The 57,671-nt window shown below is 68.1% G+C and carries 44 protein-coding genes and 7 pseudogenes; 29 read left to right on the forward strand and 22 right to left on the reverse strand.

Translation table 11 applies throughout. The features are described from left to right. Nucleotides 1–1,512 precede the first annotated feature (1,512 nt). Together WQO_RS00010 and WQO_RS00015 are read left to right on the forward strand one after the other, a co-directional pair. Nucleotides 1,513–2,241, forward strand: coding sequence for a helix-turn-helix domain-containing protein (locus WQO_RS00010; RefSeq protein ID WP_010056737.1), 729 nt, complete (start codon nt 1,513–1,515; stop codon nt 2,239–2,241). A 204-nt stretch (nt 2,242–2,445) separates the two neighbouring features. Beyond that, complete coding sequence (locus WQO_RS00015) at nt 2,446–2,661, forward strand: hypothetical protein (RefSeq protein WP_148660103.1); 216 nt, start codon at nt 2,446–2,448, stop codon at nt 2,659–2,661. Between the two features lie 1,829 nt (nt 2,662–4,490). Here the strand turns inward: WQO_RS00015 and WQO_RS36070 are convergent. Next, nucleotides 4,491–4,661 carry a hypothetical protein gene (locus tag WQO_RS36070; protein WP_158514058.1) on the reverse strand — a complete coding sequence of 57 codons (171 nt, stop codon included), beginning with the start codon at nt 4,659–4,661 and terminating at the stop codon, nt 4,491–4,493. A 258-nt stretch (nt 4,662–4,919) separates the two neighbouring features. On the opposite strand from WQO_RS36070, the gene WQO_RS00020 reads away from it, so the two are divergent. Then, nucleotides 4,920–5,987 (forward strand): hypothetical protein, encoded by a 1,068-nt coding sequence (locus tag WQO_RS00020; RefSeq protein WP_029181940.1) that lies wholly within the window; start codon nt 4,920–4,922, stop codon nt 5,985–5,987. A 109-nt stretch (nt 5,988–6,096) separates the two neighbouring features. On the opposite strand, the gene WQO_RS00025 is transcribed toward WQO_RS00020, so the two are convergent. From WQO_RS00025 to WQO_RS00035, 3 genes are all read right to left on the reverse strand, one after another. After that, entirely contained in the window at nt 6,097–6,570 is a 474-nt protein-coding gene (locus WQO_RS00025) for a hypothetical protein (RefSeq protein ID WP_148660104.1), read from the reverse strand. Nucleotides 6,571–7,235: 665 nt separating this feature from the next. Further along, a complete protein-coding gene (gene dnaB / locus WQO_RS00030) occupies nt 7,236–8,597 on the reverse strand; it encodes a replicative DNA helicase (protein WP_010056741.1) in 1,362 nt (453 codons plus the stop codon). An 87-nt stretch (nt 8,598–8,684) separates the two neighbouring features. Next, nucleotides 8,685–9,083, reverse strand: coding sequence for a hypothetical protein (locus tag WQO_RS00035; protein ID WP_029181941.1), 399 nt, complete (start codon nt 9,081–9,083; stop codon nt 8,685–8,687). Nucleotides 9,084–9,241: 158 nt separating this feature from the next. Between WQO_RS00035 and WQO_RS34490 the strand changes: the two genes are divergently transcribed. After that, nucleotides 9,242–10,050, forward strand: a protein-coding gene (locus WQO_RS34490) for an IS5 family transposase (protein WP_107115780.1) whose coding sequence is annotated in 2 segments (ribosomal slippage) — nt 9,242–9,590 and nt 9,590–10,050 — 810 coding nt in all. Because the reading frame shifts where the segments join, the coding sequence is not laid out codon by codon here. 160 nt (nt 10,051–10,210) lie between these two features. Here the strand turns inward: WQO_RS34490 and WQO_RS00045 are convergent. Together WQO_RS00045 and WQO_RS00050 are read right to left on the reverse strand one after the other, a co-directional pair. Next, complete coding sequence (locus tag WQO_RS00045; RefSeq protein WP_148660105.1) at nt 10,211–11,140, reverse strand: hypothetical protein; 930 nt, start codon at nt 11,138–11,140, stop codon at nt 10,211–10,213. A 513-nt stretch (nt 11,141–11,653) separates the two neighbouring features. Then, nucleotides 11,654–12,946 carry a helix-turn-helix domain-containing protein gene (locus WQO_RS00050; RefSeq protein WP_010063905.1) on the reverse strand — a complete coding sequence of 431 codons (1,293 nt, stop codon included), beginning with the start codon at nt 12,944–12,946 and terminating at the stop codon, nt 11,654–11,656. Between the two features lie 198 nt (nt 12,947–13,144). On the opposite strand from WQO_RS00050, the gene WQO_RS00055 reads away from it, so the two are divergent. The 9 genes and pseudogenes from WQO_RS00055 to WQO_RS34495 form a co-directional block, all read left to right on the forward strand. After that, nucleotides 13,145–13,585, forward strand: a complete 441-nt coding sequence (locus WQO_RS00055) for a glycine-rich domain-containing protein (RefSeq protein WP_010063904.1) — start codon at nt 13,145–13,147, stop codon at nt 13,583–13,585. Nucleotides 13,586–13,743: 158 nt separating this feature from the next. Next, nucleotides 13,744–14,418: a class I SAM-dependent DNA methyltransferase gene (locus tag WQO_RS00060; RefSeq protein ID WP_010063903.1), complete on the forward strand. Its 675-nt coding sequence runs from the start codon at nt 13,744–13,746 to the stop codon at nt 14,416–14,418. Between the two features lie 137 nt (nt 14,419–14,555). Further along, the gene (locus tag WQO_RS00065) at nt 14,556–15,170 is read left to right on the forward strand and encodes a DUF6461 domain-containing protein (RefSeq protein WP_010063902.1); all 615 of its coding nucleotides are present in this window, start codon (nt 14,556–14,558) and stop codon (nt 15,168–15,170) included. 57 nt (nt 15,171–15,227) lie between these two features. Then, nucleotides 15,228–16,177 (forward strand): annotated as a pseudogene (locus WQO_RS00070) (telomere-associated protein Tap); the annotation flags it as partial. 10 nt (nt 16,178–16,187) lie between these two features. Then, nucleotides 16,188–16,745 carry a telomere-protecting terminal protein Tpg gene (tpg, locus tag WQO_RS00075; protein WP_010063899.1) on the forward strand — a complete coding sequence of 186 codons (558 nt, stop codon included), beginning with the start codon at nt 16,188–16,190 and terminating at the stop codon, nt 16,743–16,745. Nucleotides 16,746–17,455: 710 nt separating this feature from the next. After that, nucleotides 17,456–21,550, forward strand: a complete 4,095-nt coding sequence (locus tag WQO_RS00080; protein WP_237274074.1) for a LamG-like jellyroll fold domain-containing protein — start codon at nt 17,456–17,458, stop codon at nt 21,548–21,550. A gap of 135 nt (nt 21,551–21,685) precedes the next feature. After that, nucleotides 21,686–28,663, forward strand: a complete 6,978-nt coding sequence (locus WQO_RS00085) for a polymorphic toxin-type HINT domain-containing protein (RefSeq protein ID WP_418082095.1) — start codon at nt 21,686–21,688, stop codon at nt 28,661–28,663. 747 nt (nt 28,664–29,410) lie between these two features. Beyond that, nucleotides 29,411–30,637, forward strand: a complete 1,227-nt coding sequence (locus WQO_RS00090; protein ID WP_193407255.1) for an IS256 family transposase — start codon at nt 29,411–29,413, stop codon at nt 30,635–30,637. Nucleotides 30,638–30,689: 52 nt separating this feature from the next. Beyond that, nucleotides 30,690–30,785: pseudogene (locus WQO_RS34495) on the forward strand (SHOCT domain-containing protein); the annotation flags it as partial. Nucleotides 30,786–30,892: 107 nt separating this feature from the next. Here WQO_RS34495 and WQO_RS36510 read toward each other — a convergent pair. The 4 genes and pseudogenes from WQO_RS36510 to WQO_RS36600 all read right to left on the reverse strand — a co-directional run. After that, nucleotides 30,893–31,636: a transposase family protein gene (locus WQO_RS36510; RefSeq protein ID WP_237274197.1), complete on the reverse strand. Its 744-nt coding sequence runs from the start codon at nt 31,634–31,636 to the stop codon at nt 30,893–30,895. After that, nucleotides 31,621–31,863, reverse strand: a pseudogene (locus WQO_RS37235) (transposase family protein); the annotation flags it as partial. The gene WQO_RS36510 and the pseudogene WQO_RS37235, both read right to left, overlap by 16 nt. Before the next feature lie 106 nt (nt 31,864–31,969). Next, nucleotides 31,970–32,119 (reverse strand): hypothetical protein, encoded by a 150-nt coding sequence (locus tag WQO_RS36075; RefSeq protein ID WP_158073265.1) that lies wholly within the window; start codon nt 32,117–32,119, stop codon nt 31,970–31,972. Nucleotides 32,120–32,559: 440 nt separating this feature from the next. Next, a pseudogene (locus tag WQO_RS36600) lies at nt 32,560–32,916 on the reverse strand (PP2C family protein-serine/threonine phosphatase); the annotation flags it as partial. 5 nt (nt 32,917–32,921) lie between these two features. On the opposite strand from WQO_RS36600, the pseudogene WQO_RS36215 reads away from it, so the two are divergent. Beyond that, a pseudogene (locus tag WQO_RS36215) lies at nt 32,922–33,002 on the forward strand (SpoIIE family protein phosphatase); the annotation flags it as partial. Nucleotides 33,003–33,018: 16 nt separating this feature from the next. Continuing rightward, nucleotides 33,019–33,150, forward strand: coding sequence for a hypothetical protein (locus tag WQO_RS36605; protein WP_418082129.1), 132 nt, complete (start codon nt 33,019–33,021; stop codon nt 33,148–33,150). Between the two features lie 64 nt (nt 33,151–33,214). Here WQO_RS36605 and WQO_RS00105 read toward each other — a convergent pair whose 3' ends face one another. Both WQO_RS00105 and WQO_RS00110 read right to left on the reverse strand, forming a co-directional pair. Then, nucleotides 33,215–33,757 (reverse strand): flavodoxin domain-containing protein, encoded by a 543-nt coding sequence (locus WQO_RS00105; RefSeq protein ID WP_010063888.1) that lies wholly within the window; start codon nt 33,755–33,757, stop codon nt 33,215–33,217. Nucleotides 33,758–34,028: 271 nt separating this feature from the next. Continuing rightward, nucleotides 34,029–34,349 carry a hypothetical protein gene (locus WQO_RS00110; protein WP_010063886.1) on the reverse strand — a complete coding sequence of 107 codons (321 nt, stop codon included), beginning with the start codon at nt 34,347–34,349 and terminating at the stop codon, nt 34,029–34,031. 533 nt (nt 34,350–34,882) lie between these two features. Between WQO_RS00110 and WQO_RS00115 the strand changes: the two genes are divergently transcribed. Next, nucleotides 34,883–35,485: a CBS domain-containing protein gene (locus WQO_RS00115; protein ID WP_010063885.1), complete on the forward strand. Its 603-nt coding sequence runs from the start codon at nt 34,883–34,885 to the stop codon at nt 35,483–35,485. Between the two features lie 1,192 nt (nt 35,486–36,677). After that, nucleotides 36,678–37,541, forward strand: a complete 864-nt coding sequence (locus tag WQO_RS00120) for a universal stress protein (RefSeq protein ID WP_010063884.1) — start codon at nt 36,678–36,680, stop codon at nt 37,539–37,541. 1,052 nt (nt 37,542–38,593) lie between these two features. On the opposite strand, the gene WQO_RS37340 is transcribed toward WQO_RS00120, so the two are convergent. After that, nucleotides 38,594–39,070, reverse strand: a complete 477-nt coding sequence (locus tag WQO_RS37340; RefSeq protein ID WP_418082096.1) for a DUF1918 domain-containing protein — start codon at nt 39,068–39,070, stop codon at nt 38,594–38,596. A 14-nt stretch (nt 39,071–39,084) separates the two neighbouring features. Between WQO_RS37340 and WQO_RS00130 the strand changes: the two genes are divergently transcribed. From WQO_RS00130 to WQO_RS00160, 7 genes are read left to right on the forward strand one after another with little or no spacing between them, the layout of a single operon-like run. After that, complete coding sequence (locus tag WQO_RS00130; protein ID WP_010063882.1) at nt 39,085–39,762, forward strand: CBS domain-containing protein; 678 nt, start codon at nt 39,085–39,087, stop codon at nt 39,760–39,762. Then, entirely contained in the window at nt 39,759–41,561 is a 1,803-nt protein-coding gene (gene acsA / locus WQO_RS00135; RefSeq protein WP_010063881.1) for an acetate--CoA ligase, read from the forward strand. Before WQO_RS00130 ends, acsA begins: the two co-directional genes overlap by 4 nt. Then, nucleotides 41,561–42,625 (forward strand): pyruvate dehydrogenase (acetyl-transferring) E1 component subunit alpha, encoded by a 1,065-nt coding sequence (gene pdhA, locus WQO_RS00140; protein WP_107115782.1) that lies wholly within the window; start codon nt 41,561–41,563, stop codon nt 42,623–42,625. The genes acsA and pdhA overlap by 1 nt, the downstream gene beginning before the upstream one ends. Then, on the forward strand, nt 42,622–43,632 hold the full coding sequence (locus tag WQO_RS00145) for an alpha-ketoacid dehydrogenase subunit beta (protein WP_010063878.1): 1,011 nt from the start codon (nt 42,622–42,624) through the stop codon (nt 43,630–43,632). Before pdhA ends, WQO_RS00145 begins: the two co-directional genes overlap by 4 nt. A 1-nt stretch (nt 43,633) precedes the next feature. After that, nucleotides 43,634–44,962: a 2-oxo acid dehydrogenase subunit E2 gene (locus WQO_RS00150; protein ID WP_010063876.1), complete on the forward strand. Its 1,329-nt coding sequence runs from the start codon at nt 43,634–43,636 to the stop codon at nt 44,960–44,962. After that, nucleotides 44,959–45,228, forward strand: coding sequence for a hypothetical protein (locus WQO_RS00155; RefSeq protein WP_010063875.1), 270 nt, complete (start codon nt 44,959–44,961; stop codon nt 45,226–45,228). Before WQO_RS00150 ends, WQO_RS00155 begins: the two co-directional genes overlap by 4 nt. After that, nucleotides 45,228–45,908, forward strand: coding sequence for a CBS domain-containing protein (locus WQO_RS00160; RefSeq protein WP_010063874.1), 681 nt, complete (start codon nt 45,228–45,230; stop codon nt 45,906–45,908). The genes WQO_RS00155 and WQO_RS00160 overlap by 1 nt, the downstream gene beginning before the upstream one ends. A gap of 240 nt (nt 45,909–46,148) precedes the next feature. On the opposite strand, the gene fdhF is transcribed toward WQO_RS00160, so the two are convergent. From fdhF to WQO_RS34520, 3 genes and pseudogenes are all read right to left on the reverse strand, one after another. Continuing rightward, the gene (fdhF, locus tag WQO_RS00165) at nt 46,149–48,842 is read right to left on the reverse strand and encodes a formate dehydrogenase subunit alpha (RefSeq protein WP_010063873.1); all 2,694 of its coding nucleotides are present in this window, start codon (nt 48,840–48,842) and stop codon (nt 46,149–46,151) included. After that, nucleotides 48,839–50,524: an NADH-ubiquinone oxidoreductase-F iron-sulfur binding region domain-containing protein gene (locus WQO_RS00170; protein WP_079055496.1), complete on the reverse strand. Its 1,686-nt coding sequence runs from the start codon at nt 50,522–50,524 to the stop codon at nt 48,839–48,841. Before WQO_RS00170 ends, fdhF begins: the two co-directional genes overlap by 4 nt. A gap of 305 nt (nt 50,525–50,829) precedes the next feature. Then, nucleotides 50,830–51,075, reverse strand: a pseudogene (locus tag WQO_RS34520) (transposase); the annotation flags it as partial. 155 nt (nt 51,076–51,230) lie between these two features. Between WQO_RS34520 and WQO_RS00175 the strand changes: the two are divergent. Together WQO_RS00175 and WQO_RS00180 are read left to right on the forward strand one after the other, a co-directional pair. Beyond that, a complete protein-coding gene (locus tag WQO_RS00175; RefSeq protein WP_237274076.1) occupies nt 51,231–51,521 on the forward strand; it encodes a DUF5133 domain-containing protein in 291 nt (96 codons plus the stop codon). Nucleotides 51,522–52,249: 728 nt separating this feature from the next. Beyond that, nucleotides 52,250–52,975 (forward strand): HAD family hydrolase, encoded by a 726-nt coding sequence (locus WQO_RS00180; protein ID WP_010063868.1) that lies wholly within the window; start codon nt 52,250–52,252, stop codon nt 52,973–52,975. A 12-nt stretch (nt 52,976–52,987) separates the two neighbouring features. Here the strand turns inward: WQO_RS00180 and dhaL are convergent, their stop codons facing one another. Then, nucleotides 52,988–53,653: a dihydroxyacetone kinase subunit DhaL gene (gene dhaL / locus WQO_RS00185; protein ID WP_010063866.1), complete on the reverse strand. Its 666-nt coding sequence runs from the start codon at nt 53,651–53,653 to the stop codon at nt 52,988–52,990. A 59-nt stretch (nt 53,654–53,712) separates the two neighbouring features. Next, nucleotides 53,713–54,711: a dihydroxyacetone kinase subunit DhaK gene (locus WQO_RS00190; protein WP_010063865.1), complete on the reverse strand. Its 999-nt coding sequence runs from the start codon at nt 54,709–54,711 to the stop codon at nt 53,713–53,715. A 441-nt stretch (nt 54,712–55,152) separates the two neighbouring features. Between WQO_RS00190 and WQO_RS36610 the strand changes: the two are divergent. Beyond that, nucleotides 55,153–55,446, forward strand: a pseudogene (locus WQO_RS36610) (DNA-binding protein); the annotation flags it as partial. A 2-nt stretch (nt 55,447–55,448) separates the two neighbouring features. Here WQO_RS36610 and WQO_RS35910 read toward each other — a convergent pair. Then, complete coding sequence (locus WQO_RS35910; protein WP_148660106.1) at nt 55,449–55,646, reverse strand: hypothetical protein; 198 nt, start codon at nt 55,644–55,646, stop codon at nt 55,449–55,451. Between the two features lie 57 nt (nt 55,647–55,703). Then, nucleotides 55,704–56,147 carry a hypothetical protein gene (locus WQO_RS00195; protein ID WP_032749218.1) on the reverse strand — a complete coding sequence of 148 codons (444 nt, stop codon included), beginning with the start codon at nt 56,145–56,147 and terminating at the stop codon, nt 55,704–55,706. A 150-nt stretch (nt 56,148–56,297) separates the two neighbouring features. Here WQO_RS00195 and WQO_RS35915 point away from each other — a divergent pair, with 150 nt between their 5' ends. Together WQO_RS35915 and WQO_RS00200 are read left to right on the forward strand one after the other, a co-directional pair. Beyond that, nucleotides 56,298–56,756 (forward strand): hypothetical protein, encoded by a 459-nt coding sequence (locus WQO_RS35915; RefSeq protein WP_148660107.1) that lies wholly within the window; start codon nt 56,298–56,300, stop codon nt 56,754–56,756. A gap of 59 nt (nt 56,757–56,815) precedes the next feature. Continuing rightward, nucleotides 56,816–57,079: a hypothetical protein gene (locus WQO_RS00200; RefSeq protein WP_010063862.1), complete on the forward strand. Its 264-nt coding sequence runs from the start codon at nt 56,816–56,818 to the stop codon at nt 57,077–57,079. A gap of 7 nt (nt 57,080–57,086) precedes the next feature. On the opposite strand, the gene WQO_RS00205 is transcribed toward WQO_RS00200, so the two are convergent. Continuing rightward, a complete protein-coding gene (locus tag WQO_RS00205; RefSeq protein WP_010063861.1) occupies nt 57,087–57,347 on the reverse strand; it encodes a hypothetical protein in 261 nt (86 codons plus the stop codon). After that, the gene (locus WQO_RS00210; protein WP_010063860.1) at nt 57,347–57,571 is read right to left on the reverse strand and encodes a hypothetical protein; all 225 of its coding nucleotides are present in this window, start codon (nt 57,569–57,571) and stop codon (nt 57,347–57,349) included. The genes WQO_RS00205 and WQO_RS00210 overlap by 1 nt, the downstream gene beginning before the upstream one ends. Between the last annotated feature and the right edge of the window lie 100 nt (nt 57,572–57,671).

Below are 57,671 nucleotides of genomic sequence, written 5' to 3' on the forward strand. Positions count from 1 at the left end.
CCCGCGGAGCGGGTACCCCATCGCTGCGCGATGGGCAAGCGAACCACCGGGCTGCGCCCGGTGGTTGCGCTCCCGCTCCGCGTTCGCGCTGCACCTCGCTGCGCGAGGTGCCCACCACCCAGGCTGCGCCTGGGTGGTGGCGGCCTGTCCGCTGCGCTCCCAGACCGGGCCTTGCTGCGCAAGGCCTGACCGGTTCTCCGCTTCGCTCCGCACCGGGTTGGGCCGGTCCGCTGCGCTCCCCAACCCAACGGCCCCTCCGGCTGCGCCTCCAAGGCCTGCGGCCCGCTGGCGCGGGCCGGGCTGGCTACAGGGGAGGGCGGCTGGGGCCGCGCCGACCTGACCGTTGCGGGGGCTGCATCATCTGATGCAGCATGTTGGATTGGTAGAACCGGGCCACACACCCGGGAAGATCCATGGTCCAATCGGGCGCGGAGTTGGCGAAACCGGACTTTCTGAGCCCCAGAATAAAACGATGCCGTACCCCCACCCCGAAAGTATTGAAGTCAGGCTCTTCGCCCACTGCAAGAGAATTGAAACCATAATTATAGGGGGAGGCGAAATTGCCTCCCCCTATTTAAAACTTATACCCTTTGCTGAATCGAAACTGCGCCATAAACAAGTGCCTGGCTATTTTGGGTATAAAAATGGCCCTTGCGTTAATTACGCAGGGCTTGCATTGGGAGAGTGGCGGTGCGTTTCCTTTCAGAGATTATCTGCAATGAACTCGATGATTCTGCCAATGGTCATTAGGTAACCCATGACCTTAAGGCTTCTCACCCCCCAGCGAGCGGACGCGGCGAGACGGCGCGGGCCCTCCTCGGGCTCCTGTGTGCTCTCCTGAGAGGGCTTCTCCTGCTGTGGGGCCCGGTTGCTCCGATTGTTATCACTCATAGTTATCCTTCGTTTACTTATTGTAGTTGTTTCTGGGCATAATGATGCCGGAGGGTGCTTAACCTCCGGCGAGACATACGTCTGTCTTGGGTCTGTTTTGCTCTAGAAGAGCAGTGGTGAATCGCTTACTTCACTCTTCATCTTACACCCCGTCAGGCTTCTATGTCTACCTCCTGCATTACCCTGAGAGCTGTCGCTTGACGGCCCATCAGCTCTTCCCAATCTGTCTCTTAAAGTCTAACAGGTGGCACTGACATCGAGCGCTTTGGCGGTCTCCTGAGCGTCACTGCAGAGTTTATCAGGCTGGTTCATGTCCGCCGTCACGCCCCGTATTAGAACCCCAATATTGCGGTATGCCTGGGAAAACCTTGGGGGAGCTCCGATCACGCAGGCCGCCCCGGCCGCAATATGGACCTATTCGTCACATGGTCTGGGCGTGGAGCAACTAGAGGTCTCGGGAGTTCCGCCTTGAGCTGCCGTGGGATGGCGGAGACCGCCGACACATCTCTAGTGGCCGGCTGCGGGCTGCTTCAGCGAGCTCGCGTGGGTGCAGTTGGAGGTATACGGCTCTGCCGCAGGGCCCCCGTTGGCAGGATGCCCCCATCGCTGATTGGGGGGGGCATGGTCAAGGGTCCGTACAGCCACGGGAAGACGAAGGCGGAGGTGGCGGGTGAGCTGCGCGTCTACCTGGTGCGCATCAACCGGCGCCGCAGCAGATTCAGGTGCGCGGAGCAGAGGTACTTGCAGGAGGTTCGACGGCATGTCGTGGAGGCGGTGACCTCGGGAATCAACATCGAGGAAGCGGCCGCCGCAGCCGGCTACACCCCGAAGACCGTCGCGCGATGGGTGGCGAAGCGAAGAGTCGAGGCGCGTGGCTTACCTGTTGAGAGGGCGCAGGAGCGGCTTGTTCGGATCGGGGAGCGTCGGCGTCGTATGTCGCAGACGGAGTTGAGGATCTCGGCCAGGGCACGGGCGTCGGTGCGGCGGGCCATGGAGGTGGGGCTTTCCGCTCGGGAGTTCGCTGACATCACCGGGTACACCACGAAGACGGTTGATCGGTGGTTCGAGTCGGCGTTGCAGGCTCTGGAGCAGGCGGCGCGGCAGCGGGAGGTCGCGCAGGCGCGGCGGGGGAAGCGTAGGAGGCCGCCTCAGCATCTGTCGCCGGCCGAGCGTGCTGAGTGGCTTGCGCAGAGGGAGAGGAGGCGTACGGCTGTGATGCAGAAGAACGGTTTCCGGGTGAGGCCGGTGCGCTCTCCGGTGGTTGGGCTAGGGGTGGGTGAGGTGGCGCGGTTGCCGAAAGCACCCTGGAAGAAGACTTCGAAACCGGGTCGAAAGCGCAAGAAGAAGTGAGCTGCGTCACAGGTGCCTCCCGCGCGCGCGGACGCGCGCACGCGCAACCGTCATGGTAATCGCTACCGGCAGGTAAGTCGTCTGGCGGAGACCTGAGCTGACGGTTCGTTTGGGGCTACTGTCACATCCACTTCCGCAGCGATGCGTGGTCCCGATCCGTCAGGAACACGGCCGGACGACGCCCGTTGCTGCTGGGGTGCCGGCATGTCACTCGACCGATTGGGAGGTGTTCTTTTGCTCATGCCTACCGGCTCCGAGAAGAACGAGGAGGACCTTGCGTCCGAGAACGCAACGGGCCGGGAGGACCGCAGGAGGCGGCAAGGTCTCGTCAGTATGACGATGCTCGCGCTGCTGATCGGCTTTGCAACCGGAGCCGGCGAGCAACTCGCTGAACTGCTCGCGAAGGTTCTGGGCGCTTAACGCGGCGAGCCCCCTCGTGTCTCACCACTCGGGGGCCCACCTGCGGTGTCCTTCACTGGTGGCGGAACCCGTCTTCTCATTCCACTGACGGCGGGTTTCGCCACGCTGGCACACGCTACGGAAGTGTAGGAGCGAAGAGAAGACTCCCCGTACCCCGCCCTGAGGGGATCTTGTACCTGAAACCGGCTGACCGCCTGTACAGGCCCTCGCTGGCCCCCGGCAGCCCCAGGGGGGCCGTGGCGTCCGGTCGACGCCCTGAGAGCCGCCACCGGCCGCCCCACGCCCAGTGCGCGGCGGCCACGGGCCGACGCGACGCCACGGCCAGCGCAGCGCCCCGCCGGTTCCGATGACCGCCACCGCCCCCACCCGTCCACTCCCCCACCACCAGGGCCAAGGGCAGCAGAAGAGGAAGTCCGACCACTCACCACGCCGAAATCGCTGCCTGACCTGGGGAAACGAGAGAGGCCGTCCGGAACGAGCGCAACCCCCTTAGCAACCTCCTCTGCAACCCCCTTAGCAACCCCCCTGACAACCCCCTTAGCAACACCCTTAGCAACCACGAGAGCGGCCGAGGGCGGAGGGCCCAGTGAGCCCTGACGGCTCCTCCAGCGCCCACCAGACCACCCAAGGGGTCAACGGGCAGGAGAGGCGCAGAACGGTGCCTGGAGGGCTGCTGAACGCCGCGCCCCGCGCCTCCCACCAGGCGCGGCAGCCACCGGCCGACGCAGCCCCCAACAGCCAGCGCAGCGCCCCGCCGGTTCCGATGACCGCCACCGCCCCAAACCACCCACCACTCCCCCACAACACCGGGAGCAGGAAGGGCAGCAGAAGAGGAAGTCTGACCACTCACCACACTGAAACCAGGGCCTGACCTGGGTAAACGGGAGAGGCCGCCCAGGACGAGCGCACCCCTCTGTGCACCCCCCTTCGCACCCCCCTTCGCACCCTCCTGTGCACCCCTCCCCGCACCCCCCTTTGCACTCCCCGGGAGCGGGCCGAACGGATGGCGGGGTACGGCCAGTGGGAGAAGCCGACGGAACGCGGGACCGAACCCGGCCACCGCAGGCGGTGGCCCGGCCCACTCACCACGCGGTGGTGAGTGGCGTGGTGAGTCCCACCCAGGCGTGGTGAGTGGCGTGGTGAGTTGTTGGGCTGCCGTGGTGAGTCCAGGGAGCGGGGGCGCTGTGACCTGCCGTGGTGAGTGCGGCCAACGTCGCCGTGGACGTCAGGGAGCACCCGGTACGTCACCGAAATGCCGTACGCCGCTCAGCGCGAGGAACCCGGACCGATACGAACGGCTTGCCCCACAACTTGCCCCACAACTTGCCCTACAAGTTGCCTCACAACTTGCCCCACCCGATGCCGGTGGCGGGGAAACCTGCACGTCACAGGCCTGGTCAAGGGGGCCGGGCGGTGCCGACTACTTCCCTGCGAGGGTCCCTGGAGAAGCCAGGCCCGTCCCGTGTCCGCTGCGGGGCCGGCGGACACCGCCAGGAGGACCGGCCCCGGGTCCCGGGCGGGACGCACGGCTGTGCGAGGCTGCGCGGGCCCGGGGCGGGCGGCCGACGTGGGGTCGGCGACGGAACGACCGCCCCGGGCGACTTCACCAGCTGCCGCCGTCTCCCACGCGCACGACACGCGCCCGCCGTGGGGCCCGCGCCGGAGCACCCCGGGCCGGGGTGGTGAGGAAGAACTCGGACCGCCTGCTCCTGGGTCGTGCTCCCCGCCGGCTGTGACCGCACCTGCGACGACAGAACCACCACCGACAAGAATCTGCAGATCATCAGGCGGGGTGGGGCGCCCTGAGGAAAGGGCGCCCCTGGATCCTTCTACGCCATCAACTGGTGCAGGCCGACCGCCGTGGCGCCTGCGGCGCCGAGCGCCGCCAGAGCCCCCGCAAGGGCGAAGACGACCGCCCCGGCCACGAAAGCGGAGAGGAGGATGAGCGTCCACCGCTGGGACAGTCGCTCGGGCTGATCTGGAGTTGTACCGTTGGCCACGTAGGGCTCCTTCGCTGTGATGTGAGTTCTTGCACTTGTCGCGGCCCCGGCTGGTACCCGGGGCCGTTCGCATGTCCGTGCGAACGGCGGTGCCGCCAGGCCCCAATGGGGCCTGCAAGAACAATGATCCCGCTGTGGAAGGACCCTTTGGCGGGAGTCTGAAAACGCTTTGATCCGCACGAGAGACGAACTAGTTATAGTTAAGTTGTCTCTAATGCGGATCAAAACGTTGGGATCAAAGCGCTTACGGAGGCTGGCATGGCTGACACGCGGGACGCGACCTCCCGTCGACTTCGGCGACTGGGAGAGATGCAGAAGACCAAGGCCGTCGAGGGCGCCAGCAGAGCGCTCCGGGACGTGTGGGAGGCCGGCAGGAAACCTGCCGAGATCGTTCTCCGATTCGTACTGATCCAGCGGCCCGATGGAGAGCGGGCCCCCCTGACGAGGCTGGTTCTACCCCGAGGGATCGCGCTGCGCTTCTACCTACTGGCCCTCTTCGAAGCCCAGTGCCGACTGGACGTGAACGAGCCGTGGGCCAACGCCCGCCCCCTCACCGGCGTGGGCTCCTGGTCCGACTTCGTCGCGATCGACGGCGCGTATCACTCCGCTTCGGGGACATACATGCCGGACACCAAGCAGGAACGGACAGGCCCCGACCTGCGTGTTCGACAGGTCAAATCCGCTCTGGACACCCTGGAGAAGCTCGGGCTGGAGCGGGCCTTGGCCGTGGTGCCGAGGGCGAGGAACGGCGGCCGGCGGCTCTACGAGCAGTTCTCGCTCATGAAGGAGGGCGGGCGGGGTGGGCACCAGACCCCCGATACCTACACCGTGCCCGCCCCGCACTGGTCCGCTCGCACGATCACGGTTCCCGCCAACTTCTTCCTCATGGGCTGGGTTCAGGTGCTCAACCCCTCCGAGATCGCCACCTGGCTCACCTTGCGGGCGCTCAGCCAGTGGGCCCGCGAACAGCACGCCGAGACCGGCGTCTACCTGTACGGGAAGGCCCGGAAGGAAGACTTCGGCCTGCGCCGTGACGCCTGGGAGGACGGCTGCAACATGCTCCGCGGCTTCGGGTTGCTCCGTCATGCGCGAGCCTCGGCCCTCGACGCAGATCCGAAGAAGGGCCTCTCCGCCTCCATCGACCTGGTGGACTACTTGGCCCGGGAAATGCGCGAACGGTATGAGCCGTACCGCTGGCAGGTCATCGATCAGCGGCTCAACGAGGACGCCATGAAGATCTGTACGAAGGAGCTCACCCTCCGGAAGAAGCAGCTCGACCTCGCGGCTCAGCAACGTGCCCAGGGGAAGAATTCATCGACAGCCTAGTCCGGCCGACGCCGTGCCGACGGCCAGTCTTCCCTGCGAATCAAGTTGCTCTATCGCTAGCGAAAATGCCCGTCTCCGAGCGCCCGCACGGTAAGGCAAGCGGAGGTCATCAGCCTCCCGGCGGGTCATCAGCGATACCGGCCGCCTCTGTAATCATCTTCGTGGCGGCCTCCAGCTCGGCGGCCGCCGCCGCAACCTTGACAGCCTCTTCATCCAGGGTCTCCCAGCTGCCGCTGTCCATGGCCTTGCCGTACGACGAGACGCGAGCCAGCAGCACGCCGTACACGTAGGTCAGCCGCTCACCAGTGGAAGCCGATTCGCCGTCAGTCGACTGCGGCTCGACCGCAGGGGCAGAGCCGCTACTCTGCCGGTCCTTCCGACGCTGCTCGCTGGCGCGAATGTTCTGCCGGAAGGTCTCCACCTGGCGCTGCACCTGTGCCTGCCTCTCGGCCTTGGAGAGGGGGGGCCGCTTGTCTTTCCCCTTGGCGCGCCCACCGGTGTTCTTCCCGCCGTGATCCCCGCTCGTCAGCTGGACTCGCTTCATGACGCCGTCCCGGCGACGCTGCCTGTCACCCATGGCCATGGCACCAAGGTACGAGGAGGGCACCTCAGTGCGCCTTCGTGACTGCGATCTCTCGGTTTCGTGTCAGTACGCCATGGACGGGAAAACAGGAAACCCCGGGATCCGGGTAGAACCGGAGACGGAGTCGGGGCGGCCCCGACACGGCACCCCGCCGGGGTCCCGTCCCGACGGAAAGGGCCGCCCCGGGACCTCCGCCACCTGGACCGCCCCGTGCCCTCTTCGGACAGGTGGGCACCGGTCCGACCCTGGCCGACTAAAGGTCTAGACCTGACGCAGTCGGGTACACGCAGCACCGGGTCCCGGGGCGGCCCCCTGACGCGTCCTGCCAGGCCACCCCCCACCGCCGGCAGGACGCACGCCCCGGGACCGCCACCAAGCTGTACGGGCGCTGCTAGCGGGGGTGCTAGACCTAGCACCCGCTGCTGCTAGGCGCAGGCCCCTGACCAGGCATCTATCGCCTAGCAGCGCCACGACAGCCCCCGGAAACCGGCCCGTGGCGCCACCCGCGCGCCCTGCCGACGACCGCTGCTAGAGGACGCCCCCGGCCGCAGATCGCCTGTACGGGCCGCTGAGCGCCGATCTCCGCCCCGGGCGACCCGAGGGGCCCGGGGCGGGAAATCGCCCGCGAGAGGGCCGCCGAGGCGGCTTCCCGGGAGGTTCAGGTGCTAACCCATGCTCACGAAGCGGCTGTAGTGGCCCTGGAACGCGGCGGTGATGATCGCGGTGGGGCCGTTGCGGTGCTTGCCGACGATGAAGTCCGCCTCCCCGGCGCGGGGGGATTCCTTCTCGTACTGGTCCTCGCGGTGCAGCAGGATCACCACGTCGGCGTCCTGCTCCAGGGAGCCGGACTCGCGCAGGTCGGAGACCTGCGGCTTCTTGTCGGTGCGCTGCTCGGGTCCGCGGTGGGAGAGCGCGATGACCGGCACTTCGAGCTCCTTGGCCATGAGCTTGAGCTGGCGGGAGATGTCGGAGACCTCCTGCTGGCGGGACTCGGGGCGGCGGCCGCCGCCGTACTGGAGCAGCTGGAGGTAGTCGATGACGACCAGGTCGAGGCACCCGCGCTGCTTGAGCCGGCGGGCCTTGGTGCGGATCGACAGGGCGGTCAGTTCCGGGGAGTCGTCCAGGAGGAGGTTCCCGGCGTCGATGCGGGCCTTGGCCCTGGCCATGCGCTCCCAGGAGTCGTCGGTGAGCACCCCGGAGCGGATGTGGTGCAGGCCGACGGACCCCTCGGCGGACAGCAGCCGCATGTGGAGCTCCTTGCGGCTCATCTCCAGGGAGAAGAACGCGGTGAAGAGCTTGTGCTTGAGGCTGGCGGCGCGGGCGATGTCCAGGCCGAGGGTGGACTTGCCCATCGCGGGGCGTCCGGCGATCAGGATGAGCTGGCCGGGCTGGAGGCCGAGGGTCAGGCGGTCCAGGTCGGTGAAACCGGTGGGCACACCGGTCAGCTCGCCAGGCTTGAGCTTCCCGGCCGCCTCGATCTCGTCGAAGGTGGCGTCCATGCCGTGCGAGGCGTCCAGCAGCGAGTCGTCGCCGCGGTGGCGGACCACGCCGTACAGGCGTTCCTGGGCGCGCTCGACCAGCTCGTCGGTGTCGCCGTCGCGGGCGTACCCGCTGGCGGCGATGGCGGTGCCAGCGGTGACCAGGTTCCGGGCGACGGCGGCCGCGTAGACGATCTCGGCGTAGTACGAGGCGTTCGCCGCCGTGGGCACCTGCTGGACCAGCGTGTGCAGGTAGGGCGCCCCGCCGACCTTGGCCAGCTCGCCGGTCCGTGTCAGGTGGCCCGCCACCGTGATCGGGTCGACGGGCTCGCCCTTGCCGTGGACGTCGAGGATCGCCCGGAACACGGTCTCGTGGACCGGCCGGTAGAAGTCGCCTGCCTGGAGGATCTCGGCGACGTCGCCGATCGCGTCCTTCGACAGCAGCATGCCGCCCAGGACGGACTGCTCCGCCTCCAGCTCCTGCGGCGGGACCCGCTCGAAGACCGTCTGGTCGCCGGGCGCGGTCGGGTTGGGGATGGCTACGCTCATAGTGGATCTCCGTTCACGAGATTCACGCAGCGGCCGGGCCGGGCAAGGGTTCCGGCCGCTGCTGTCGTACGGGCAGGTGCGGGCCGGTCAGGACGTGCCCGCGTACGCGGGAGCCCTGCGGCACTCGCACCGGCCGACGGGGAGGAACGTCACCGGATCCTCGGCCAGGCCGGACCCGTTGCACTTCGAGCACGCTGGTACGGCCGCCGCCGGATGAACACTCGCCCCGGCCGGGGCCGCCGGGAGCCGCTTGAGGTGCTTGCGGTAGACCGCAGCCACGTCGAAGACGCGGTCCGGGTCACACCGCCGCGCGAGGTGATCCCGCAGCCGAGGCTGCGTCCACCCCGCCGCCAACGCGTCCACCACCAGCGGCAGCAGGTCCACCGCATCGTCCCGGTGCATCCGGCCCGGCAGCCCCAGCAGCAGCTCCAGCACCTCCGCACGCTGCCCGCAGTCCTCGGCCTTGCCACGCCGCGGCGCGGGCACCTCCGCAGCGGCCGAAGCAGCGTCGTCCTCCGGCGCAGCCGTCTCTCTCCCGTTCTGCTCCGAGCCGTCACCCGTGGGGCTGCCGGGACCAGAGAGAGAGATCCCTTCGGGATCACTAAGAAGCCATCTCATTTGGGCGACTCGCTACTCTGTGAGTCATGGTGGGGATCGTTGAGCGGCTGGTGCCGGACGAGTTGTGGGAGTTGTTCCAGCGGGTGGTGCCGGAGGCGCCGTCGCGGCCGCAGGGCGGTGGCCGGCGCCGACACGGCGACCGGGAAGTGCTGGCCGCGATCGTCTTCGTGGCCACGTCGGGTTGTACCTGGCAGCAGCTGCCTTCGGCGTCGTTCGGCCCGTCCGGAGCGACCGCCCACCGGCGGTTCTCGGAGTGGTCGAAGGCCAGAGTGTGGGCCAAGCTCCACCGCCTGGTCCTCGACGAACTCGGTGCCCGCGGCGAGCTGGACTGGTCACGGCGCGCGATCGACTCGGTGAACATGCGCGCCCTGAAAAGGGGGACCTGACGGGTCCGAATCCTGTCGACCGGGGCAAGTACGGCTCGAAGATCCACCTGATCACGGAACGGTCCGGTCTGCCCAAATCCATCGGCATCTCCGGGGCCAACCTGCACGACAGCCAGGCCCCGATCCCGCTCGTCAAGGGCATCCCGCCGATCCGCTCACGCCGCGGACCCCGGCGACGCAGGCCCGCCAAACTCCACGCCGACAAGGGCTACGACTACGCCCACCTGCGGCGATGGTTACGCCAGCGCGGCATCACCCACCGCATCGCCCGCAAGGGAATCGAGTCCCCACAACGGCTGGGCCGCCACCGCTGGACCGTCGAACGCACCATGGCCTGGCTCGCCGGCCACCGTCGCCTACACCGACGCTACGAACGCAAAGCCGACCACTTCCTCGCCTTCACCAGCATCGCCTGCACTCTCATCTGCTACCGCCCACTCACCAAATGAGATGGCTTCTAAGCCGGGTTTCCTCTGGAGCACGGCGACTCGGCCAGGCGGCGGGCGGCATCGTGGCGCTCGGCCCACCGATCAACGAGGGCCTGGCGCTCGGCGGCGTCCACGTTCGGCAGAGCACTGGTGCCGGTTGAAATCGTCCCGGTGGTGTCCCTCACCGAGCCTCTTTCGAGACGGCCGCACTGATGCTGGCCGCCCCGGCGGCAGCCGGCGGGCCGTCCAGGACAGAGAAGTCGAGGTCCACGATCAGCTTCTTGAAGATGTCCGGTCCGAGCCGCCGCAGGTCCTCCCAGAACGGGAGGCCCTCGAAGACCGAGTTGCTGAAGAAGGTGTCCATGGACTCGATGCGCCCGACCACCTGTCCGTAGTCCAGCTCGTCCGACGGTGTGGGATCGAAGCGAGCGAGGTCCAGCCTGAAGGGCTCGTCAACCAGATCTTTCACCTTCTGCTCGGTGCCGAACCGGTCACGTCGGGCCGCCTCTGCCAGGCCTATCCGGGACTCGTTCTCAACGACCAAGCAGAGCAGTTGCCGGGCCGCAGGCGTTACCTGGGCTAGGTAGTCGGCGATGCGGTTGAAGCGCACGACTTCCGTCCGCACATCCGCCTCGTCAAGGAAGCCATCGGAGTAGACAGCATCCAGCGTCGAGCAGTGCACTGCGGCGATCGCCGCAGTGCGGTCGACGTACTGCTCTTCCTGGCGGCTGAGGTCGTCCAGGGCTCGCTCGAAGCGGCTCTCATGATGGTGCTTGATCTTCTCAAGGGCTTCACGGGAGTAGCGATGGGCGGTCTCGTTGTCATCGATGAGCCGGTGGTGCTTCGCGCACAGCAGGAGGAGGTTGCCGAACTCGCGCCGCTGGTTATTAGTCATGGCCTCGTCGAAGCGCGGGCCGCCGGTCTCCGCCGCCCTGATATGGGCGATCTGCCCGAACCAGCCGCCTTCCACAGGCGCCAGCACCTGCTCGCACTCGGGCCAGGCGCACTCGTTGCCGCTGTACGTAAAGAGCTTGCGTTGCACCGAGTCCTTGATCACCAGACGCTCGACCGGCGTGCTCACGTCGTCGTGATCGACAGTCACATTCGACATTTCCCACCCCTATGAGCAATACATGCGATTTATGTTTTACAGCCGTCATGTCGCGTCGGATAAGGAGAGGTTATCCGATGCGATCACGCCCTCTCAGCGATTCGGCGGGCAGGCGTCCGCCGGGCACCGGCCGACTGGTTCAGGGGGCTGACGTGCCGCTTCGTAGGTCCACGCCCGGGTCTGCTTCCCCTCCGTCTTCAAGCCCCGGTGGCGATGTCAGAGGCGTCTCCTAGAATCCTGGCGATGGGGCCGGATCGGGGCCACCAGCACCGAAGAGCAGCACCTCCCTGGTCTGCGCGGGGGTGGTTACGGCCCAACCGGCGTCCAGGCATGTTGAGGGCCAAGAGCGCAGCCCGCCAGCCGGCCCCATCACCAACCTGCACGGCCCTCGAAATCTGCCAGCGCCTCCCCCGCCCGGATCTGCACCGTCCTCGTTGCGGCGCGGCGCCAGGCCTTCGTGTGCCGAACGGCCTCCCGTCGCGTCCACGGGCCCAAGCGGGCGTCGAGGCCGGGTCAGGCGGCTCTGGTACCGACGGACGCGGCCAGTTCCCGTACTCCCGCTGCCTGGGCGTGCCGTGTGCGCAGGTCGGTGACGATGGTGCGGATGGCAGGGCGGTCTCGGACCTCGCCCGGTGATGCCCGCAGGGCGCTGAGCAGTTCGGCGGCCGTCTGCTCGGGTTTACCCCACTGCCACCAGGCCCGGGCGAGGTCGGTGTGCATGCGTGCCTTGCGCTCCGGAGTGCTGAACTGCCCCTCGTGCAGGCCGCGTCCGGCTTCGAGAGCGGCGCCGGCGTCACCGAGCGCCCAGTGCACGCCGACGGCGTACAGGTCGACGGCGGCGGGGGTGAGGGGGAAGAGACGGCCCTGGGGCGGGTGGTGCGGGAGGTCGCGGGCGGCGCGGGTGGCGTCGCGGATCATGGTGAGTGCTTGGTCCCGGTCGCCGGCGCGGGCTGCGGTGTAGGAGGTGGTGCACAGCATCTGGGCGTAGGCCGAGGCCTGGGCCGGTGTTTGGAGTCCGGTCTTCTCTACGCGGGTGACGGCGTCGAGGATGTGGCGTTGGGCGGCGGCTGGCTGGTTCTGGTGGCGGAGGACGATGCTCAGTTCCCTGGCTGCTGCGGCGGCGGCGAGGGGTGAGCCGGAGAGTTCGGCGTAGATGGTGGCGCGGTCGGCGCTGAGCCTGGACTGGTCGTATCTGCCGATTTTCGTCAGGACTTGGGCGGTGAGGCTGTAGCACGCGGAGAGGCGGGCGAAGTCAAGGTCCTGGCGGCTTCGGGCGGCTTCGCGGGTGTCGGCCAGCAGGCCGGGCAGGGCCTTGAGGAGGTGGCTGTGCTGGCCGGCGTCGAAGTAGCCGCGTGCGGTGGTGATGCGTCTGTCCAGCGGGATGGTCGAGCCGGTGGGGGCCGGGGTGCTGGCGAGTGCGTCCTGGACGCCGGTCAGCAGGGCGGCGGGGGCTGTGAGGCCGGCGGCAGCAAGCAGGGTACGGCGACGCATGGGGTCCTCCTCGTCACGGCGTGGCCCGTCCGCGACGACTGTAGCGGCTGGTGGCCCGGCTAACCCGAGTGACGCCGCGAGCACAGCCGTCGGGACGCCCGCCTCGTGGGCGGCGCGCCGAAGGAGCGTCAGGTCGGCGTAGCGATGGTGTGTTTCCAGGCGGGAGACGGTGGAGGTGGAGCAGCCGATGCGTGTGGCGAGGTCGGTCTGCCGCCAGCCCCGGTGCTGGCGTGCGATCCGGATGAGGGCGCCGGGGTCCTGGCGGGCGACGGCGGTGGTGACCCTGCTGGAGGTCCAGAGGGAATCGGTGCGCACAGGGGCCTCCCACTCGCCAGGAGCCGACAGGTCTGCCTGTCCACGGTAGAGGTCGTGGGGCGGGGTGCCTATGGCGTGTGCAGGGTCTGCAAACGGTGTGCACTGGGCGCATGTTGATCACCGTGCGGGGTGGGTGGTCGCTTTGCTGGGGGTGTGGCCCCGGCGTGAGGCGGGGTCTCTCACACACGGGAGGACAGTATGGCGACAGCCGCCGAACCCAGGGTCCGTGACCCGCGGGACTACGTGGATCCCGAGGTCTGGGCCCGGGAGGTCCAGCTCCTCATGCGCGACTACCCCTTCGACGAGGTGATGGCGACGCGTCTCTTCCGCGCCGCCGTCTCCTACTTGATCACGGCCATCGACAAGTGGGGCCAGGGCCTGGAGATGTGCTGCGGCCGCACGGTCGACATCGCGGTGCACACCTTCATCCTGGACACGCGGAACTACCGCGAGTTCTGCCACCGGCACTTCGACGGCAGGTTCCTGGAGCACATCCCGGAGATCGATTTCAAGTACGACGGCAGCGTCGAGCGGACGGCGCAGATCATCGCCGACAACGGCTTCGAGGTCGACTGGAAGCTGTGGGAGGCGGACTACGGCAAGTGCGGCCCCTGCCGGCCAGGGGAGAACTGCCACTGAGCCGTAACGGCCGGCCGGGGCCCGGCGACGCTGTGAGCGCCGCCGGGCCCCGGCACGTGCCCCCCTGGGGGTGAGTCGGGGGCGTTCGCCGGTGGGCAGTGGAGCGGCGCGGGTACGGTAGCCAGCTCGAAGGCCGCCCCCGCCCCCAGAGGAACGTCATGTCGCCCGAGCCTCGCACCCCGGCCCAGTACTGGGACACCTACAAGCCCTATCGCGGAGCGGGCGAGCAGCCCGCCCCGGTGGCGGACCGGTTCGAGTGGACCCAGTACCCCGGCCACGGGCCCGGAGCCGAGGTTCTTGGGGACCCGCGCCGTGCCCTGGACCTGGGGCCCGCGGAGGGCAGGGAGGCGGCGTTCCTGGCCCGCCAGGGTGTCGTGACGACCGGTGTGGACCTTTCCGCCGCCCAGGTCGACCGCGCCCGCCGGTGGTGGAAGGACACCCCCGGCCTGGAGTTCGTCCACGCTGAGGCCGGCGACTACCTGACCTCCTACACGATGCCCTTCGACGCGGTGTACTCCGTGTGGGGCGCGGTGTGGTTCACCGACCCCGAGCTCCTCTTCCCGCTCGTCGCCAGGAACCTCACACCTGGCGGGATCTTCGCCTTCAGCCAGGCCGAGCCCTCCCCCGGCGTCTACGGGCCGCAGCCGATGCACGGAAAGTGGCTCGAAGGGAGGGAGAGTGAACTGACCGTGCTGCGCTGGCAGTACACACCCCAGGCGTGGGCGGACCTCCTCAAGCGCCACGGCTTCACCGACGTCGACGCCCGCATCCTGCCCGCACCGGGCGGGGAAGGTCTGGGCACGCTCCTCGTACGCGCCCAAGGCCCGGCCTGACCCGCCGATCAGCGGAAGACACGCGCATCCACCCATAGTGTGGACCTCGCGTCACCAGTCAGGTAATGGTGCTATCGCCACGCATCGTCTGGTCTGCATTGCCAGGTGAGTCGGCGGGGGCGAGGAGGGGGGCGGACGTGGCGAACGGGTTGCGGTGGATATCGACCGCATACGACTTGGGTTACACCTTCACACTGTGCGAAGGCATCGGGCCGCAGGATCTACTGGTGCGGATGGGCGCGGATCCGCATCACCTCCACGAGCTGTCCGATGACGTGGTGGCCGAGCTCCAGATGCGCCCGGAGGATGGTCATTTGAATGACCTCGGCTTTCTCGACTGGGAGGACGAGAGCCTGGTATCACGGCTGACCGAGGGCGGGTTCCTCTCACATCCGGAAGCTATCGTTCGCGCTGGCGCGGTTCCTGGCTGGGCCTATGCCGTCGAGAACATCACCAGCCGTGCCCCTGCCCACCTGGCGGCGCTATCGCAAGGAACTCGCGCATACACCGTGTTCCGCAGTGTGAACGGCGAACACGAGGTCGGCTATGCCGTCGACGGCCAGGTACTGGCCTACTACAAGCCGGTCGTGCGCCATATGGCAGAACCCGACGAGCGTAGGGTGCCAGGCTTCGAATACTCCGGCGAGGAACCTCCCGACGTTGCCTTTCTGCGCTTCCTCGAGATCGAGCACGGCATCCATGTCTCGTGGGAGGACTTCCGGGCTCCGCTTCCCACCGCCGCCTTCGCGTAGGCCGATGGTCTGGCCGTCAAAGCCGCTTGCTTGCACCGGCAACGTCACCTGCCCGGGAGACCTGTCGCCGGCATCGACGTGAACCTGGCGTTCGGCGCGGCCGCCAACGGCGCGGTTGTCGGCCTCGACGCACCCCCGGAGCACGTCACCGGTCCGGTATTCGACCCGGCGGTGCCCGGCTCGTGGCTGGTGGACCTCTCCCACGTCGACCTGAACCGGGTGAAGGTCGCCAAGCAGTGGCGCGACCTTGAGGTCTGCTGCCCAGTCCGTTCACCCCGACCGGCGAACAGCCCGAGGGACCGGCCTGGTACGCAACGCCGACCGTGGCGTGTGCCGTCGAACTCGGCTACGACGTCACCCCTGTTGAGGCGTGGCTGCGGCCTCGGAGCGGGCGGTTCCTGGACGGCTGGTACAAACGGCTGCGCGACGCCTACGTCACCACCATGGCCGACCTCAAGGTTGCGGAGAAACTGCCCCCCGGCGAGTTCCTGAAGGCGATGGACGGCTACAAGGGGCGGGATCCTGAGCTGGGGATCGTGGTGGACGCGGTGAAGATGACCGTCAAGGGTGGCATCGGCAAGCTGCAGGAGAAGGCCCGGGGCGGCGGGTGGGTGCCGGGGCAGGCGTGGCCCGCGCTGGCCCGGCCGACGTGGCGCCCCGACATCCGGGCCGCCGTCATCTCCCGGGCCCGGATCAACATGCACCGCAAGATGGTCGCCCTCGCCGCCGCCACCGGCCGGTACCCGGTCGCGGTCATGTCCGACTGCGCCGTCTACACCGCCGACGGCCCCAGCCCCCTGGACGTCCTGCCCTACGACACGGACGGCAAGACCGTGCCCGGGTCATTCCGTCTCGGGGTCTCTCCCGGCATGGTCAAGCACGAAGGCACCCAGGACGTCCTGTGGGGCGTCGGAGTGTTGGAGCAGCTCGCTGCGGAGGGCAAGGTCGCCAACCTCGCCCGGTACATCAAGACCGGTGAGGTCACCGCCCGGGACACCGGAGAATAGGGAGCGGCGGATGGTCACCGTTGAGGAAGAACTTGGCCGGGCCGTGCAGCAGGCGTTCACGCGCCCGGTGCCCAAGTCCGCCGGAGCCCAGATGCGTTACCTCGTGCGCCAACACCGCGGCAGCACCCAGCAGGTCGCCGACCTGCTCGGCATCAGCCGGCGCACCGTGGAACGGTATGTGAAGGACCAGATCAAGCACCCCCGCCCGCACCTGGCCACCCGGCTGGAAAGGGAGGTCCGCACGCGGTGGCAGCCGCAGGTCAGAGCCCGGGCCCGGCAGAAAGCAGCCACCACCGACGGCATCATGATCGACGTCCAGGCCCGCTTCGGCTACACCGCCGCCGCCGGATCCACCGACCAGTCCCGCATCCGCCACCTCACCCTCGCCCTCCCACCCCACCACGCCGCCCGCCTCCTCGACGCCCAGACCGCAGGAGTCGACGAGGACCAGCTGCTCCAGCTCACCGCCGAAGCCCTCGGCGAAACCTACTTCCGCGACAGCGGACGCCGCGCCCAAGGACTCGAAGTCGAACTCACCGACCTCCTCGACCTCCAGTTCAGGCTCTAGACACAGAGCGGTGCGCGAGAGCTGGCCCCGCGGGCTTGACGGCGGCAGTGCCTAGCGGCTTGCAGGGCGTTCGGGCCTGCGAATGCCCTGCCGTGGGACGGACAACACCCCGCCGCTTCCACGGCAAAGCAGGGGTTCTCCGTGTTATGTGCCCTTCCCTTGACGGTGCTCCGATCCCGACGCCAGCTCCCGGCATCAACTTCAGGGGCTTCAGGAGTACCTCGGCCGGTTTGTGCACCAGATACCGCTGGTCAAGGGCGGCTGCCCAGCGGTCAGAGGGTTCAGGGCCAGCCGCGTAGGCACTCACCCCCTCCTCGCCTTGGTGCTGTTCGCCCTGAGGCTGCCCTTGCTAGAAGGTGAGCTGGTTCACATACCGCATGTCGGGTTTCTGCCACTTAGGGGCTCACGAACCCTCTAGATATTCACACAGGATCTTCATAGAGTCCCGCTGAGCTCCTCATCCTCGAGGATCTGTTTCTTCTTCGAGTGGGGTGGGGACTGTGTGGAGGCGTCTGCGTGCTCGTGGTGCAACGTCGCTGGTGATAGCCGGAGTCGGAGTGACCCTGCTGACTGGGCCCGCTCCGGAGGCGACGGCTGTGCCGTCTGGGGAGCGGGCGGCAGCTGCTGAGGCTGCCACCAGTGGCGAACCTGGGCTGGAAGCTGCTCAGATATCCGCGAAACAGACCGGTCGCCCAGTTGAGGTGACGTCGATGCGCGGTGAGAGCACTGATGTCTTTGCGACGCCTGAGGGCAATCTGGAGGCACGGGAGTACCTGCGGCCGATCCGGACCCGCGTGAAGGGTGTGTGGCAGCCCGTCGAGACTGACCTGGTCCGCTCAGCGGACGGCAGTGTTACACCCAAAGCGGCAACGGTCGGGCTGTCGTTCTCAGGAGGCGGCAGTGAGCCCCTGGTCCGGATGACCAGGGCAGGCAGGGAGCTTGCGCTTTCGTGGCCGGACGCGTTGCCGGAGCCTGAACTCGATGGGCCCCGGGCTACCTATCGTGATGTGTTGCCGGACGTCGACCTGCGCATGGAGGCACAGGAGGACGGCTTTACCCAGCTGCTGGTGGTCAACTCTGCGGAGGCCGCGGCGAACGAGAAGCTCTCCGAGCTGCGCTTGAAGCTGGCTGCCGATGGCATGCAGGTAAAAGAGACCGCATCGGGCGGTCTTGAGGCGATCGACAACGGTGCTCAGGGCACGGTGTTCGAGGCACCCCGGCCTGTGATGTGGGACTCAAGCACTCCCGCCTCCAGTGCTCCAGCCAACTCAGCAGTTTCAAAGCAATCGATGCCACGAACCAAGACGCTGCTCGCCAACGAGGAGGCCGGTGAGCCGGCTCCCACGGAGTCGGGAAAGCTGGCCCCGGTCGGGGTGACGCTTCCGGAGCATGGCAAGGAGTTGGTGTTGACTCCTGACGCCGACGTTCTGCGGGGCAAGGACACTGCTTACCCGGTCTTCATCGATCCTCAGTGGCACGCGCCCAAGGCCACAGCGTGGACGATGGCCTCGAAGTACTGGGCGTCATCACCGCAGTGGAAGTTCAACGGCGAGTCCACCGCCGGCATGGGCTACTGCGAGTGGAGCTACTGCGCGCCGCATGACACCAAGCGTTTGATGTACCGGATTTCGACGTCCCTTTTCGCCGGCAAGTCGATCCTGTCGGCGACGTTCGTCGTGCGGAGCACCTGGGCCGCGTCCTGCTCGGCCAGGGAGGTCGAGTTGTGGCGGACCAAGGACATCTCATCGTCGACGACCTGGAACTCGCAGAACGCATCCGGGTTCTGGATCAAGCAGATCGCCTCGGAGTCGTTCGCGTACGGCTACGACGGCTGTTCGGCGAAGGACGCCGAGTTCAACGTGAAGTCGGCGGTGCAGGAAGCTGCGAACAGCAAATCGTCGACGATGACGTTCGGGTTGCGTGCCGCGAACGAGGGCGACCGCTACGCCTGGAAGAGGTTCTCCGACAAGGCGCACCTGAGGGTCATCTACAACAAGCCGCCGCCTCAGGTGAAGATGTCGCAGCTCGTCATGGAGTACGGCGGTGTCTGCAAACGCCCTGACAATGTAGCGCGGGCGCGCACGCTCGGGCGGATCCACATCAACAACGTCACGGACCCGGACGGCGACAACATTGCCGTTGAGGTCCAGGCTGCGTGGGACGCGGGTGACGGCAAGGGCTCGATCGTGCGGTGGAAGTCGAAACGGACCGGCTTCGCCAGGTCGGGGTCGAGCTTCACCATGAGCCTTCCCTCCACGATTCCGCAGAACAAGACGGTGAGCTGGCATGTCCGCTCCCTCGACGGAGTGCCAGGTTCGGAGCTCGGCGGGCAGTACTCGCCCTGGTCCTCCGCGGGAGACGCGACAGCGTGCTACTTCGTCTACGACAAGACCGTCCCGGCGGCGCCGAGCATCGTTTCCGGTGAGTACCCCGCGTCCCGCCCCGAGGACCCGAACGATCCCTGGCTCGACGGCGTGGGCCAGTACGGCACGTTCACCTTCGACACGTCATCGAGTGACGTGACCCGCTACTGGTACGGGATCAACAACGATCCGACCTCGGCCCGGCAGCTCACCACGACCGGGGGCGCGGCCAAAGACATGCAACTCCTTCCCTCCAAGCCGGGGCTCAACTTCGTCACTGCCCAGGCCTTCGACGCTGCGGGCAACGGTTCGGAAATTCGTACCTACCAGTTCCGGGTCAAGGCCGGCCAGCCAGAACGCGCAACGTGGCAACTCGACGAACCTTCCGGTGCCGCCCAGGCGGACGGGTGGACCCCGCCCAGGACGCTTGGCCTCCAGGGCGGGGCCGTCACCGGGGCGCCGGGAACGAAGGGCACCGCACTCGAACTGAACGGTGTCGATGCCTACGCCTCCTCCGACCTCTCGGTGGTCGACACGACACGGGGCTTCACTGTCTCTTCGTGGGTGAACCTGTCCCGGCTGCCTTCCAGCGCGGCGATCGTGGCCGCCCAGCCGGGTAATCACAGCCCCAGCTTCGAGCTGTACTACTCCGCCAGCCTGAACCGGTGGGTGTTCAACCAGTACTCAGCCGACACCGCCGATGCCACACCGATCCGGGCGATGGCGGCCCAGCCCGGCGGGGTGACGGCAGGCGCCTGGACGCACCTGGTCGGAACGTATGACGGCGTCGCCAAGAAGCTCAGCCTGTACGTCAACGGCAAGCTCACCGGTGAGGCGTCGGTGTCCAGCCCGTGGAATGCCCGGCGGGGCCTCCAGATCGGCGCCGGCAGCTACAGCGGCGTGGCAAAGGCGTTCTTCCCCGGCGCGGTCGACGAAGTACAGATCTTCGACAAGGTGATAACCCAGCCGGAGGTCGACAAGCTGTACCTCAAGCAGACCGTAGGTGACCCGGGCCGCCCCGCCGTGGCAGTCTTCGAGCTCGACGAGGAGCCCGGCTCGAAGGAGATCCGCGGTCACGGCGGCGTGCTGCCGGCCAAGTACAACGGCGGTATCACCACCGGTGTCGCGGGTATCGCCGGCAAGGCTGCCCAGTTCAACGGAACCACCGGTTACGCCAAGATCGGCCAGACCAGCGGGCCGCACGTGAACACCTCACGCAGCTTCAGTGTGAGCGCCTGGGCCAAGCTGAACACCACGAAACCCACCAAGGCCGCGGTCATCGCCTCGCAGACCGGCAACTACGCTCCCGGCTTCGAGTTGTACTACTCGGCCACACACGACCGGTGGGCGTTCAACCAGTACTCAGCCGACACCGCCGATGCCACACCGGTCCGGGCCATGCAGCCGGACGGCTCCAGCGCACGGGCAGGTGAATGGGCCCATCTCACCGGTGTTCACGACACCGTCGCCAAAACCCTGACGCTCTACGTGAACGGGCAGAAGGCCCAGTCCGTCACCCTCGGCGACGCGTTCTACGCGAGCCAGTCGATGCTGATCGGTGCCGGGGCTTCGGGCACGGCCATCAGGAGCTTCTTCCCGGGGACGATCGATGACGTCCGTCTCTTCGAGCGGCCCGTATCGGCGGAGGAAGTCCAGCAGATCTTCCGCCAGCGCCCCCTGGTCAAGAGCCGCTGGAACTTCGAGGAGACGACTGCCGGCTCCCCGGTGACCACCCCGGACTCCTCACAGGAGCGGAACCGTCTAAGCCTGTACGGGGCACCGCAACTGGGGATGGGCATGGTGGACAACAGCAGTCTCCAGCTCAACGGCACCGACACCTATGCCGCGACGGCGACCATGCCGGTCGACACCGGTACCAGTTTCACGATGACGGCCTGGGCTCAGGCTGCTGCTGTGCCGGACCACGACATGGCGGTCCTCAGCGCAGGCGGCGCATCCCGCAGCGCCCTCGAGGTCCGCTTCCACCCCGATCCCTCCGACCCGGAGGGGAAGGGCCGCTGGGAACTCACAGTCGCCGACAAGGACGCCGCGGGCGCCGCGGTCAAGCAGGTGACCAATACCGAGTTCTCGGATGTCCGGGACTGGAATCACCTTGCCGTGGTCTACGACGGGTTCAACAAGGAAGCCAGTCTCTATGTCAACGGCGTCCTTCAGGAGATCGCCTGCCAAGACGCCGATGGTGACGGGGCTGCGGACGAAAGCGGCTGCCAGGACCTTGTGGCCTGGGCATCGGACGTACTGACCTTCAAAGCCTCCAAGTCGCTGCAGGTCGGGCGTGCCCAGGGAGACAGCCCCGGGCAGTACTTCGCAGGGGCGATCGACGACGTCTGGACTTTCCAGGGCGCCCTGAATGACAGCCAGATCGGTGAGCTCTACCGGGCCTGGTTCGACACACCCACGGAAGTACCCGCAGGCAGCTGACCGGCACGCCCTGGGGTGAGGCCGGCCCACCGGCCGGACTCACCCCAGAGTCTCCCCTCTTCTTCGCCTTCCTCACGACGTTTCGTGTTCTGCCCCTTGCCCGGCGGAACACCCAGGAGCAATGGACACCCACCCATGAGATCCGCTCGCACATCGCCTCCAGGAGCACGAACCCTCCGCCGCACCTCGCTGGTCCTGTCGACGGTGCTGATCGCCAGCCTGCTGCAAGCTGCAGCCCTGCCGGTCACCGCCATGGCTGCCTCGTCGAACCTCCCCGGCATGCCCGCCTCGGAGAAGCCCGTCGCCGGGGCAAAGGTCAGCAAGGTTCTGCCGCGGAAGGCGGCCAAGGGGCCTCGTGTTCCGGAGGAGAAGCCTCGCGCGGCTGCGCCCGCAGCCAGCGAAATCTCAGTTACGCTCCCGGCGGCCGGAACAAAGGGAGCCGCTCGCTTCGTCCGGCCCGAAGGGCAACCCGTAGGGATCGCTCCTGCCCGGCAAGAGCAATCGGCCAAGAAGGCGAACGGGAAGGCTCAGACAGCTCCAGCAGCGCCTTCCAGCCCGGTAGAGGTGACATCGCGCGTCTTCGGGAGCAAGCACGCCCGGCGCGCAGGTGTGAACGGCGCGCTGTTCGCGCTGACTCCGAAGGCCTCAGCCTCGGCACCTCGCGCTGCGAAGCCTCCGTCCGGCGTGCCTGCGGCCGTGACGGTGGACTACTCAGCATTCGCGGAGTCCTACGGTGGCTCGTACGCCTCGCGCATGCGTTTGGTGCAACTGCCCGCCTGCGCGCTGACGACCCCGGACGAGGCGGACTGCCGCCGAGCCACGGATCTGAAGGCAACCAATGACACAGCAGGTCAGTCGCTCACCGCGGACTTGATGACCTTGCGGACCGGGGCACCCACGGTGCTCGCTGCCACGGCTGCCGCCGCCGGGGACAAGGGCGACTTCAAGGCAACGACGCTGTCGCCTTCGTCGAGCTGGGACACCAGCCTCAACACTGGCGACTTCAGCTGGTCCTACGACATCCCCGTCCCCGAGGTACCGGGCGGCTTCAAGCCCCAGATCGGCCTCTCCTACTCCTCCGGGGCCATCGACGGGCGGTCCGGAGGGACCAACAACCAGGGCTCCTGGGTCGGTGACGGGTTCGACTTGTGGCCCGGGTTCATCGAGCGCCGCTACAAGCCGTGCGTGGACGATGGGGTCAAGAACGCTGACGGCAGCGAGCCCGGTGACATGTGCTGGGCCTACGACAACGCGTTCATCTCCTTCAACGGTGCCAGCGGTGAGCTCGTCCCCGCGGGGAAGGACGAGTTCAAGCTCAAGAAGGACGACGGCACTCGCATCGCCCGGCTGGAATCCGCCGACCGGGCCAACGGGGACAACGACAACGAGTACTGGCGCCTGACCACGTCCAACGGCACCCAGTACTTCTTCGGCTACAACCGGCTGCCCGGTTGGGCTGCCGGAAAGCCCACCACCGACTCGACCTGGACGCACCCGGTATACGGCAACAACACTGGCGAGAAGTGCCACGGCACGACCTTCGCTACCTCCTGGTGCCAGCAGGCGTGGCGGTGGAACCTCGACTACGCCGTCGATACCCACGGCAACACGGTCAGTTACCACTACACCAAGGAGGAGAACTCCTACGGCCGGAACCTCAAGGCCGACGACGACACCCCGTACACCCGTGGCGGCGTCCTCAAGCGCATCGACTACGGGCAGAAGTCCAACGACCTCTACGCCACCAAGCCTCTCTCGCAGGTCGTCTTCCACAACTCTGAGCGCTGCCTGCCCCAGACGGGAGTCACCTGCGCCCCGGACACCATCGACGCGAAGTCGTTCTACTGGTACGACACCCCCTGGGACCTCAACTGCAAAGCCGGAACCAGCTGCGACAACGGCCGGCTCTCCCCCTCGTTCTGGACCCGCCACCGGCTCACCGGCATCACCTCCCAGGTCCTGAACACCGGTGGCACCTACGACAAGGTCGACTCCTGGAAGCTCGAACACCGGTGGGGCATGGCCGACACCGACTACCAGCTCCTCCTGGACAGCATTCAGCGCACCGGTGAATCCGCCACGCCCACCATCACGCTGCCGAAAACGACTTTCAGCTACACCCAGCTCGCCAACCGGCTGGACAAGACCGGTGACGGCTACGCACCGTTCGTCAAGGGCCGACTGAACCACATCGACGACGAATACGGCTCCAGCGTCGTAGCCAACTACTCAACCGCCGCGTGCAGCTGGTCCGCGCTGCCCACCCCGGAGACCAACACCACACGCTGCTTCCCGCAGTATCTCGGCGGCACGAGCTCAGAACCTGCGGAGCTGCACTGGTTCAACAAGTACGTGACCACGTCGGTCACGACCAAGGACCGCACCGGCGGCGCCCCCGACGAGGTCACCCACTACCAGTACCTCGGCAACGCCGCCTGGCACTACAACGACGATGACGGTTTGACCAAGGAGAAGGAAAAGACCTGGTCCCAGTGGCGCGGCTACGGCCAGGTCCGGGTCCAGACCGGCGGGGACGGAGGCGACGTCCCTCTCAAGACGCAGCAGGACTCCTACTTCCTGCGGGGTATGGACGGCGACCGCAAGGACAAGAGCGGCGGTTCCAAGAACGTTGCCGTCACCCTGGGCGCCGGTGAGGGCGACCCGATCACCGATCACGAGTCCGCCGCCGGTTTCACCTACAAGTCGGTCACGTTCGACAAGCCGGGCGGCAAGGTCCTGGAGAAGTCCGTCCAGCGCCCGTGGCACCACGAGACGGCGAAGAAGGTCCGCGACTGGGGAACCGTCACCGCCAACTTCACCGGTGCCTCGCTCTCCAAGCAGTGGATCTCCCTGGACAACGGAGCCGGTGCCCAGTGGCGCACGATGTCCAAGTCCACCAAGCAGGACACCATCGCCGGCCGGGTCGTGCAGGTCGAGGACCGCGGCGACGACGCGATAGCCACCGACGACCAGTGCACCCGCACGACCTATCCCCCGGTGACGAGCAAGAACATCCTCGGCCTCACCTACCGCGTCGAGACGGTGGCCAAGGCATGTGACGTCACGCAGATCGACCGGGCCAAGGACGTCGTCTCCGACGCGCTGGCCGCCTACGACGGTGCCGCCTACGGGGCAGCGCCGACCAAGGGAGACCTCACCGCCGGCGCCAAGCTGAAGAGCCACGACGGGACCAAGGCCACCTACCTGGAAAGCACCACTGCCCACGACGCTTACGGGCGCCAGACCAGCATGGTGGACCTGTCTGCCGACGTCACGGTCACCGGAACCTCGGCTCCCGTACGCACGGCACGCAGCGGCGGCCTCACCACAACAACCGCCTACACCCCGGCCACCGGGCTGCCCACCCAGATCAAGGTCACCACACCGCCCGCCACAGCCGGTGTCGCGACGTCGTCCCTGACGTCCACCACCACCGTGGACCCCCGGCGGAACAGCACCGTCAAACAGACCGACGTCAACAACAACTCCACCCAGATCGCGTACGACGCGCTGGGCCGCACCGCCAAGGTATGGGAGGCGAACCGGACGACCAGCCAGACGCCGACCGAAGAGTTCGAGTACACGATCACCGAAGGCCAGCCGGTCGCGGTGGCCGCGAAGACCCTGGACAACAAGGGCGGCCAGGTCACCTCATGGGTGCTGTATGACGGATACCTCCGCCAGCGCCAGACCCAGGCTCCCGGTCCTGAGGACGGAAGCATCCTGAGCGACACCTTCTACGACGAGCGTGGCCTGCCCACCAAGGCATTCGCGCCCTACTACACGACCACGAAACCGTCGGCCAAGATCTTCAAGCCCGACAACGCATGGTCCGTCGAAACACAGACCCACACCGCCTACGACGGCCTGAACCGTGCCGTCGAGACACAGCAGGTCCGTGGGAACGGCGACGGCGGGAAGGTCCTCAGCACCACGAGAACCATCTACGGAGGGGATCGAACCACGGTCATCCCGCCCGTAGGCGCCACCGCCACCACGACCCTCACCGACGCCCGCGGCAAGACCACAGAACTGCGCCAGCACCATCTCCGCTCCGCCAGTGCCGCGTACGACAGCACGCTCTACCAGCACACGCGCAGAGGAGAGCTCAGCAAGGTCACCGGCCCGGACAACAACAGCTGGACCTACGAATACGACCAGCTCGGGCGCCAGACGAAGCTGACCGACCCTGACAAGGGTCCCACCGAAAGCACCTACAACGACCGCGGCCAGCTGGTGTTCAGCAAGGGCTCACGCACGGACGTCCCCGGTCTCGCCTACGTCTACGACGGTCTCGGACGCCAGATTGAGGTGCGTGAGAGTTCAGCGACGGGCGCCCTGCGCATTAAGCACGAGTACGACACCGTCAGCCGTGCCAAGGGACATCTCGCCGCCTCCACGCGCTACGTGGGAAGCAAGCAGTACACCACCAAGGTCACGCAGTACGACGCTCTCTACCGTGCGGTCAGAACCTCCGTCGTCATCCCCGCAGCAGAAGGGGACGAAGGCAAACTTGCCGGGACCTACCAGACCGGATCCACGTTCCTGCCCTCCGGCCTGCCCGACGGAACCAACTACTCCGCCGCCGGCAGCCTCCCAGGCGGCTCCGTGGGCTACGCCTACGAAGAGCAGACCCTCAGGCCGATCCAGGTCTACGGGCAGGGCATCTCCGGCACCACCTCCTACAGCTACACCGGCAAGCCGCTCGTGCACGATGTCGCTCTGACCGACGGCGGCAAGCTCACCAGGATCACCAACTCCTACGAGCCCGGTACCCAGCGACTGGCTACAACGCGTGTCGACCGGGAGGAACAGGCAGGCGTGGACCGCCACGCCACCTACCAGTACGACGAAGCGGGCAACATCCTGTCCATCGCGGACGTCTCCCGCACCGGCACCGACAACCAGTGCTTCACCTACGACTACCTCACCCGGCTGACCGAGGCCTGGACCCAGCCCGTCACCACCTGTGCCGCGGCACCAGCAGCCGACAAACTCGGGGGCCCGGAACCCTACTGGCAGTCCTTCACCTACGACAAAGCCGGCAACCGCAAGACCGAAACCCAGCACGACAGCACCGGCAACACCGCCAAAGACATCAGCCGCGTCTACACCTACCCGCCGGCCGGCGCCAAGAACGCCCACAGCCTCACCTCACGCACCACCACAGGCCCCTCCGGAACCAACACCGAGTCCTACGCCTACGACCCCGCGGGCAACACCACCACCCGCCCAGGCCAGAAACTCACCTGGGATGCCGAAGGCCACCTCGCCACCGTCACCGAGAACAGCAAAACCACCAGCTACCTCTACGACGCAGGCGGCAACCGGCTGATCGGCCGCACCCCCACCGAGGTCACCCTCTACCTCGGCCACACCGAAGTCACCGTCCGCAAGGGAGCCGACAAGGCCGAAGCCACCCGGTACTTCGACCTCGGCGGCGGACAGACAGCCATACGCAGCGACGACGGAACCTTCTCCTTCACCGTCGCCGACCACCACGGCACCGGCGAACTCGCCATCCAGGCCAACACCCTCGCCATCACCCAGCGCCGCACCCTGCCCTTCGGCGAAATCCGCGGCCAGACACCCACCACCTGGCCCGGCACCAGAGGCTTCGTCGGCGGCACCGACGACACCAAAACCACCGGCCTCACCCACCTCGGCGCCCGCGAATACGACCCCGACCTCGGCCGCTTCATCTCCGTCGACCCGATCCTCGACCTGGCCGACCCCCAACAGATGAACGGCTACAACTACGCCAACAACAACCCCACCACCCTCTCCGACCCGACCGGGCTACGCCCCGACGGAGCCTGCGGCGGAACCGGCTCCTGCGGAGCCGACACCGGCAACTGGACAAAAACCCAAGACGGCTGGGACTACAAAGAAACCCAGACCGAATCCTCGCTACCCCAGGACAGTGGATCAGGGAACACCGAAGGTGACAACGAAGGTGCCGGAAAGCCCAAGCCCATCGACAAGCAGCCGGTAATCGAAGGCGTACGCATTCCAACAAAGGCCGAGCTCTACGCACGGAACTACTCGATGGGCGACCTCGACGTCTCCTATTCAGAGATGATCGTCAAATGGGCCGACGGCCAGTGCATGGCCGACCCCAGTAGCGATTTCTGTGCGAGGGCCCATGAACTTGGATGGATCAGCCCAAGCAAGGGTGACATGCTTGAGATCCTGGGAGTCCGCGACGCGGAACGTTGCGCGAAAGGCAGCGGAACGGCTTGCATCTGGACTGCCGTGGGATTCATTCCGATTGGAGGCTGGGTCGCCAAACTCGCGAAGGCCGCGAAGGCCGCGAAGCTGGCTAAGTCAGCCCCCGACTGCAACAGTTTCCTCCCGGACACCAAAGTCCTCATGGCTGACGGAACACACAAGGAAATATCGGCAGTAGAAGTCGGGGACGAAGTCCTGGCCACTGATCCCATAACTGGCGAGACCAAACCGAAGAAGATCACCAGGGAAATCCTCGGCAACGGCCAGAAGACTCTCGTTGAGATCACCGTAGAACATACCAAAACCTCGACTTCTGACACGACGATCACAACCACGGCTAACCACCCCTTCTGGATTCCAGAGCAAAATAGATGGGTTTATGCAGCAGAAATTCGCGCGGGGCAATCACTGTTGACCAGCGGTGGATCACACGCACGCGTCGTGGGCACCAAGAACTGGGCCCAGGTTGCCGAGGTCCGCAACCTGACCGTCGAAGACCTGCACACGTACTATGTCCTCGCAGGCAGTACACCAGTACTCGTGCACAACAGCTCAGGTATCGCATCAATCGATGACCTTAGAGGCGGAGCCTACTTTCATACGGTTCTGAGCACAGCCAAAGGGGACATAGACGTCGGAGCCTTCGTCGAAATCGATGGAAATAAGATCGTGCTGGATAATATATCCATCTATGGAGCGAACGGAGATCTCCCCCGAGGCTCTGTCGGCGCAAGTGATTTCTTGGCCCTTAAAAGAAAGGTAACCGACGCGGCGACAGCCCAAGGATTCGAGAAGCTTGAGGTAAACTGGCTTCGCACGAGCTCAGGCCCCGAGAATGGCAAGTCGGGAAAATGGGAAATTGACCTCCCTAAAGGATGCTAGCGAAAACTCACCAACCAATGGGAAGAGTATCCACATGGATAGGTACCTGAGCGCACTAAGCTCAGTTCGCGGGGACCTTGGCGACAACGCTAACCGTGAGGCAATCCTGATAAAGTTGAAGAAGGCGGGCCTCTCTCAAGTCGAATGTATTCGCGCCGTCGTAGATCTCGGATTGAGCAGTCGAGGAGACGCCAAGCACCTAGTGCATACCAGTCAGGCTTGGTCATCCAACAGACTGCAAAGCGAGCGCTTGCATGATAGCCTAGAAAGGCTAATGGATGAAAATCCATAGCCTATCTCGGGTTGCCGCGAAACCGATCGGACTTACCTATTTCGGCATCTGATTTCCGTGCCGATCTAGGATCAAAAGTCCGAGCTCGAAAGATCCTCGACCCTGAAGTGCCTGCGGTGAGGCCCCGCCAGTCATCGTACTGGCGGGGCTTTTTTATGCGACGGAACGACCTAACGGTCGAAACCTCCATACGTACTATGTGGGAGCGGTTAAGTCGCTACTGCTGCTCGCCGCTACCGACCGCCGGGAGGCGGCCACAATGGACCCCGATCTTGTTCGTGGCTCAACAATGGGACCTCCTACTTTCGGTCCGGTATAGCTCCCCTCCTGTTGCCGGTGGTGGGACTGTAAATCGTTCGGTGTAACTCCCGATCAAGGAAGATGCACCGATGACCAGTGAGAACGTGGCCGAGGCCGAGACCGTCGAGCCATCTGAGGCTGTGGTGCCGACGTCCATGGACGACCGGCTGATCGACGAGTTGGTCTCCCGCGCCCAGGCCGAGGGCCTGCAGCTGACCGGCGAGGGCGGACTGCTCCAGCTGCTGACGAAGCGGCTGCTGGAGTCCGCCCTGGAGGGCGAGATCACCGACCACCTCGGCTACGACAAGCACGATCCGACCGGGAAGAACGGCGGCAACTCCCGCAACGGCACCCGCCCCAAGACCGTGCTGACGGACGTCGGACCGGTCGAGATATCAGTGCCCCGTGACCGGGACGGCTCCTTCGAGCCGAAGATCGTCAAGAAGCGTCAGAAACGCCTGACCGGCGTGGACGAGATGGTCATCTCCCTGTCCGCGAAGGGCCTGACCACCGGCGAGATCCAAGCCCACCTCGCGGAGGTCTATGGCGCCGACGTCTCCCGCCAGACGATCTCCACGATCACCGACAAGGTCATGGACGGAATGGCCGAGTGGCAGAACCGGCCGCTCGACGCCGTCCATCCGGTGGTCTTCATCGACGCAATCCATGTGAAGATCCGCGACGGCGCCGTCGCCAACCGGCCCATCTACGTCGCCCTGGCCGTCACCACCGAAGGCCGGCGCGACATCCTGGGGCTGTGGGCCGGCGACGGCGGCGAGGGCGCCAAGCACTGGATGCACATCCTCACCGAGATCAAGAACCGCGGCGTGAACGACGTCCTCATGCTGGTCTGCGACGGACTGAAGGGGCTGCCCGACGCGGTCGAGACCGTCTGGCCGAAGACGATCGTGCAGACCTGCGTGGTCCACCTGCTGCGGAACTCCTTCCGCTATGCCGCCCGCCAGGACTGGGACAAGATCGCCAAGCTCCTCAAGCCCGTCTACACCGCGGCGACCGAGGACGCGGCCCTCGAACGCTTCGCGGAGTTCGCCGACGCCTGGGGCAGGAAGTATCCGGCGATCGTGAGGCTGTGGGAGAACGCGTGGGAGGAGTTCACCCCCTTCCTGCGGTTCGACACCGAGATCCGCCGCATCGTCTGCACCACGAACGCGATCGAGTCCGTGAACGCCAGGATCCGGCGGGCGGTCAAGGCCCGCGGCCATTTCCCCAACGAGACCGCTGCCTTGAAGTGCGTCTACATGGCCATCATGTCCCTGGACCCCACCGGCCGAGGTCAGGCCCGCTGGACCATGCGCTGGAAGACCGCGCTCAACGCCTTCGACATCACCTTCGACGGCCGTCTCTCCGCAGTCCGTCAGTAACCCCAACCACCCTCGTTACACCGTTCGATTGACAGACCCCCCGGCCAGCGAGGCGGACCAACTCGCCAAGCTCTCGGAGATCCGGGCCAGCGGCGACATCTCCGAGGAGGAGTTCCGCCGGGCCAAAGAGAAAGTGCTCCACTCCTAGGTCGCGCCGGGCACGCCCGTCGGTCCCAGCCAGACGGGCGTGCCCGGCCGGCAGGGGCCGGGTCGGCGACAGAGTCCGTCGCCGATCTGGCGTACAGAACCATCGACCTAACGAGCTCGTGCACGGTAGGCGGTGAGACGTCGAGGCTGTCGGCGGGGCTCGGTGTTCACCTCTGCCGTGTCGACGTCAGGTCCGCGGTCTGCTGATGGGACAGCAGGCCGGCGACGGCTTGGACGGTGTCGCTCATGTGCTCGCGGCGGCCGAGGTGGCGGGCCAGGGCACGCCAATTTTTTAGATGGGCGATGCCGTGCTCGACCCGGATCCGCCTTGAGGAGTGCCTTGCGCTGGCGTTTGTGCATCTCCTCGTACCAGTGCGGGGCGTTCTTCTTGAACTTGCGGTGTGGTGGTGCCACCACCCGGCCGCCGGTCCGCGCGCCAAGGCCCTGGTAGCCGGCATCGGCGAGAATCTCGGCCGCGGGCCCGTCGGCCAAGAGCTTGACCAGCCCTAATTGGCGGGCGTGAGTGATGTCCGCGCAGCTTGCGGGTCGTGCTGGGCTGCACCACAGCACGCGGCCTTCGGCGTCCGTGACCACCATGGACTTGACGGCGTTCTGCTTGTTCTTGCCGGAGATGAACTTGTCGCGGTTTCTTCCGTCCGGCGGCGGGCCGACGGACCCGGGATCTCGGTGCCGTCGATGATGCCGGTCGTCCCGCTCGCGCCGAGGTGGTCGACGACGTCGGCCAGAGTTCGCAGCCGCACGTCGGGGCTGATGGTGCAGCCTCGCTCGGCGAGCAGGGGCCGCACCTCGCCGACGGCCCGGGTGATGGTGGAACGGTCCACGCCGAACCAGGAGGCCAGCACGTCGTGGGTGCCCCCGTGACGAAGATGGACGAGCGTGGCCAGCAGCCGATCGACAAACACCAGCCGGTGCTTTGCGCCGACGCCCACGGCCCGCTTCCGTGGCCGGGAGGTGAGCCGGGCCTGGTGACGCTCTTGCCACAACGGGCCTATCTCCACGACGAGTTCAGCAATCACTCCCACAGCCAGGCCCGTGATCCGCCGATTACTGATGATCACCGCACGCGTCGAGTCCCCACCACAAGACCATGATCAAGGATCAGGAGGTCGACGTCTCACCCCCTACCGCGCACGAGTTCGTTAGGGGTCTCTACCGGACCAATTCTCACATGTCTCCCCGGCCGAACGGCTCCTTGGGTTCCGCGCCGACGATTCCGCCCGCCGTCGCCGTCGCGTCCTGGCTGCTCTCGATGACCTGACGCGCGACGCCCTGCCGATCAGGGTGTCCGCCGTCGCTCGCCTGACGGGCGTCCATCGCAGCTTGATCTACCGGTACAGCGATCTACACGCAGCCGTCCTGAGCCGAGCCGCACAACCGCGGGAGGGGCCTGAAAGCCGCAGGTCAGCCGACAGTAACTGCTGGCCGATCTGGCAAACCTCACCGACCGCAACACCCGCCTCGCGCGGCACGTGTACCGGCTCGAACAACGCCCGTCCGAAGCTTTCGGACTGGACGCCTGGAACGCCACCGGCCTTGGTGCTCCCCAAGGCACCGGGGCTCTCCAGAGAAAGATCGACGACCTCGAACAACAGGTGGCCGAACTCCGTGACCGGCTCACCGAACGCGAGAGGACCTCGAGCCTGCGCGGGTGACCAACCGGGAGCTGATGACCCAGCTCAACAGCTCCTCCCGCCCTCTGCGGTGAGCGCGGAGCCGTTCCAGGGCTGACCGGCGGGTTTGCGGGTCTTGGCGTGTCAGGTTTCCGGGGTGCGCAGGGCGAGGATGGCCATGTCGTCGTGACCGTCGCTGGGGTGGTGGTCGGCCAGGGTGTCCACGAAGTCCTGCAGGGGGAGGCTGGCGTGGAGGGTGGCTAGTTCGGCGAGGGCGGCGAGGCCGTCGTCGATAGTGTGGGCGGGGTGCTCGATGAGGCCGTCAGTGAAGAAGACCACGGTGGCGCCCGCGGGAAGGGGATGGGTGTGGTCGGGGCGGGGTTGTCCGGCGATGACGGCGAGTGGCAGGCCCGGCTCGGCGTGGAGGTATCGTGCCTGCTCGCCGGGCGTGATCAGCAGCGGGGGGAGGTGGCCCGCGGTGCTCCAGTGCAGGGTCCAGCCCTGGTGCGCGAATCGGCGACGTCGTCGGCCACGACCTGCACTCGGCGGCCGCCATGGCCCAGACCCGCAGCATGCTCCGCGCCCTTCACCGACGGCGATCAGGTGATCGTCCAGGCGATCGCCCCCTCCACCATGGTCGCTCTCAACGACGTCGATGCCATGGCCCCGGTCGTGGACGAGGCTACTCGCCACCTCGACGCAGCACTCGCCTCCCTCGCGGAAGGCGGTGCGTGAACGGCGACCGCCTGCCGGCCGACCGCCGCGCCCTCCGCGAGGGCGGTCGGCCGTGGAGAGGCCGTCAGTCTGCGAGACTGAGTGGGGGCAAGGCTGTGAGCTGCCTTGCGATATCGTCTGCCCATGCGTCGACCGCTGCCCAGTCCCGGTGGTCTCCGTAACGACAGCCGAGTAGACGAAAAAGCACAGCCCCCTTGCGGTCCAAGTGTTCCCGCCGAATCACGCCCGAAAAGCGCCGATGCTCGAGGGGATGGACGGCATCGACGAGCGCGGCGACACGCGGTTGCACGGCGCGGTCGGCCAGCAGGCGCAAGAGCCTGGGCAGGGCGGCGGACATCCCAACACTGAACATCCACACCGGCAGCCCACGCAACTCCTCGGCGCCGGCCAGGACGGCGGCTTCCGCCGTCGGTAGCCAGGCTCCGTCATGAACCGCGCTCCCCATGACGAACGCGTCAACCCGCGGGAGGCCCTGCCCACCGAGGGCTGAGGTCAGCGACCGCACGTCGACATGGTGACCGTGAGTTCGCAGCCGAGTGCCGATCCGTGAGGCGATCTCCTGCGTGGAGTGATGCTCGGATGCGTACAGGATGCGCACAAGTGCCATGTTTCTGCCTCCGTCGTGTCCGGAGGGCCGCCGCGAAGGCGACGACACGAAGCGGAAGAAGTAGGTCCGGGAAAGTCCTCTCTGGGGGACCACAAGGAGGGCGACCACCGCATCAGGATTGACTGACTGCGGCCATTCCATAATGGCCTCCTCGGCCGCATGAGTCGGACGCGCACAGGGGATGTCCGCCCGTACAGGAGCGGCGCTTCCTGATCCATCGGGCCGAACAGTGCAAGCATTCATCAGATCACTGCACGCCAAGGTAGAGGTATTACGTATCCCGGCCTCCGCCGTGGCCGCGTGGGATGCTCGTCGTCAGCCACGTGACCGTGCGGCTGACGTACGACGCGGAGACTGTGCCGAACAGCCCTTTCCGTTCGAGCGGATGTTCGACGCCTGGCTGCATGCGCGGCAGCAGATCAGCCAGGGGATCGTCCGCGCCGACGACCGTGACCTTCGTCGGCGGCAGCATGACCCGCTCCGCCGTCACGGCGTGCTGCCGGTCTTCCGGTCCCTTCCTGGCCAAGTCCGGAGTCACGAGGCCCACGGGCGCGGAGCCGTCGCCGCCGAAAGGGCGGAACTCCGTCGCCACTCGTGGGCAGGGTGCCGGGGTGACGCGGCTTGCGACGCCGGCGGGCGCTGTCCAGGTGGGCGCTGACCGTGGCCGTGGGTCGGGGGCTGTCGCACGTGCGCACAGCCGGGCTCCGTCCAGACCCTCGACCCCGACGCTGCTCTCCGCGACGGACTCGCGTCGGCCCCTCCACCTCCACCACCGCAGTCGACTTCCTGCACCACGCCGAGTTGCAGTTCTTCCATGACGAAGACGAGAGCACCTCCCCGGGTCGGCAGCTCCGCTATGCCCTTGGCTCCCGGACCAAGTCACCGGGGGTGCACCACACGGACGTCAGGCTCTCCGCTTCGGTACTGTGCAGAGCACTGGATGACTGGTCGTCGTGCTCGACGAGCGCTTCCTGCACCAAGGCATATGACCGATCGGGTCTCCGCCGCTTGCACGGCCGCCGACCACGGGCAGACCCAGGGGCCGGACGGCCCTCCCCAGAACTGCAGCAGGGGGCGATCCTGAACGGGGGGCCGTCGGTCGAACGCGCGAGAAGGTGACGAGCGATGAGGCACCGCAGCGTCGCGGATCTGATGACACCCACCGCGGTCAGCGTCGTTCCGGGCACGACGTTCAAGGAGATCGCCCGCCTCCTAAACGATTTCGACATCACCGCGGTGTGCGTGGTGGACGAGTCGAACCGGCCGCTGGGCGTGGTGTCGGAGGCGGACCTGATACGGCGCCGTGCCGCCGGTGCCAGACCAGGCACGGCGGGTACGCTCATGTCCAGTCCCGTCGTTGTCGCACGTCCGGAGTGGAGCGTGGTGCGCGCCGCTCGGGTGATGGAACGGGCCAGGATCAAGCGTCTGCCCGTCATCGACGACGACGAACGCCTCGTAGGTGTGCTCAGCCGGAGTGACCTCGTCCAGCTCTTCCTGCGCCGGGACCGGGCGATCCAGGAGGAGATCGTCGAGGACGTGGTCACCCACACCCTGATGATGAGCCCATCGGCCCTCTCGGTGGAGGTCGAGGACGGCCGGGTCACCCTCAGCGGCACGGTCCGCCGCAGCATCGTTCCGGTGCTTCTCCGGCTCTGCAACAGCGTCGACGGTGTCGTGGGGGTCGTCGACCGGCTCAGGTACGAAGACGACGACCTGTTGAGGAAGTGACGACATGGGCACCCCTGGCGGCCCGTGCAGTCCTGTGGCCCGCTCCGCCAAAGACGACAGCAGGCTGTCCCGCTGGTTGTGGCTGGTCAGATCGATCCTGGTGATCCCGCACTCGATCGTGCTGTGCTTTGCATAACTCGTACGGCACACTCGGCACCGACCTTTACCCGTCTTTCGGCCAGGGATCCGAGCGCGACCACCCCGGCGGCTCGACATCGCCTACCCAGAACGGCTCTCGCGCTCGATGGTCCTGATCGAGTGGTGACTGCTCGCCATCCCCCGCTATCTGACGATCGCCTCGTCCACCAGCGGCGTGCACGCAGAACGGTGGAGCGGAGACGCGGGGACAGGAGCGGCCGTTAACGCGAGCTCGAAGGCAATACTGGCGAGCAGTAGGGGATTCGAACACCCCTCCGTCGCGCAACGCCGTGTGATCGGTGCGGGCTCCTGAAGCCGTGCAGATCTGACAGGTCACGATGCCAGCGAAGGTGGCCATCACGTAGGGCGTGGCGCAAGCGGCTGCCGACACCCCTGGCGTCCGAGGGAGAAGACGGCCCCGGCGCCAGCGAGATCGGAGCGGACCATGACACCGACGCATCCGAGCATGAGCCGGGTAGCCGCCGAGCACTCGGTTGCCCAGCCCACCGCGAGCGTGCCCCGATGGCTGACCACCGACCGGAACCGGCGATCGGCTCCTGGCGGCTCGGCCCGTTCGTGTCGGCAAGATCCGGAAAGAGGTCACGGACCGCACTCGCGGTCTCGGTCAGCAGGTCGCGACCCGCTTCACGCACCGCCAGGATCGTCTCGGCGTCAGCGAAGAGGCCCGACGGCCGGTGTCGGCGCCATGCAGCGCCCGCCCCCGTCGGTGGGCCTCTTCGGCGGCACAGAGCACGAGCCGTGCGCCCGGAGGGGGGCCCGGTCCACTTCCACGACGACGTTGCCGACTCCGGTCGGGCGGGCATCGCGCTGGACATTACTCCTCCCGGTGCACCCGGCTCGAGAGCGCGTCCCGAGAGGGGCATCTCCCGCTCGGGCATCTTGGTGGGTCTCTTCAAGATGGGCCGTTCGGCCCCGATCGAGCCCTGTCCAGCCCTGCTGCCGGAAGCGACGTGGCACCAACGTGAGACGGGAGACGTCCTGTCCCATCCGGACCCGCGACGGGGCGACAGGGATTCGATGAGGGAGGCAAGCCATGACAGCCCAGGTCACCGTCGGACTGGACGGCTCTGATGAAAGCCTTGCAGCGGCCCGTTGGGCCGCGACGCAGGCGGTGTTGCGCGAAGTGCCCCTCAGGTTGGTGCACGTGGAGGAATGGCCGAGCATGCCGGAAGTGCCCATGGCGTACGCCCGCACACTCGCCCACGACGAGCAGACCGAGAGACTCATGCAAGAGGTGACGGACCGAGTCTTCAAGCACCATCCCGACCTCGAGGTCATCACGGAGCATGCGCATGGCCGGGCAGCCGAGGAACTGACGGCCGCCGCGAACGAAGCGGATCTGACAGTCCTGGGTTCGCGCGGACTCGGCGGTGTCCGCGGCTTCCTCGTCGGTTCGGTCTCTCTTGCCGTCGTCGGCGTGGCCCGACAGCCGGTCGTCCTCGTCCGCGCGACGGACGACCGGGAAGCTCCCGAAGGCGGCATCGTGGTGGGCGTAGACATCCACAGGCAGTGCGAGGCACTGCTCGCGTTCTCCTTCTCCGAAGCCGCCCGGAAGTGCACACCGCTGCGGTTCCTCCACAGCTGGGCGCTTCCCGCCGCGTACGGCAATGCCTCCACCATGGACCCAGGGATCCGTGAGGAGCTGGGCAGCCACCTCCTCGGGGGACCGGACGACCTGTTGGAGCCATGGCGGAAGCGTTACCCGGATGTGGAGGTGGAGGCCAAGTCGGTGTTGGGCTCGCCCGCGTACCGGCTGGTCGAGGCGGCACAGACCGCGCAACTCGTCATCGTGGGACGCCGGAGTCGGAGCGCCCCTCTCGGCCCGCATCTGGGCCATGTCGCCCACGCAGTCATCCACCACAGTCCCGCGCCGGTCGCCATCGTCCCGATGGCGTAAGGAGGCGGTGGCGACTCGGGTTTGGACTGCGCACGGGTGTGCGACTTTCTACAGATGACAGCGGCCGATGCACGGCGTGTAGCGTTCAGCAGCGGGATCGCAGGAAGTGGCGCAGTGGGTGGAACAAAGTGCAGTGGGCCTGCGGAGCTGTCTTACTGTTCGGGTGAGGCCGCAGGGTCGACTTCCATGCCGGACACGGGGTCGACGGCCGTCTCGCGTCCGTCCGTCCCGTCCTTACTTCTCGTTGTGTCGGCGGCGGCCCCGACTTCGGGCCGCGTCGGTGTGCCAACCGCCTCGGGCAGTGGTACGGGGTACCAGCGCAGCAGACGGGAGGCAGCGGCGACCACGGCCAGGGGGAAGGGGCCATGGCCGGCGCGGCGGTGATCGGGCTGAGGAGTACTCCCCACAGGGGATAGAGCGCGCCGACCGCAAAGGGATTCCGACGGCGCCGCAGAATTCCGACGGCGTTGCAGACCAGGGCGAAGAACAGGTTCTGCTTGATGTTGCCCATAGTCGCCCTCGAGAGCCGGATAGCTGTGACCACGACCGCGAGGGATCGTGATGTCGGCGGATTCGATGGAGGCGTCGGTGCTGGTGCCGATGGCGAGTCCGACGTCGGATCGGACGAGGCGGGGCGTTGTTGAAGCCGTCGCCGACCTTGGCAACGGTCCAGAGTTCGGCTTGGAGACGGCGGATCTCGTCGGCCTTGTGCTCGGGCAGCACCTCGGCCAGGATCCGGGGGATGCCGCCGGACGCGGTGAGGGCGACGGCGGTTCAAGCGTTGTCGCCGGTGAGCATGACGACCTCGGTGTCCAGGCGTCTCAGGGCCGTAACAGCCCGGGCAGAGTCGTCCTTGACGGAGTCGGCGACGCGAGCGCTCCGGCGGCGCGGCCGTCGACCGCGGCGAACACGAATGTCCCAAAGGTGACGCAGCGTACGGGACCAGGGCGGCGCGGTGATGCTCGCCGGACGCCTGCATCAGTCCTTTCCGGCGGATCCGGCCCTGCGCCTGACCCGGACGGTGCCCGGCGTGGTGGCCGCGGCGACGGAGTTCACGACCGCGTAGCGTCCTTCCCGGGTCCGGCCCCCCTCGGGCCGTGTGGCGCAAAGTGCTGGACGCGCGCGTCCGGGCCCGGGAACACCTCGGTAACCCGGCCCGTGTCCGACCATCGGACGTCGAAGGGCGGAGTCCCGTCCGGATGGTGCAGCCCGACGATCTCGCCGTCACGCCCCTCGTCCCTAACCGTGGCACCACCCACGATCAGCCGGTCACCGACGCGAGCCCACAACCCGGCGCGGGGCATCTCCTGGCCTTGCCGTTCACCGGTCGAAGTCACGGTTCCCGCCTCCCTGTGCGCGAGCACCCGGTTCGCGGCCCTCACGAGACCGGCGGCACTCTGCCCTTCCAGCATGCGCTCCGATGGGCCGTCCCTCTGAGGGCCGACCGTCCCGGAAGGGGACCATTCGGCACTGCCTGAAGGGCGGCTCCGCGCGGCAGGGTGAGACGTGCCGGGGCAGCCACGTCCCATGAAGGAGGGCCGTCATGCAGCACCGCACGGTTTTCGAGGTGATGACCCACGACGTTGTCACCGCCACTTCTCAGACCTCGTTCAAGCAGATCGCCCGGCTCTTCGCCGAACACGACGTCTCGGCGGTCCCGGTCGTCGACCCCGAGCGACGCCTGCTCGGCCTGGTCTCGGAGGCCGACCTCTTGCGGGCCACCGCCGAGCTCCCCGATCTGGAAGGCCGCCCAGCGGGCGTCCGGCTGCTGTCCCAGGAGCGCGGGCTGCCCGCTGCGGAGACGGCCGCCCAGCTGATGACCTCACCGGCCGTCACAGCACAGCCGAACTGGAATCTCGTGGAGACGGCCCGGACGATGCACCGCAAAGGGGTGAAGCGGCTACCCGTCACCGATGAGACGGGGCGTCTCGTCGGGATCATCAGCCGCAGCGATCTGCTACGGCCCTTCCTGCGCAGTGACACCGCGATCCGCGACGAAATCGTGCACGACGTCTTGGCCCACACCCTGCGCCTCGCTCCCGACACGATCCGGGTGACCGTCGACGACGGAGTCGTCAGACTGACAGGCCGGGTCGACGAGCGCGCCGACATCCCCGTGATCGTACGGCTCTGCCGCTCGGTCGACGGAGTGGTCGCCCTGCACGAATCGATCGAGTACGCCTACGACAACCTCGCGCTCGACGTGGAGCCACCGCGATGAACGCCCCGTGGGCAGCACCGGTCATGCCCGACTACGAGAGTGCCCGAGCCACGTTCTCCTGGCGCCGCGAGCGGTCACGGCTCGCAGGGCTGCCCGACGGCGGCATCAACATCGGATACGAGGCAGTCGACCGCCATGTGCGCGAGGGCCGGGGCGAACGCGTCGCGCTGCGCTGCATCGCCCGTGACGGAACCGTCCAGTCGGTCAGCTTCGCCCAGCTCGCTGCCGACAGCTCCCGCTTCGCGCACGTGCTGGAGTCGCTCAGCCTGAAACGCGGCGAGCGGGTGTTCACCCTGCTCGGACGCCGGCCCGAGCTGTACAGCACCGTCCTCGGAACGCTGCGTGCCGGACGAGTTCTGTGCCCCCTGTTCACCGCCTTCGGCCCCGAGCCCCTCGCACTGCGCATGGAGCTGGGCGACGCCCGGGCGCTGGTCACGACACGGGAGCTGTACGAACGCAAGGTGGCCCCGGTGCGGTCCCGTCTCCCGCACCTGCGGCACGTCCTGCTCCTCGACCCCGGCCCCGACCCGCCCCCGGAGACCCTCTCCTTCCCCGCGCTCATGGACGCCGCACCGGACGATTACACGGTGGGACCGACCGATCCGGCCGAGCCCGCCCTGCTGCACTTCACCAGCGGCACCACAGGCACTCCCAAAGGCGCGATACACGTGCACGAGGCGGTCCTCGCCCATCACGTCACCGCCGCCTACGCCCTGGACCTGCACGAGGGCGACGTCTTCTGGTGCACCGCCGACCCCGGCTGGGTCACCGGCATGTCGTACGGCATCATCGCCCCGCTCGCCCTCGGGGTGACGACCGTCGTCGACGAAGGGGACTTCGCTCCCGCCCGCTGGTACGGGATCCTCGCCGACCAGCGCGTCACCGTCTGGTACACGGCCCCCACCGCGCTCCGCATGCTCATGCGGGCCGCACCGCGCAGCGGCGACCCGACGCCCTCAGCGCGGCACGACCTCTCGTCGCTCCGGTTCGTCGCGAGTGTCGGTGAGCCGCTCAATCCCGAGGCCGTGCACTGGGGCCGGGAAGCGCTCGGGCTTCCGGTGCACGACACGTGGTGGCAGACCGAGACCGGCGCCATCATGATCGCCAATTTCGCGGCCGATCCGGTGCGGCCTGGCTCGATGGGCCGACCGCTTCCTGGTGTCGAGGCCGCCGTAGTGGCGTGCGGCGAGAACGGCCGGGCCGCGGTCACCGGCGGGCACGTGCAGGTCCTCCAGGAACCGGGCGCCCAGGGCGAGCTCGCCCTGCGGGCGGGCTGGCCGTCGATGTTCCGCGGCTACCTCCACGAGCCGGATCGTTACGAGGCGTGCTTCGCGGACGGGTGGTACCTGACCGGCGACCTGGTCAGCCGCGACGCCGACGGCTGGTACTGGTTCGTGGGCCGCGCCGACGACGTCATCAAGTCCGCAGGGCACCTCATAGGGCCGTTCGAGGTGGAGAGCGCCCTCATGGAGCACCCGGCGGTCGCCGAGGCCGGTGTCATCGGACGCCCCGACCCCCTGGCCGGCGCGATCGTGAAGGCGTTCGTGCTGTCGCGCCCCGAGTATCCGCCCGACACCGAGCTGAGGCGCGATGTCATGGCGTTCGCCCGTCGGCGCCTCGGCCCTGCCGTCGCCCCCCGGGAGATCGAGTTCGTCCGGAGTCTGCCGCACACCCGTAGCGGAAAGGTGATGCGCCGCCTGCTCCGGGCCCGCGAACTGGGCCTGCCCGAGGGCGATGTGTCCACGCTGGAGACACCCGAACCGGCCGAGACGACCGGGCGCTCCGGGAAGGAGACGTGATGAACGACGCGCACCGCGGGGCGTCCGCCGGGACATCGAAGAAGAAGCGCTCCCGTCGCGCTCGTGGGCCCTCGACGCCGTCCCGCACTCCTGCGGCGGCCCACGACATGGACCTCCTGCGGCAGATGCTGCTCATCCGGCGGTTCGAGGAGCGGTGCGTCGAGTTGTACAGCGCAGCGACGATCCGCGGCTTCGTGCACCTCTACATCGGTGAGGAGGCGGTGGCGGTCGGCGTCCACCAGGCGCTCGACGAAGCGGACGCGGTTGTCTCCACTTACCGTGAACACGGCCACGCCCTGGCCCGCGGGGTACCCCCCGAGGCCGTGATGGCGGAGATGTACGGGAAGAACACCGGGTGTAGCCACGGGCGCGGCGGGTCCATGCACCTCTTCGACGCCGGCCGCCGCTTCTACGGTGGCAACGCGATCGTGGGCGGCGGACTGCCGCTCGCCGCGGGCCTGGCGCTCGCCGACCGAATGCGCGGCGAGTCACGCGTGACCTGCTGTTTCTTCGGCGACGGAGCCTTCGCCGAGGGCGAGTTCCACGAGACCGCCAACCTGGCGGCACTCTGGGGGCTGCCCGTGCTCTTCGTCTGTGAGAACAACCTGTACGCGATGGGAACGGCCCTTGCCCGCGAGCACGCCCAGACGGACCTGGCGATGCGGGCGGCGTCGTACGGGATGGCTGCCTGGGCCGTCGACGGCATGGACGCACATGCCGTGGAGAAGGCGGCGCGCGGCGCGGTCGAGTCCATCCGGGCCGGCAGCGGACCGCACTTCCTGGAGATGCGGACGTATCGATTCCGGGCACACTCGATGTACGACCCGGACCGGTACCGGCCGAAGGGCGAGGTCGAGGAGTGGAAGCGGCACGACCCCGTTACGCGCCTGGCCGACGGCATGCGCAAGGCCGGTTTTCTCGATAGAGACGCCCAGGAGTCCCTGGACCACGAGGCCGTGGAGGCCATCGACCGGGCCGTCCGGGCCGCCGAGCAGGCTCCCGAGGAGTCTGCCGAGGACCTGCTGCTCCATGTCACCGGCCGACGCGAGGAGGTTCCGTCGTGAGCGCGCGAACGCGACCGCAAGAGCATTCCGACGACGGCACCATCACATACAGGGAGGCCCTGCGGGAGGGACTGCGCGAGGCGCTGGCCTCGGACGACCGGGTCTTCCTGATGGGCGAGGACGTGGGCCGCTACGGCGGCTGCTTCGGTGTGAGTCTCGGTCTCCTGGAGGAGTTCGGCCCGGACCGTGTCCGGGACACACCCTTGTCGGAGTCTGCGTTCGTCGGGGCCGGGATCGGCGCCGCACTGGCCGGGATGAGGCCAGTCGTGGAGATCATGACGGTCAACTTCAGCCTGCTGGCGCTCGACCAGATCCTCAACAACGCCGCCACCCTGCGGCACATGTCCGGCGGACAGCTCGGTGTGCCTCTGGTGATCCGCATGACGACGGGCGCGGGCAGGCAGTTGGCCGCCCAGCACTCCCACAGCCTCGAAGGCTGGTACGCCCACATCCCCGGCCTCCGTGTCCTGGCACCCGCCACGGTCGACGACGCCCGCCACATGCTTTCAGCCGCGCTGGCCGATCCCGACCCGGTGCTGCTCTTCGAACACAGCAGCCTCTACAACGCGGCCGGCAAGCTCGATCCTGCGGCCCAAGACGTCGCCCTGGACCGCGCGTCCGTCCGCCGCGAAGGCACCGACGTTACAGTGGTCGCCTACGGCGGTTGTGTGCCCAAGGCGCTCCAAGCCGCAGAGGCGATGGCCGAGGACGGGATCAGCGCGGAGGTCGTCGACCTGCGGACTCTGCGGCCTATCGACAACGCCGCGATCATCGGCTCAGTCCAAAGGACCCACCGGGCTGTCGTCGTCGACGAGGGCTGGCGCAGCGGCAGTCTGTCCGCCGAGATCGAGTCGCGCATCTGCGAGCAGGCATTCTACGAACTCGACACACCCGTCGAACGAGTATGCAGCGCGGAGGTCCCCATCCCCTACGCCCGTCGACTCGAGGAGGCGGCACTCCCCCAGCCGGCCGGAATCGTGGCGGCGGCTCGCCGGGTGGTGAGCTGAGATGGCCGAGTTCACGATGCCGTCCCTCGGCGCCGACATGGACGAAGGCAAGCTCTCCCAGTGGCTGGTGCACCCGGGTGACCAGGTGACGCGGGGCGACGTCATCGCCGTCGTCGAGACCGACAAGTCCGCGATCGAGGTGGAGTGCTTCCAGAGCGGTACGGTCGACGCCCTCCTCGTCGACGAGGGCACCACCGTGCCGGTGGGCACCCCGCTGGCACGCATAGGCACCACCGCTGAAACTGCTGAAAGTCACCCGCCCGAAAGCCCGCCCGCCGAAGCCTTGCCCACCGAAAGCCCACCGCCGTCGACGCCCCTGGTCCGCCGAATCGCCCGCGACCGGCACGTCGACCTCGCCCGTGTCCATGGCTCGGGCCCTGGAGGCGGGATCACACGTGCGGACGTGGAACACGCGGAACCGGCAACGGAACCGGAGAGCGGCAAGATCACGCCGACGACACGGTCGGCGAAGCCGGTGCGCGGCGACGAATCGACCAGGGAGCGTCCCGCTCCGCTGCGCGTGAAGTCCTCACCGCTCGCACGGCGGCTGGCCACGGAACTCGGCGTCGACATCGCCGAGGTGACCGGCACGGGTCGGGGCGGCACAGTCCGTGCGGAGGACGTCCGTTCCGCCGCAGCCGTCGTGGGCCCACCGCGCCCGGCCGTCCCGGACTCGGCTCGGACGGCCACCGCCCGGCTCATGAGCCGCTCCAATCGGGAGATTCCGCACTTCTACCTCTCCACGACCGTGGACATGGCAGCGGCCCTGGAGTGGATGCACGCCCGCAACCGCGAACTTCCCCTGTCCGCCCGCCTGGTGCCCGCAGCACTCACGTTCAAGGCCGTCGCGCTGGCGGCACGGAAGGTGCCCGAGCTCAACGGGCACTGGATCGACGACCGCTTCGTCCCGGCGGACGAGGTACGGCTGGGCGTCGCGGTCTCCCTGCGGGGCGGCGGCCTCGTCGCACCCGCCCTCGGCCACGCCGACACACTCTCCGTGGCCGAGGTGATGGCCGCGCTCAAGGACCTGGTGGCACGGGCACGGGGCGGCCGGCTCCGAGCGTCCGAGACCGCCGATCCCAATATCACGGTCACGAACCTCGGCGACCAGGGCGTCGAGGCGGTGTTCGGTGTCGTCTACCCGCCGCAGGTCGCGCTCGTCGGCCTCGGCCGGATCGTCGAGCGGCCGGTCGCCGTGGATGGGCTGTTGGGAGTACGTCCCGTGCTGACGGCGACGCTGTCCGCCGATCACCGTGCGGCCGACGGAGCCACCGGCGCGCGTCTCCTGACCGCCATGGACCGGCTCCTGCAACAACCGGAGGAGTTGTGAACCACGACCAGGCAAAGGCGTTCGTTCGGCAAGCCGTGCAGCGTGTCGTCCCCGGTGCCGAGTTCACCGGGCTCGATCCCGGCGTGTCCCTGCGGGACACGTTCGAGATGGATTCGCTGGACTTCCTCGAATTCGTCGAAGCACTCGCCGAGCTCAGCGGAACGGAACTTACCGAGGGCGACTATCCGGCCCTCGACACCTGGAACGGCTGCGCCGCTCGTCTGGTGGCCGAGGCCGATGCGCCCGCACACGGAAGGACCGGATGATGCGTCATCGCAGGATCGCCGAGCTGATGACCCGTGAAGTGGTCAGCGTGCGTGGGGATGCCCTGTTCAAGGAGATCGCCCAGGTGCTGTCACAGCACCGCGTGACCGCGGTGCCGGTGGTGGACGGCGGGAACCGCGTGATCGGGGTGGTGTCGGAAGGGGATCTGCTGCGCAAGACGGCCGAGCAGGTCGCCGAGCCGGGCAACCTGCCGACCCCACCCGGGGTTGAGGCGTGGGAACGGGCGAAGGCCGAGGGGACGCGCGCCGAGGAGCTGATGTCCGCCCCCGCCGTGTGCGCCGGCCTCGATTGGACCATGGCGGAGGCGGCCCGGCTGATGGAGGTCCAGGGTGTCAAGCGACTCGTCGTCATCGACGACGAGGAACGGCTCGTGGGAATCGTCAGCCGCCACGACCTCCTGGGCGTCTTCCTCCGCCGGGACGACGACATCCGCCGGGAGATCGTCGAGGACGTGCTCGGCGACACACTGAGTCTAGCCCCGGCCTCGCTCACGGTCGACGTGCGTGACGGGCAGGTCGACCTCGCTGGAAAGCTGCCGTTCCGCGGCATGATCCGGGCCGTCGAGCGCATGTGCGCAACGGTCGACGGAGTGGTCTCGGTCTCTTCGGCCCGTCTCGCCTACGACATCGACGACACGGAACAAGGAGGTGGACGATCATGACGCAGGGCGTCGTGGTCGGCCTGGACGGCACGGATCAGGCCTGGCGGCGACCGGGCGAGTGACGATCGGGTCGGCCGGCCAGAAGCCGGTGCAGACCCTGGGGGCGCGGCACTTGTGGTGGCGGTCGGTGCCCCCGGAGGCCGACGCTGGGTACACACATTGGCAACGTGATCCACTCGGTTACGCACCACAGTCGTTCGCCGGTCGCCCTCGTCCCCCCACGACTGCCCTCGGAGCCGATCAGGCGTCGGAGACAAACGGCCGCAGCCGTACCGCTGTGACCTTGTACTCCGGACACGACGTCACGGCGTCGGCGTGCTCCGAGGTGAGGGAGTTCACGCCGCTGGCCGGGAAGTGGAACGCACAGAAGACCTGCCCGGGAGCAAGCTCTGTCCCCACGCGCGCGACGAGTCGCGCCTGTCCATGCCGGCTCTCGACAGTGATGGGGGTGCCATCCCGCAGTCCATAGCGGGCGGCGTCCTCGGGGTGCAGGTCCAGGCAGTCGGAGTCGTCGAGAAGGAGGTTGCCGCCGCGCCGGGTCATGCTCCCGGAGTTGTAGTGGGCCCACCGGCGCCCCGTGACGAGCACGAGCGGATAATCCTGGTCCGGTTCCTCGCCGGGCGGCAGATAGGGGGCCGACGAGAGGTGGGCGCGCCCGTCGGGCGTGGCGAACTCGTCGGCGTACAGGGTGCGTTCGCCCGGCCGGTCCGGCGCGGGGCAGGGCCAGGGCACATCCCCCTCCTGGTCAATCCGTTCATGCGAGAGACCCGCGAAGAGGGGCGTCACGCGTCCGCACTCGGCGAGAGCCGCCGCCGGGGTGCGGCACCTCAGGTCGACTCCGAGGGAATCTGCCACTGCGTGCACGACCTCGAAGTCGGAGCGCGCCGCTCCGGGCGGAGCCACCGCTCGCCGAGCGCGCTGGAAGCGACGGTCGAAGTTGACGAAGGTCCCGTCCTTCTCCAGCCACGAAGCCACGGGCAGGACCACATCGGCGTGTCGAGCGGTCTCCCCGAGGAACAGCTCATTGACGACGACGAGCGGGCAAGCGTCGAGGGCCTGCGCGACCCGCCGGCTGTCGGGATCGGTCGCGCACACGTCCTCACCGATGACCCACAGCGCCCGCAGCCGGCCCTCCCGAGCGGCCGCGAACATCTCAGGAATGCGCATGCCCGGCCGCTCGGGAACTGGTCGGCCCCACACCGCCTCAGCGCGAGCGCGGGCTTCCGGGTCGGTGACACGGCCGTAGCCGGGCAGCAGATCGGGCAGGGCGCCCATGTCGGAGGCGCCCTGCACGTTGTTCTGGCCGCGCAGGGGGCTGATGCCGAACCCTCGGCCGCTGCCGCCGACGGCGCCGCGCAGGATGGGGAGGTTCGCCAGGGTCCGTACGCCGTCGGTGCCGTGCAGGTGCTCGGTGACCCCGAGTCCGTACAGGACTGCCGGCCGCTCCGCGCAGCCGTAGAGCCGGGCGGCCTCCCTTACGTCGTCGGCGGGGACGCCGGTGATCCCGGCCACCCGCTCGGGCGGGTAGTCGGCCAGCACGTCGGCGAGTTCACCCATCCCCGTGGCCCGGTCGTGGAGGAAACCCGGGTCGGTCATGCCTTCGTCGAGGAGGACGTGGGCGAGGCCGTGGAAGAGAGCGACGTTCGTACCGGGGCGTGGGCGCAGATGCACGTCTGCATGGCGGGCGAGGCCCACGGCCCGGGGGTCGGCCACGACCAGGGAGGCGCCCGCGAGTGCCCGCTGGAGGAGACGGGCACCGACGACAGGGTGCGCTTCGACGGGATTGGCGCCGACGACCAGAAGACAGTCGGCGGTCTCGACGTCGTCAAAGGGGTCGGTGCCGCCGGCGCGTCCGAACGAGGCGGTGAGTCCCGCAGCGGAAGGTGCGTGGCAGAGGCGGGAGCAATTGTCGACGTTGTTGGTGCCGATGACGGTGCGCAGGAACTTCTGTACGAGGTAGTTCTCCTCGTTGGTGGCACGGGCGGAGGAGATCGCGGCGACCGCGTCGGGGCCGCCGTCCCGTACTGCGGCACGAAATCCTTCGGCGACCAAGGCGATCGCCTCGGCCCAACTCGCAGGTCGCAGATATCCGTTCTCTCTGACCAGGGGCTCGGTGAGACGTTCGGCGGACCTGAGGTATCCGTACGCGAAGCGGCCCTTGACGCAAGCGTGGCCGTGATTCACGGGCCCGTCCCGGGCGGGGAGCACGGCGGCGACACGGTCCTCGCGGACGACGACGTCGAGGGTGCAGCCGACTCCGCAGTAGCCGCAGGTGGTACGCACGCGGTCAGCGGAGGACTGCCGCGAAGTGAGGCCCTTACCTGGACCGGGCTGAGTGATCGCCCCTGTGGGACAGGTGTCGACGCAGCCACCGCAGGACACGCAGTCGGAGTCGGCCCACGGTCCGCCGGTTCCCGGGGCGACGACCGTTTCGGCACCGCGTCCGGTGAGGGTGAGCGCGAACGTGCCCTGGACGTCGGAGCACATGCGGACGCAGCGCCCGCACGCGATGCAGAGGTCCCGGTCGAGGTGGACGTACGGGTGGCTCTCGTCCCGCCCGCGCGTGGGCTCCCCGGCGGCCGAGTCCTCCGGGATCCCCAAGGACCGGCATGCCTCGGCCAGTTCGCTGTGCACGCTGCCGGCGAGGGCGTGCGGCGGGAGTGCCGAGGCGATCAGAGCGACCGCGTCCCGGCGCAGGTTCCGCACATCTCCCTCGGCGGTTTCGACGGTGAGGCCCGGTGTCGCGGGCGTGACACAGGCGGCGACGGTCCGCCCGTCAGCGCGGACCAGGCAGGTCCGGCAGGAGCCGGCCGGCCTGAGACGGTCGTCGTGGCAGAGCGTGGGCAGGTCGGCTCCGGTGGCACGTACCGCGTCGAGCAGTGAGGCCCCGGCGGGCAGTTCGACCGGCACCCCGTCGACCTGGAGCCGGGTCATCGGTCCCATCCTTCCAAGGCCGGCCCGTAGGCGCGGGCCAGGCTGCGGACGGAGGCGGGAACGCGGCGGCCGAAGGCACAGAGGCTCGCCTCGCCCATGAGCCGTCCCAGTCGTTCGTAAGTCTCCCCCGGCCCGCCCTGGCCCTGCGCGAGTTCGAGTCCCCGCCGGGTGCCGACCCGGCAGGGCGAACAGGCTCCACAGCTCTCGTCGTCGGCGAACTCCCAGATATGCCGCAGGAGTTCGTGGGGATCGGTGCCAGCGCCGAAGGCGACCATACCGGCGTGCCCGAGTGCGGCGCCGCGCTCGGCGAGCGCGGCCGTGGTGAGGGGGACGTCGAGCGCCGTCCCGGCGAGGAAACCGCCGAGGGGCCCGCCGATCTGGAGGGCGACGAGCTCGGCGCCGTCCTTGAGACCGGCGCCGAACCGGATGACGACCTCGTCCACGGGCGTGCCGAGTTCGACCTCGTAGACCCCGGGCCGGGCGAAGCGCTCGGACAGGCACACCAGCTTGGTACCGGTCTCGTCCGGCACGCCGCGTCGGGCGTAGGACGCTCCGCCGTGGGCGACGATCCAGGGCACGGCCGCCAGCGTCTCCACGTTGTTGACCACCGTCGGGGAGTCCCACAGGCCGTGGTCCGTGGGGTACGGGGGCCTCGGCCGGGCACACCCCCGAGCGCCTTCGAGGCGGGAGATGAGGGCGGTCTCCTCACCTGCGACATAGGAACCGGCTCCTTCGACGATCTCGACGAACGGCAGCCGACCGGCTGCCGCAGCCGAGGGTGACAGGGCTCCCGCCTCCGTCGCGCGCTCCACCTCCTGCCGGAGCCGGGCCATGGCCTTCGGGTACTCGGAGCGCACCAGAACGATCCCGCGCCGGGCGCCACAGGCGAAGCAGGCAAGGGCGAGTCCCGTGAGGACCCGCCCGGGGTCCTCCTCCATGAGCAGCCGGTCGGCGTACGAGCCGGGGTCTCCCTCGTCCCCGTTGGCGACGATGACGGTGTCCGGCTTCCCCGCCGCTGCGGCCCACTTGTCGGCCACCGGGAATCCGGCGCCGCCGCGCCCGCGCAACCCTGAGACGGCCGCCTCCTCCCGTATGTCCTCGGGCCGGAGCCCGGCCACCGCCTCGCGCCACACGTCCCAGGCGGAGTGCCCTCCCAGGATCCCGGCGAGCAGGACGGGCGCCCCGGTGGTATCGGCCACGGGGATGCCCGGCGCGCGCGGTTCGGTCCGACCGCCGAGTTGGTCGGCCAGGTCCGGGCCCGTGCGGGGCAGGGTGCCGTCGAGGGCGGCGGGGCCCGCGTAGCAGTAGCCGAGGCAGTGCACGGCCTGAAGCGAGGTCGAACTCGCCTGGTCGACGGTGCCCGCCACCACACCGAGAGTCCGCTCGACCTCCGCCAGATGCTCCCCGCCCCGTGCGGCGTAGCACGCCGTCGCGGTGCACACCCGCACGTGCCGCTCCCCGCGAGGGGCCGCGAGATCGGCGAAGAAGGTGGCGGGGCCGAGCCCTGCGGAGGGCGGCAGTCCGGCTGCCGCCGCGACCTGGGGCGCCCACGCCCCCGGCCCTTCGGCGGTTCTCGATCTGGCACGCTCCAGCGCGGACGGCAGCAATCCTCCGCGCCCTGCGGTCAGCTCACGGAGCGCGTCGGACCGTGAGCTTGACTCCTCGGGCCTCTGACCGGTCATGCTCCCAGGGTGAGCGGCCGTGCCCCCACCCGCATCCCGGCCGGTCACGGCTTTCACGGTTTCGCGCTGTGCAGGGCGGCCGGGCGCCGACGCTAACTTGATCTTCAACCTGTGAGGCGTGGGCGTGGGGTCGTTGACCTCTTGGTTCGTCGCCTTGCGGGGCCGGATTTGCCGACGGTGTGCACTTCGTAGCGTGCGGTGGGCTGGCTGTTCTTGCGGCCGGGTGACCGTCCTGGACCGGGTTGCGTGACTTTTGGTGCTCCGGCTGGGCAAGCTGGAGAATCTCTAAAGTCGGCACCACACTCCGCCTCCGTCCAGATGACGAACCGGCGATGCACGGTCGGCTTCGACGCACCGAGGCACGGCGGCAACGCCCGCCAGGGCCAGGCACACCCGCTGACCAGCACGTAGATGATCGCCGCGAAGACGGCCTCGTCATCGATGTTCGCGACCCCACCGCCCTGCGGACGAACTCGGTCAGGCGGCAGCAACGGCCGCGCGATCTCCCACAGTCCGTCCGGAACGATCCATCCCCACCGTCCACTCCTCATGTCCAGCCCAACCGCCAACTGGTAACACGGAAAACGAATTATCATGTTCACGCCGCGCGGAAGCAAAGGCCCGCGCATAGGCGCATGAGCAACTGAACGATATGGATCGTGGCGGCCGACTATCGACCGGAGGCCCGCAGTGGCGGCGCCGCGTCGTGGACCGCACCATCGTAGGGAAAACGGAGATGCCCCGGATTCAGGGAGAACCTGTGGTAATGCAAGCTGATCCCGAGATTCTGCGCGAGCTGGTCAACCGCTACGACGAGCTTCAAAGCCTCGACGCATCCCAGCGGGACTGCACGATCAGGCCAGGAACCGAGGGCACGCTCTACACGCTCTGCGTACTGACCGGCATTCGCGACGAGTCGAAAGCCCTGGCTTTCGCCCGTAGCTTGCTCTCGCCCCCCGACCTGCCTCCGAGGACCTCGGGCAGCCCTTCGGCCTGAAGAAGCCGACTGCCGAGCCGGACTCCCAAGTGACCGGCCGTCACCGGCCCGCGACTCCTTGATGACTACAGGTCGCGACCGGTCGACACGGGCCTCTGATGCTGCTGTGTACCGATTCACGTGTTCGGGATCGGCGATCGCCGTCGAGCACGGCATGCCCCGTGCCTCGGGGCCCGTACCACCCGCCGAATCCGACACACCGGCTCGCTGCGCCCGCTCACTTCGCGTTTGATGCGAGAATTTCGTGCGCCCGCGTGCGCCGGTGACAAAGAACCGATTCCTTCGCCTTATTGTTTCTACTTTCGAGCGTGCACGCCCAAGAGTGAATCTGACCCAATTTTTGACGGCCGGCTTGCCATACGGGCGAATCACTCTACGCCGGATCCCGGACGAAAACTCACGTGCACCCATTCGTCAACTCCCCTTCCAGTGCGCAGCATTGGCGTGAGAATCAGAGCACTTCGCGAAAGATACTCAGGTGCGCTCTTACACCTCAGGGCCGGCCTGGTCGAGCACGCAAAGCAGTGATTGCATCGCGCAACAACACCTCCATAGCGTGGCAGCGGTGACGTTTCACGATGCGGACGGGAATACGCCTAGCATCCCCGGATATCGACGGAGCTGATGAGCGCAGCAAGCCGTCCGAGCCGCCTCAGGGAAACGCGCAACCACAAGTCCGCGGTCCCGCAACGAGCCCGACCGCCTCCCTCCCTCAGGAGCGGCACACCATGACCGACACAAGCAACGCCCTGACCGGCTGGTCTCCCGAGGCTGTCGTCTTTGACTGTGACGGCACTCTGATGGACAACGAAATCCACTGGCAGGACGCACGCAGCCGGGTCTTCCGGGACTTCGGTATCCACCCCGCTCCGGGTTTCGCCGAGCGAGCCAAGGGCGTCCATTACGCCGACTGCGGCCGGCTGATGGCCCGGGAGGCAGACAAGCCCAAGCTGGCAGCGGAAATGACCGACTCGCTGCTGCGCCACTTCATGGAGCAGGTCGCCAAGGATCCGGTCACGATGCCCGGAGCCGCCGACTTCGTACGCCGGCTCTCCGGCCGCCTGCCACTCGCCGTGGCGAGCAACTGTCCCTTGCAGGCGGTGGAGTCGAGTCTCGACCGGGCCGGCCTGCTCAGCCACTTCGAGCACGTTGTGGTCCCGAGCGAAGAGGACTCCGGAGACGGGGACGGGAAGCCCGTTCGCCCGAAGCCCTGGCCGGACGTCTACGCAACGGCGGCCCGCCTCTGCGGTGCCACACCGCAACAGGCCCTGGCCGTCGAGGACTCGATGACTGGAATCGAGTCGGCCCTGCGGGCCGGGCTGCGCGTGCTCGGGGTGGGGCCGCGCCCGCGACCCGAGGACGCGGCCCGGGCCGACCTGTGGGTGCCGGTCCTGAACGCTCCCGCTCTGTCGGCTTGGGTGGAGTCCTGGCCGGCCCGAAGGGCGCAGATGTAAGCCGGCGGCCGCTCAGCCCAGCCGCATGCTGAGGTCTTCCACGACTGCTCGGGCCGAGGCGAAGAGCAGCCCGATGCCCACCGCGCCCGGATCGGGAACGCCTTCGGCGCGTCTCCCGAGGTAGCTGGAGCGTCCCATCCGGGCGCGCAGTCGCGCGGTCTCGGATACGCCGGCCCAGGCGGCGTCGGCGGCCCGAGCCAAGGCTTCTGCCGACAAGGTGTCCGCCGGGGCGGCCCGGAGGGCATCCGCAGCCGGGCTCAGTGCGTCGACGAGGGTCTTGTCGCCGGGTGCTGCGTCACCCACTCGGCGGATGGCCGCAAGCCCCTCCGCAGCTCCGGCCGCTAGAGCTGGCGTAGTGGCGGCCTCGGCGTCGGCCACGGCGACGGCCAGTGACTGGAACAGCAAGCCGAACAACGGCCCGCTGGTGCCGCCGACCTCGTCCAAGAAGGCGGTGGCCGCGGCGTGGAGGGGCGCGGCGGGGTCGCTGCGGGAGGCGGGGATCGCGTCGAGATGTCGAAGGGTGGAGTGTACTCCGGTGCTGAGGTTGATGCCGAAGTCGCCGTCGCCCACTTCTTGGTCCAATGAGGTGAGGCGGTCCTTCGCGGCGTGGGCGGACTGCACGAACCTGCGCATCCAGGCATCGGTGGAGAAGGCTTCGGGGGACGTGCTGCTCGTCATGGGGTGCCTCCCGTGCTCAGGGGAACTCTGTCGAGGTCGGCCGCGTGCCCGCCGCCGCCTCACCAGTGCAGGGCGGCGGTCCGCACGGGCGCGTCGTACAGGCGCAGGATCTGAGGGTCGGCGGCGAGCAGGGTGATGGAGAAGCCTCGCATGTCCAGGGAAGTGATGTACTCGCCGACGAGGGAACGGGCAAGTTCGATACCGCGGTCGTCGAGCAGGCCGCCGAGCTCGGCGTAGACCGCGTAGAGCTCCAGTGGGGTGACGGCCCCGAGGCCGTTGACCAGGGCGATGACGGAGGAATCCCGGGCCGGGGCGAGTGCTTCCAGGAGCGCCAGGGCCATGCGCTCGACGAGAGTGCCGAGGGGCCCCCGGGGGACGGTCTTCGGGGCGCGCTCGCCGTGGATGCCGACGCCGTACTCCAGTTCCTCCGGATCGAGGAGGAAGGCGGGCCTGCCGGTCGTGGGCGCGGTGTGGGCGGCCGAGGCGACGGCCAGAGTGCGACAACTCGCGGCGAGACGGGTGCCGAGCTCCTGGAGTTCCGGAAGGCCGAGGCCGGTGTCGGCTGCCGCCCCGAGTATCTTCTCGATCAGGACGGTGCCGCCCGTGCCCCGGCGGCCGGCGGCGATGTCCTCGGAGTCGGTGGCGAGGTCGTCGTCGACCAGGACACGGGCACAGGGGATATCGCTATGGGCGAGCCGTTCGGCTGCGATGCCGAAGTTGATCCGGTCTCCGGTGTAGTTCTTCACGATGTGCAGCACACCCTGGGACCGGGCGGCAGCGAGAGATCCCTCGTACACCTGCCGGTTGTGCGGTGAGGCGAAGACGAGCCCCGGGCAGGCGACGTCCAGCATGCCGCGTCCGACGTATCCGGCGTGCAGGGGTTCGTGCCCCGATCCTCCACCCGAGAGCAGGCCGACCCTCCGTGTGGGTGCAGGGTCGCCCGCCAGGAGAAACCCGTGGTCGGGGTCGAGCGTGAGCAGATTCGCATGGGCGCGGGCAAAGCCCCGCAGAGCGTCCGGCACCAGGGTGTCGTCACCGTTCTCGAAATACGATCCCATCCAGGTCCTCCGTCGTCGAGGGCCGCGAGCGGCTGGGCCGGGCCCCTCCCGCCGAGGTGATCTACATGCTGCGCCCCCGGCCACAACGAGGCAATTCGTAGGACCGTCGGCGGCTCCTTATGGACGAGATGGTGACCGCCTTCGGCCGGACGGGAAAGCTGGTACAACGCCGGGGACATGGGGGTGCAGCCGGACCTCACCGTCCTGCCCAAAGCTCTGACCAGCGGTTACTTCCTCCTCGGCACGGGTTCCTCGCCGCGCTTCACACCAATCCTGCCCGAGCCACTCAGCTCCTGGGTGCCCTACTCCTCCTGCCGCACCTCAAAGTCAACCGCTGGCTGACGGAGGCCGCACACGAAGTGCTGGCGTGCGTCGGGGCGTTGGTCCCTATGATCGGCAGGCTGCCGCTCTACCTTCGCTACTGTGATCAGGATCTCCGGGATGGCGAAGCGTCTCATGGTCGGCCGCGCCCTGCGCAGCAGTGAGATGGGCCAGGCGTTGCTTCCCAAGCGTCTGGCTCTGCCGATCTTCGCATCGGACCCCTTGTCGTCGGTTGCTTACGCGACGCAGGAGATCCTGTTGGTGCTCACGCTGGGCGGGCTGGCGTATGTGCATTTCACGCCGTTGATCGCGGCGGCGGTCGTCGCGCTGATGACTGTGGTGGTGCTGTCGTACCAGCAAGTCGTGCGCGCTTACCCGAGCGGTGGGGGCTCGTACGAGGTCGTGTCCACGAACCGTCAATCCCACCGTTCGGCCAAGGCTGGGGCCACTTCAAGGCAGCAGGCAAGTGACCGGCGGACAGTTTGCCAGACCGTTCCGATGAGACATTCCAAGATGTCTGGAGAACCGTCGACCTTGATCTCAAAATGCCAGGCGGACCCGTCCGGCAAGACCGGCACCGCGCGGGCCAGGGCCACCTGGATCGGATACTTCACCTCCCGATCCTGCACTGCACCGAACGGCCCCGCACCCCGGCCCTGGCAGACGGGCGGTCACTTGAGCGTGACGCAGGCCTTCATGGTCAGGTTCCGGAACTCGACACAAAGCCTGGTGTTTTTGGGGTACTTGGGGCCAGTGTGCCCGTCCCGCCCCCAGGAGGTCTCCACGAAGCTGCCGCCCACCCGGGCCGCACGCTTCCAGCCCCCGCCCATCTTCCACGTCCCGCCGGGCTTCTTCACCAGCCAGCGGGCCGTACCGGACCGGACACCCTCACGCGAGGCGTACACCCAGCCCACCCCACGGGCCTGGGCGCCACGGCGGTGCCAGTGGTGGACCACGATCCCGGAGCGGCAGCCGGAGCCGCTGCCCGCGCAGTCACGGGCCCGAGTGTCGACGTACGCCCGCGCGGCGGTCGGCGCGGCCGACACGGAGGGAGCGACGGCCACCGGGACCAGGACGGCGGCCAGGGCGACGGCGGGAATGATCTTTCGGTTCATGGACGGCTCAACCGGCGCGGCGGGCCCCACCGTCACGGGCGGCGAGGGCGGTTCACCCGGTCGAGATCACCTCGTACGAGATCGACTCGTACCGGTGACGTCCGGCCGCGCCGCCGGACACCGCAGGCCCTGTAGGGCCACGGTGAAGCCATGCGTCTCCCGCTCGCCGTCCTTACCGCCGTGCTCCTGCTGTCGGGCTGCACGTCCGTCCACCCCGCCCCGGTCACTCCAGCGCCGGAGCACCGCCCCGCCGGGCAGGCCGTACGCCTCCCCTCTGCCCTGCCGGCTCCGCCCGCCTCTCCCCCGGTACAGCCGCGCGGGCGGGAGGAGCTGGCGTGGATCGGGCCGTCACCGGCTGCTGCGGAGCGCGCACGGGAGCGGCGGAGTCCGGGCGGGCAGGCGGACCGGCCGCGCCGGAGCGTGCCGACCCCGTGGCGGGCCCGTCCGTCCTACCCGCGCAAGGCCACCCCGCCCGCCCCGCGCAATCCGCGGCGGTGGGTGCCGAGCACGCCCCGTGTACCGACCGGGGGCGGTATGCGCTCGGTGTGCCGCTCCGCCCGGGACGTCGCCCCGGGCCTGGCGGGCATGTGCCGCAGCATCAGCCGGTAGCACGGGGCCAGTTCGGGGAACCCGTCCTCCGGGTGCCCTGCGGCTGGGAGCCTGAGCGGATGGCAGACCTCCGCCTGTGGATCTACGGCACCTACCACGACGACCCGAACCCCCGCACGCCCACCCCCGGCCCCGTGTACGTGCAGCTGGTCGGCGGCCCGCTCGACAGGCAGCTCCTGGACGTCACCAGCTTCACGCCCGACGAGCGGGCCTACGATGAGCTGCTGATCAGCCCTCATGGGGCGTACGGGCACGGCGACCAGTCCGACTACGAGCCCCGTGACGACCCCGACCGGTGGGAGTGGCAGGGCGACACCACCTGACGTGCTGCTACACCTCGATGTAGGCGACCACGATCACCGTACCCAGCGCGCTGGTCCAGTACAGGAGCCGTACGCGCTCGACGGTGTCGGTGTACTCACGCAGCCTCGGTTGAGCCGAGTCACCGGGCAGCAGCTCCCCCGCCTCGGGGTCCACGGAGATGACGACCAGGGCGCGGTCCAGAGCGTGAACCTCTGCCTCGGAGGTAATGGCCTCCACCTGTTTCGAGGCGGCGTCGCTGAACGCGATGCGGGCGCGTTGTCGGGCCATCAGGCGACGGCCGGGCGCTGCGCTGCGAGCCGGGCGAGCTGGGCCTCGCGCAGCTCCTCCCACGGCGTGCACTCCTCCACCGAGGGCAGGCCGTTGGCAGCGATGTCCTCCAGGACGGCGGCGTATCGGTCGGCATCCGCACGCGTGCGTTGGGCGCGCGCCTGGAGCCCGGCGACGGCCGTGGGATCCAGCTGTTGCCCGGCACGGGTCGGCTGATCGGTCATCGGGGCCTCCCGGGCAGTCACATAACGGCGTCGATACCACGATAGCGCCGCGCCCGGGGGCTGGGGCTGAGTTCCGGTGCTTGACCAACAGGGCTTCCCG

Source organism: Streptomyces globisporus C-1027, from assembly GCF_000261345.2.
Classification (GTDB): Bacteria; Actinomycetota; Actinomycetes; order Streptomycetales; family Streptomycetaceae; genus Streptomyces; species Streptomyces pakalii.

Coding starts and splice junctions, on each gene's coding strand:
- WQO_RS00010 (WP_010056737.1), top strand. CDS start 1,513: ATGGTCAAGGGTCCGTACAGCCACGGGAAGACGAAGGCGGAGGTGGCG.
- WQO_RS00015 (WP_148660103.1), top strand. CDS start 2,446: ATGTCACTCGACCGATTGGGAGGTGTTCTTTTGCTCATGCCTACCGGC.
- WQO_RS00020 (WP_029181940.1), top strand. CDS start 4,920: ATGGCTGACACGCGGGACGCGACCTCCCGTCGACTTCGGCGACTGGGA.
- WQO_RS00025 (WP_148660104.1), bottom strand. CDS start 6,570: ATGGCCATGGGTGACAGGCAGCGTCGCCGGGACGGCGTCATGAAGCGA.
- dnaB (WP_010056741.1), bottom strand. CDS start 8,597: ATGAGCGTAGCCATCCCCAACCCGACCGCGCCCGGCGACCAGACGGTC.
- WQO_RS00045 (WP_148660105.1), bottom strand. CDS start 11,140: ATGTCGAATGTGACTGTCGATCACGACGACGTGAGCACGCCGGTCGAG.
- WQO_RS00055 (WP_010063904.1), top strand. CDS start 13,145: ATGGCGACAGCCGCCGAACCCAGGGTCCGTGACCCGCGGGACTACGTG.
- WQO_RS00060 (WP_010063903.1), top strand. CDS start 13,744: ATGTCGCCCGAGCCTCGCACCCCGGCCCAGTACTGGGACACCTACAAG.
- tpg (WP_010063899.1), top strand. CDS start 16,188: ATGGTCACCGTTGAGGAAGAACTTGGCCGGGCCGTGCAGCAGGCGTTC.
- WQO_RS00080 (WP_237274074.1), top strand. CDS start 17,456: ATGCGCGGTGAGAGCACTGATGTCTTTGCGACGCCTGAGGGCAATCTG.
- WQO_RS00085 (WP_418082095.1), top strand. CDS start 21,686: ATGAGATCCGCTCGCACATCGCCTCCAGGAGCACGAACCCTCCGCCGC.
- WQO_RS00090 (WP_193407255.1), top strand. CDS start 29,411: ATGGACGACCGGCTGATCGACGAGTTGGTCTCCCGCGCCCAGGCCGAG.
- WQO_RS36075 (WP_158073265.1), bottom strand. CDS start 32,119: ATGGACGCCCGTCAGGCGAGCGACGGCGGACACCCTGATCGGCAGGGC.
- WQO_RS00105 (WP_010063888.1), bottom strand. CDS start 33,757: ATGGCACTTGTGCGCATCCTGTACGCATCCGAGCATCACTCCACGCAG.
- WQO_RS00115 (WP_010063885.1), top strand. CDS start 34,883: ATGAGGCACCGCAGCGTCGCGGATCTGATGACACCCACCGCGGTCAGC.
- WQO_RS00120 (WP_010063884.1), top strand. CDS start 36,678: ATGACAGCCCAGGTCACCGTCGGACTGGACGGCTCTGATGAAAGCCTT.
- WQO_RS37340 (WP_418082096.1), bottom strand. CDS start 39,070: ATGGGACGTGGCTGCCCCGGCACGTCTCACCCTGCCGCGCGGAGCCGC.
- WQO_RS00130 (WP_010063882.1), top strand. CDS start 39,085: ATGCAGCACCGCACGGTTTTCGAGGTGATGACCCACGACGTTGTCACC.
- acsA (WP_010063881.1), top strand. CDS start 39,759: ATGAACGCCCCGTGGGCAGCACCGGTCATGCCCGACTACGAGAGTGCC.
- pdhA (WP_107115782.1), top strand. CDS start 41,561: ATGAACGACGCGCACCGCGGGGCGTCCGCCGGGACATCGAAGAAGAAG.
- WQO_RS00150 (WP_010063876.1), top strand. CDS start 43,634: ATGGCCGAGTTCACGATGCCGTCCCTCGGCGCCGACATGGACGAAGGC.
- WQO_RS00160 (WP_010063874.1), top strand. CDS start 45,228: ATGCGTCATCGCAGGATCGCCGAGCTGATGACCCGTGAAGTGGTCAGC.
- fdhF (WP_010063873.1), bottom strand. CDS start 48,842: ATGACCCGGCTCCAGGTCGACGGGGTGCCGGTCGAACTGCCCGCCGGG.
- WQO_RS00170 (WP_079055496.1), bottom strand. CDS start 50,524: ATGACCGGTCAGAGGCCCGAGGAGTCAAGCTCACGGTCCGACGCGCTC.
- WQO_RS00180 (WP_010063868.1), top strand. CDS start 52,250: ATGACCGACACAAGCAACGCCCTGACCGGCTGGTCTCCCGAGGCTGTC.
- dhaL (WP_010063866.1), bottom strand. CDS start 53,653: ATGACGAGCAGCACGTCCCCCGAAGCCTTCTCCACCGATGCCTGGATG.
- WQO_RS00190 (WP_010063865.1), bottom strand. CDS start 54,711: ATGGGATCGTATTTCGAGAACGGTGACGACACCCTGGTGCCGGACGCT.
- WQO_RS00195 (WP_032749218.1), bottom strand. CDS start 56,147: ATGAACCGAAAGATCATTCCCGCCGTCGCCCTGGCCGCCGTCCTGGTC.
- WQO_RS35915 (WP_148660107.1), top strand. CDS start 56,298: ATGCGTCTCCCGCTCGCCGTCCTTACCGCCGTGCTCCTGCTGTCGGGC.
- WQO_RS00200 (WP_010063862.1), top strand. CDS start 56,816: ATGGCAGACCTCCGCCTGTGGATCTACGGCACCTACCACGACGACCCG.
- WQO_RS00205 (WP_010063861.1), bottom strand. CDS start 57,347: ATGGCCCGACAACGCGCCCGCATCGCGTTCAGCGACGCCGCCTCGAAA.
- WQO_RS00210 (WP_010063860.1), bottom strand. CDS start 57,571: ATGACCGATCAGCCGACCCGTGCCGGGCAACAGCTGGATCCCACGGCC.